General features: G+C 53.5%; 45 protein-coding genes (2 of these 45 cut by a window edge). 29 read left to right on the forward strand and 16 right to left on the reverse strand.

The features are described 5' to 3' along the window. From EJQ19_RS01505 to EJQ19_RS01545, 9 genes are all read left to right on the forward strand, one after another. On the forward strand, nucleotides 1-632 hold the end of the coding sequence (locus EJQ19_RS01505; RefSeq protein ID WP_126139444.1) for a sensor histidine kinase. 1,150 nt of this gene lie to the left of the window's left edge; the window shows 632 of its 1,782 coding nt (coding positions 1,151-1,782); its start codon lies off the left edge, out of view; it ends in the stop codon at nucleotides 630-632. A 116-nt stretch (nucleotides 633-748) separates the two neighbouring features. Continuing rightward, nucleotides 749-2,104, forward strand: coding sequence for an ABC transporter substrate-binding protein (locus EJQ19_RS01510; RefSeq protein WP_126139445.1), 1,356 nt, complete (start codon nucleotides 749-751; stop codon nucleotides 2,102-2,104). A gap of 66 nt (nucleotides 2,105-2,170) precedes the next feature. Beyond that, nucleotides 2,171-3,040 carry a carbohydrate ABC transporter permease gene (locus EJQ19_RS01515; RefSeq protein ID WP_164716265.1) on the forward strand — a complete coding sequence of 290 codons (870 nt, stop codon included), beginning with the start codon at nucleotides 2,171-2,173 and terminating at the stop codon, nucleotides 3,038-3,040. After that, complete coding sequence (locus EJQ19_RS01520) at nucleotides 3,040-3,864, forward strand: carbohydrate ABC transporter permease (RefSeq protein ID WP_126139447.1); 825 nt, start codon at nucleotides 3,040-3,042, stop codon at nucleotides 3,862-3,864. The genes EJQ19_RS01515 and EJQ19_RS01520 overlap by 1 nt, the downstream gene beginning before the upstream one ends. A 34-nt stretch (nucleotides 3,865-3,898) precedes the next feature. Next, entirely contained in the window at nucleotides 3,899-5,500 is a 1,602-nt protein-coding gene (locus tag EJQ19_RS01525) for a response regulator transcription factor (RefSeq protein WP_126139448.1), read from the forward strand. Beyond that, on the forward strand, nucleotides 5,485-7,209 hold the full coding sequence (locus EJQ19_RS01530; protein WP_126139449.1) for a glycoside hydrolase family protein: 1,725 nt from the start codon (nucleotides 5,485-5,487) through the stop codon (nucleotides 7,207-7,209). The genes EJQ19_RS01525 and EJQ19_RS01530 overlap by 16 nt, the downstream gene beginning before the upstream one ends. Before the next feature lie 34 nt (nucleotides 7,210-7,243). After that, nucleotides 7,244-7,939 (forward strand): aspartate/glutamate racemase family protein, encoded by a 696-nt coding sequence (locus EJQ19_RS01535; RefSeq protein ID WP_126139450.1) that lies wholly within the window; start codon nucleotides 7,244-7,246, stop codon nucleotides 7,937-7,939. A 4-nt stretch (nucleotides 7,940-7,943) separates the two neighbouring features. Continuing rightward, the gene (locus EJQ19_RS01540) at nucleotides 7,944-9,203 is read left to right on the forward strand and encodes a ribulose-bisphosphate carboxylase large subunit family protein (protein ID WP_126139451.1); all 1,260 of its coding nucleotides are present in this window, start codon (nucleotides 7,944-7,946) and stop codon (nucleotides 9,201-9,203) included. Nucleotides 9,204-9,208: 5 nt separating this feature from the next. After that, complete coding sequence (locus EJQ19_RS01545; RefSeq protein ID WP_126139452.1) at nucleotides 9,209-10,738, forward strand: four-carbon acid sugar kinase family protein; 1,530 nt, start codon at nucleotides 9,209-9,211, stop codon at nucleotides 10,736-10,738. 904 nt (nucleotides 10,739-11,642) lie between these two features. On the opposite strand, the gene EJQ19_RS01550 is transcribed toward EJQ19_RS01545, so the two are convergent. Next, the gene (locus EJQ19_RS01550; RefSeq protein WP_126139453.1) at nucleotides 11,643-12,677 is read right to left on the reverse strand and encodes a LacI family DNA-binding transcriptional regulator; all 1,035 of its coding nucleotides are present in this window, start codon (nucleotides 12,675-12,677) and stop codon (nucleotides 11,643-11,645) included. Nucleotides 12,678-12,951: 274 nt separating this feature from the next. Here EJQ19_RS01550 and EJQ19_RS01555 point away from each other — a divergent pair, with 274 nt between their 5' ends. The 6 genes from EJQ19_RS01555 (at nucleotide 12,952) to EJQ19_RS01580 (ending at nucleotide 20,034) form a co-directional block, all read left to right on the forward strand. Beyond that, complete coding sequence (locus EJQ19_RS01555; RefSeq protein WP_126139454.1) at nucleotides 12,952-14,385, forward strand: L-fucose/L-arabinose isomerase family protein; 1,434 nt, start codon at nucleotides 12,952-12,954, stop codon at nucleotides 14,383-14,385. A gap of 14 nt (nucleotides 14,386-14,399) precedes the next feature. Then, complete coding sequence (locus tag EJQ19_RS01560) at nucleotides 14,400-15,239, forward strand: transketolase (protein ID WP_126139455.1); 840 nt, start codon at nucleotides 14,400-14,402, stop codon at nucleotides 15,237-15,239. A 2-nt stretch (nucleotides 15,240-15,241) separates the two neighbouring features. Then, nucleotides 15,242-16,189, forward strand: a complete 948-nt coding sequence (locus EJQ19_RS01565; protein ID WP_126139456.1) for a transketolase family protein — start codon at nucleotides 15,242-15,244, stop codon at nucleotides 16,187-16,189. After that, complete coding sequence (gene glpK / locus EJQ19_RS01570) at nucleotides 16,189-17,682, forward strand: glycerol kinase GlpK (RefSeq protein WP_206438348.1); 1,494 nt, start codon at nucleotides 16,189-16,191, stop codon at nucleotides 17,680-17,682. The genes EJQ19_RS01565 and glpK overlap by 1 nt, the downstream gene beginning before the upstream one ends. A 112-nt stretch (nucleotides 17,683-17,794) precedes the next feature. After that, nucleotides 17,795-18,067 (forward strand): hypothetical protein, encoded by a 273-nt coding sequence (locus tag EJQ19_RS01575; RefSeq protein ID WP_126139458.1) that lies wholly within the window; start codon nucleotides 17,795-17,797, stop codon nucleotides 18,065-18,067. 191 nt (nucleotides 18,068-18,258) lie between these two features. Continuing rightward, nucleotides 18,259-20,034 (forward strand): glycoside hydrolase family 2 protein, encoded by a 1,776-nt coding sequence (locus EJQ19_RS01580; protein ID WP_126139459.1) that lies wholly within the window; start codon nucleotides 18,259-18,261, stop codon nucleotides 20,032-20,034. Between the two features lie 51 nt (nucleotides 20,035-20,085). Here EJQ19_RS01580 and EJQ19_RS01585 read toward each other — a convergent pair whose 3' ends face one another. The 8 genes from EJQ19_RS01585 to EJQ19_RS01620 form a co-directional block, all read right to left on the reverse strand. Next, nucleotides 20,086-21,804 (reverse strand): DUF11 domain-containing protein, encoded by a 1,719-nt coding sequence (locus EJQ19_RS01585; RefSeq protein ID WP_126139460.1) that lies wholly within the window; start codon nucleotides 21,802-21,804, stop codon nucleotides 20,086-20,088. Further along, the gene (locus EJQ19_RS01590) at nucleotides 21,801-28,508 is read right to left on the reverse strand and encodes a DUF7507 domain-containing protein (protein ID WP_478354289.1); all 6,708 of its coding nucleotides are present in this window, start codon (nucleotides 28,506-28,508) and stop codon (nucleotides 21,801-21,803) included. Before EJQ19_RS01590 ends, EJQ19_RS01585 begins: the two co-directional genes overlap by 4 nt. Nucleotides 28,509-28,642: 134 nt before the next feature. Continuing rightward, entirely contained in the window at nucleotides 28,643-29,365 is a 723-nt protein-coding gene (locus tag EJQ19_RS01595) for a methyltransferase domain-containing protein (RefSeq protein WP_126139462.1), read from the reverse strand. A 138-nt stretch (nucleotides 29,366-29,503) separates the two neighbouring features. Next, nucleotides 29,504-30,379, reverse strand: coding sequence for a carbohydrate ABC transporter permease (locus EJQ19_RS01600; RefSeq protein ID WP_126139463.1), 876 nt, complete (start codon nucleotides 30,377-30,379; stop codon nucleotides 29,504-29,506). Nucleotides 30,380-30,395: 16 nt separating this feature from the next. After that, nucleotides 30,396-31,325, reverse strand: a complete 930-nt coding sequence (locus EJQ19_RS01605) for an ABC transporter permease (protein ID WP_126139464.1) — start codon at nucleotides 31,323-31,325, stop codon at nucleotides 30,396-30,398. Nucleotides 31,326-31,403: 78 nt separating this feature from the next. Continuing rightward, on the reverse strand, nucleotides 31,404-33,065 hold the full coding sequence (locus EJQ19_RS01610) for a type 2 periplasmic-binding domain-containing protein (protein WP_126139465.1): 1,662 nt from the start codon (nucleotides 33,063-33,065) through the stop codon (nucleotides 31,404-31,406). Between the two features lie 257 nt (nucleotides 33,066-33,322). After that, nucleotides 33,323-35,695 carry a helix-turn-helix domain-containing protein gene (locus tag EJQ19_RS01615; RefSeq protein ID WP_126139466.1) on the reverse strand — a complete coding sequence of 791 codons (2,373 nt, stop codon included), beginning with the start codon at nucleotides 35,693-35,695 and terminating at the stop codon, nucleotides 33,323-33,325. A 122-nt stretch (nucleotides 35,696-35,817) separates the two neighbouring features. Next, nucleotides 35,818-37,074, reverse strand: coding sequence for an MFS transporter (locus tag EJQ19_RS01620; RefSeq protein ID WP_126139467.1), 1,257 nt, complete (start codon nucleotides 37,072-37,074; stop codon nucleotides 35,818-35,820). A gap of 156 nt (nucleotides 37,075-37,230) precedes the next feature. On the opposite strand from EJQ19_RS01620, the gene EJQ19_RS01625 reads away from it, so the two are divergent. The 3 genes from EJQ19_RS01625 (at nucleotide 37,231) to EJQ19_RS01635 (ending at nucleotide 38,680) form a co-directional block, all read left to right on the forward strand. Further along, entirely contained in the window at nucleotides 37,231-37,464 is a 234-nt protein-coding gene (locus EJQ19_RS01625) for a cold-inducible protein YdjO-related protein (RefSeq protein ID WP_126139468.1), read from the forward strand. A gap of 132 nt (nucleotides 37,465-37,596) precedes the next feature. Then, nucleotides 37,597-38,043, forward strand: a complete 447-nt coding sequence (locus EJQ19_RS01630) for a DUF2663 family protein (protein WP_126139469.1) — start codon at nucleotides 37,597-37,599, stop codon at nucleotides 38,041-38,043. A gap of 25 nt (nucleotides 38,044-38,068) precedes the next feature. Next, nucleotides 38,069-38,680 carry a carbohydrate-binding family 9-like protein gene (locus EJQ19_RS01635; RefSeq protein ID WP_164716266.1) on the forward strand — a complete coding sequence of 204 codons (612 nt, stop codon included), beginning with the start codon at nucleotides 38,069-38,071 and terminating at the stop codon, nucleotides 38,678-38,680. A 641-nt stretch (nucleotides 38,681-39,321) separates the two neighbouring features. On the opposite strand, the gene EJQ19_RS01640 is transcribed toward EJQ19_RS01635, so the two are convergent. After that, on the reverse strand, nucleotides 39,322-40,530 hold the full coding sequence (locus EJQ19_RS01640) for an ornithine--oxo-acid transaminase (RefSeq protein ID WP_126139471.1): 1,209 nt from the start codon (nucleotides 40,528-40,530) through the stop codon (nucleotides 39,322-39,324). 179 nt (nucleotides 40,531-40,709) lie between these two features. Here EJQ19_RS01640 and EJQ19_RS01645 point away from each other — a divergent pair, with 179 nt between their 5' ends. Continuing rightward, nucleotides 40,710-42,137, forward strand: coding sequence for an aspartate ammonia-lyase (locus tag EJQ19_RS01645; RefSeq protein WP_126139472.1), 1,428 nt, complete (start codon nucleotides 40,710-40,712; stop codon nucleotides 42,135-42,137). 34 nt (nucleotides 42,138-42,171) lie between these two features. Here the strand turns inward: EJQ19_RS01645 and EJQ19_RS01650 are convergent, their stop codons facing one another. The 3 genes from EJQ19_RS01650 to EJQ19_RS01660 all read right to left on the reverse strand — a co-directional run bounded on the left by EJQ19_RS01650 (nucleotide 42,172) and on the right by EJQ19_RS01660 (nucleotide 44,999). Beyond that, complete coding sequence (locus EJQ19_RS01650) at nucleotides 42,172-42,552, reverse strand: glyoxalase superfamily protein (RefSeq protein ID WP_126139473.1); 381 nt, start codon at nucleotides 42,550-42,552, stop codon at nucleotides 42,172-42,174. 154 nt (nucleotides 42,553-42,706) lie between these two features. Beyond that, on the reverse strand, nucleotides 42,707-43,624 hold the full coding sequence (gene rocF / locus EJQ19_RS01655) for an arginase (protein WP_126139474.1): 918 nt from the start codon (nucleotides 43,622-43,624) through the stop codon (nucleotides 42,707-42,709). A 142-nt stretch (nucleotides 43,625-43,766) separates the two neighbouring features. Then, the gene (locus EJQ19_RS01660; RefSeq protein WP_126139475.1) at nucleotides 43,767-44,999 is read right to left on the reverse strand and encodes an aminopeptidase; all 1,233 of its coding nucleotides are present in this window, start codon (nucleotides 44,997-44,999) and stop codon (nucleotides 43,767-43,769) included. Nucleotides 45,000-45,153: 154 nt separating this feature from the next. On the opposite strand from EJQ19_RS01660, the gene EJQ19_RS01665 reads away from it, so the two are divergent. The 3 genes from EJQ19_RS01665 (at nucleotide 45,154) to EJQ19_RS01675 (ending at nucleotide 48,050) form a co-directional block, all read left to right on the forward strand. Further along, nucleotides 45,154-46,095: a VanW family protein gene (locus EJQ19_RS01665; protein WP_126139476.1), complete on the forward strand. Its 942-nt coding sequence runs from the start codon at nucleotides 45,154-45,156 to the stop codon at nucleotides 46,093-46,095. Nucleotides 46,096-46,214: 119 nt separating this feature from the next. Beyond that, nucleotides 46,215-47,615 (forward strand): glucuronate isomerase, encoded by a 1,401-nt coding sequence (uxaC, locus tag EJQ19_RS01670; RefSeq protein ID WP_126139514.1) that lies wholly within the window; start codon nucleotides 46,215-46,217, stop codon nucleotides 47,613-47,615. A gap of 84 nt (nucleotides 47,616-47,699) precedes the next feature. Further along, nucleotides 47,700-48,050: a hypothetical protein gene (locus EJQ19_RS01675; protein ID WP_126139477.1), complete on the forward strand. Its 351-nt coding sequence runs from the start codon at nucleotides 47,700-47,702 to the stop codon at nucleotides 48,048-48,050. A 70-nt stretch (nucleotides 48,051-48,120) separates the two neighbouring features. Here EJQ19_RS01675 and EJQ19_RS01680 read toward each other — a convergent pair whose 3' ends face one another. Then, nucleotides 48,121-48,948: an AraC family transcriptional regulator gene (locus tag EJQ19_RS01680; protein ID WP_126139478.1), complete on the reverse strand. Its 828-nt coding sequence runs from the start codon at nucleotides 48,946-48,948 to the stop codon at nucleotides 48,121-48,123. Nucleotides 48,949-49,099: 151 nt separating this feature from the next. Here EJQ19_RS01680 and EJQ19_RS01685 point away from each other — a divergent pair, with 151 nt between their 5' ends. Both EJQ19_RS01685 and EJQ19_RS01690 read left to right on the forward strand, forming a co-directional pair. Then, the gene (locus EJQ19_RS01685; RefSeq protein WP_126139479.1) at nucleotides 49,100-50,389 is read left to right on the forward strand and encodes a Gfo/Idh/MocA family oxidoreductase; all 1,290 of its coding nucleotides are present in this window, start codon (nucleotides 49,100-49,102) and stop codon (nucleotides 50,387-50,389) included. A 22-nt stretch (nucleotides 50,390-50,411) separates the two neighbouring features. Further along, entirely contained in the window at nucleotides 50,412-51,437 is a 1,026-nt protein-coding gene (locus tag EJQ19_RS01690; RefSeq protein ID WP_126139480.1) for a dienelactone hydrolase family protein, read from the forward strand. Nucleotides 51,438-51,510: 73 nt separating this feature from the next. On the opposite strand, the gene EJQ19_RS01695 is transcribed toward EJQ19_RS01690, so the two are convergent. Further along, a complete protein-coding gene (locus EJQ19_RS01695) occupies nucleotides 51,511-51,945 on the reverse strand; it encodes a methylglyoxal synthase (protein WP_126139481.1) in 435 nt (144 codons plus the stop codon). Between the two features lie 282 nt (nucleotides 51,946-52,227). Here EJQ19_RS01695 and EJQ19_RS01700 point away from each other — a divergent pair, with 282 nt between their 5' ends. The 3 genes from EJQ19_RS01700 (at nucleotide 52,228) to motB (ending at nucleotide 54,768) form a co-directional block, all read left to right on the forward strand. Then, nucleotides 52,228-52,839 carry an SLOG family protein gene (locus EJQ19_RS01700; protein WP_126139482.1) on the forward strand — a complete coding sequence of 204 codons (612 nt, stop codon included), beginning with the start codon at nucleotides 52,228-52,230 and terminating at the stop codon, nucleotides 52,837-52,839. 331 nt (nucleotides 52,840-53,170) lie between these two features. After that, nucleotides 53,171-53,965 (forward strand): flagellar motor stator protein MotA, encoded by a 795-nt coding sequence (gene motA, locus EJQ19_RS01705; RefSeq protein ID WP_126139483.1) that lies wholly within the window; start codon nucleotides 53,171-53,173, stop codon nucleotides 53,963-53,965. Further along, nucleotides 53,962-54,768: a flagellar motor protein MotB gene (gene motB / locus EJQ19_RS01710; RefSeq protein ID WP_126139484.1), complete on the forward strand. Its 807-nt coding sequence runs from the start codon at nucleotides 53,962-53,964 to the stop codon at nucleotides 54,766-54,768. Before motA ends, motB begins: the two co-directional genes overlap by 4 nt. 60 nt (nucleotides 54,769-54,828) lie before the next feature. Here motB and EJQ19_RS01715 read toward each other — a convergent pair whose 3' ends face one another. Then, the gene (locus tag EJQ19_RS01715; protein WP_126139485.1) at nucleotides 54,829-56,784 is read right to left on the reverse strand and encodes a methyl-accepting chemotaxis protein; all 1,956 of its coding nucleotides are present in this window, start codon (nucleotides 56,782-56,784) and stop codon (nucleotides 54,829-54,831) included. Between the two features lie 324 nt (nucleotides 56,785-57,108). On the opposite strand from EJQ19_RS01715, the gene EJQ19_RS01720 reads away from it, so the two are divergent. Together EJQ19_RS01720 and EJQ19_RS01725 are read left to right on the forward strand one after the other, a co-directional pair. Continuing rightward, nucleotides 57,109-57,651, forward strand: coding sequence for a hypothetical protein (locus EJQ19_RS01720; RefSeq protein WP_126139486.1), 543 nt, complete (start codon nucleotides 57,109-57,111; stop codon nucleotides 57,649-57,651). After that, on the forward strand, nucleotides 57,636-57,671 hold the start of the coding sequence (locus EJQ19_RS01725; RefSeq protein WP_126139487.1) for an RHS repeat-associated core domain-containing protein. The gene runs 3,192 nt beyond the window's last position; the window shows 36 of its 3,228 coding nt (coding positions 1-36); it begins with the start codon at nucleotides 57,636-57,638; its stop codon lies off the right edge, out of view. The genes EJQ19_RS01720 and EJQ19_RS01725 overlap by 16 nt, the downstream gene beginning before the upstream one ends.

A 57,671-nucleotide genomic window follows, 5' to 3' on the forward strand; every position in this document is an offset into this window, starting at 1 on the left:
AGCTTGCGCTGCTCTATTCACAGATTAATCCGCATTTTCTCTACAATACGCTGGACAGCATCAAAGCCATGGCCGACTACTATAAGGTCGAAGAAATCGGGCAAATGTCGCAATCGCTGGCGGATATGTTCCGCTACAATACGAGAAACTCGAATGAAATTGTCACGCTGCAGGAAGAACTTGTGCAGATTGAAGCCTATATGAACATTCAGGGCATTCGTTTTGAGGGCAAAATTGACTACAAACAGGAAATTGAAGAAGAACTGTTGGATTTTCCGATGCTCAAAATGACGCTCCAGCCCCTTGTGGAGAATGCGGTGTTCCACGGCATAGAGCGCAAACGGGGCAAGGGGAGCATTCATCTCAAGGCATGGCGCGAGGAGGACGGCGTCTACATTCAGGTAAGTGACGACGGCGTCGGCATTTCGGAAGCAAGACTCGAGGAAATCAGGGACTCCCTGCGCCAACCGCTCTATCAGGAGGAGTTCAAACTACCGGCGGCAGCGAATATGGGCATCGGCGTTCAGAACGTCTACGCTCGGTACACAATCCGGTACGGCGAAGGGTTTCACTTTCACATTGACAGCCGCAAAGGAAAGGGAACACAAGTGACACTTCATCTTACGGCCTGAGTGCGAGATCGAAAGTAGGATTTTTCAACATAAGAAGTCGTTATCGTGAATGGGGCGCAGGTAAGCGCTTGCAATATAATGAGCGTGTAAGGTCAAATAAGGGAGGGGCAACAGAAATGAAGAAAATGAAAACGGTAACAATGTCAGCTTCCATCGCTGCTGTTATGGCGCTGACCGCATGCGGAAGCGGGGGAACGAATACGGCTGGCAGCTCGCCGGCAGCGGCGACGCCAGCCGCATCTACAGCTGCATCGGCACCGGTGAAGAAAAATCCGGTCACGCTGACATTTGCCATTGCCAACACCGTTGACGTAACGCCATTTAATAAGATTTTTAAGGAGTATGAGGCCAAGACGGGCAACACGGTGGAAGTGCAGGCACTGCCTGGCGGCGACTTCGACAACATGATGAAAACGCGCTTCTCTACCGCAGATTTCCCGGATTTGTTTCTAATGCAGCCTGGACCGAAGCAGTACGTGAAATTGAGAGCCTCCGAGACGCTCAAGGAGTGGTCGGGTGAAAAGGCGGTTTGGGATCGCATTATTCCGACGATGAAAGATTTCCAAATGGATACCAGCAAAAAAATATACGGCGTCCCTTTCGGCGCTACGGGCATGATGGGGATTTACTATAACAAAGATGTATTTGCGAAGGCCGGAATACAGCCGCCGAAAAACTACGCGGACATGATCGAAGGCGCCAAAAAAATCAAAGCCGCCGGCATCACGCCGTTCTATGAAGGTGTGAAAGACGGCTGGCCGCCGCAGGTGTTCTACTTTACGGGCTGGGTATCGAACGTCGATCCGGCGATCGGTGACGCGGGCGTGCAGAAACTGGAGAAGAACGAGCTGAAGCTCGCCGACATCCCAGCGCTCAAGGACTTGTTCGCGAAGCAAAAAGAACTGAAAGACCTCGGATTGATTCAATCCAATCCGCTCGCCGGCACGTTCGATGAGCTGCAAAATCAGATGGGCGAAGGCAAAGTGGGCATGGCGTTCATGTTGGACGGCATTATCCCGCAGCTGGAGAAGAAGTTCGGCAAAGACTTTGTGACGAACAAAATCGGCTTCTTCCCGTTCCCTTCCGCAACGGATGCAGGGACTGCGATGATTACGCCGCCGAATCAGCTCATGATTCCGACAAAAGCCAAGCATGCTGACGCGGCTGCGGATCTGGTGAAATTCATGATTTCGCCGGAAATGGTCGACCTCTACTACCAGACGGCACCGGGGATTCCGATTTTCCAAGGCGCGAAGAGCAGCCTGTATCCGGTGCAGCAAACCGTGAAAGATCTTATTGATGCGAATAAAGCGAAAATCAACGTGCAAAATCGTCTGACACCAACTTTTGCCGATTTCCAAAAAACGCTGCAAAACTTCTTCATCGATGGCGACGTCGACAAAGCGTTGAAGGAATTTTCGGCGAACTATGAGAAAGACGGCAAAGCGAAGCTGCTTGACGGCTTCAAGTAAGCACGGGACGTCCGGTCGGAGGCTCGCTTCCGGCCGGAGCATTTTTGAATGAAGGAGGGGAGCAGAGTGGGAAGGCTGAAATATCCGTTATACTTTTCGTTCCCGGCGCTCGCCGTGTTCCTGTTGTTTTTTATTACCCCAACGCTGATCGGGTTTTATTACAGCTTCACGGATTGGAATATCAACGCAGACCGGATTCAATTCACGGGTCTCGCGAACTATATCGAGCTGTTCAAGGAGCCTCGGCTCAAAACCGCGTTAATCAATACGCTGATCTTTGCCGCTGTCGTGACGCTCATGCAAAATTTTCTGGGATTGGGCCTGGCCCTCGTGTTGAATGAAGCATTGAAGCTGCGAAATGTGCTGCGCATGATTTTTTTTCTGCCCTATGTGATTGCGCCGATCGTCATCGGCTACATTTTCCGTGCGATCTATCATCCCGAGCATGGGATTGTGAATACGCTGCTTTCGAAAGTAGGCCTCGATTTTCTCGTACATGACTGGCTGAACGATCCGAAGTATGCCCTGTTTTCCATCATTGTAACGGATTTGTGGCGGGTAGCGGGCTTCTCCATGGTCGTGTATCTGGCAGGTCTGCAATTCATTCCGAAGGATCTGATCGAGAGCTCGTCTATCGACGGCGCGAAGTATTGGCAGCGGTTCCGCTCCGTGGTGTTTCCGCTTCTCGCTCCGGCGCTGACGGTGAACGTGCTGCTGTCCATGATCGGCTCGATGAAGGTGTTCGAGATGGTGATGGTGCTGACCGAAGGCGGCCCCGGCTATACGACGGAAGTGTTCTACACCTACATTCGCGGGATGTTCAGCACTGGTCTGTTCGGTTACGCGACTGCTGTAAATGTGGTGCTCTTCGTGCTCGTGACACTGGTCGGCGTGCCTGTTCTGATGGCGATGAAGAAAAGGGAGGTCGAGATGTGATGCGAAACCGTACACGTATACGGCTTGTGCTGCTGGAATTCCTGGCGATTGCACTCGCTTGCTGCATCCTGATTCCCTTCTTTATGATTCTGGTCAATTCGTTTAAGGGGATTCGGGAGTCGGCGCTCTTCGGGCTGTCGCTGCCATCCAAATGGGAGTTTACGAATTACAAGGAAGTTTTCCAGCAAGCCAATATTTTGCGCGGATTCAAAAACAGCATCCTCATCTCGGCGCTGGTTGTCCTCTGTGTGAATGTGTTTGCGTCGATGGCCGCTTTTATTATTCAGCGGAGAGACAGCCGCTTTCTGCAAGGCGCTTACTATTTGTTCATCATGGGCCTGATCGTCCCGGTGTCGATCGTTCCGACAATTAAGCTGATGGGCGACTTGCACATCAAAGGTTCCTATTTCAGCTTAGTCATGTACTATACAGCCGTACTGCTGCCGTTTGCGGTGTTCCTGCTCGTCGGATTCATGAAATCGATTCCCCGCGAACTGGATGAAGCGGCGCTGCTCGAAGGCTGCGGTTACTTCCGGTTGTACGGGCAAATCGTGCTGCCGCTGCTGATGACCGTGCTCGTTACGGTGTCCATCGTCGTGATGGTATCCGTATGGAACGATTTCTTCGGACCGTTCTATCTCATGACCGACAGTACGAAATGGACGATTGTCTTGCAAATCTTTAACTTTGTGACGATGTACAGCACGAACTGGGGCGTCGTGTTCGCTTTTATGGTACTCGTGGTATCCCCGGTACTGATTGTTTATCTCATTTTGCAGCGTTATATTATCGACGGTTTGACAGCAGGTTCGCTCAAAGGCTAGCAGGGATTTCGATTGCCAAAAGGAGGAGCAGGAAATGCGGAGAGTCATCATTGTGGACGATGAAAAGTGGATACGCAGAGGATTGATTCAGTCCATTTCCTGGGACGAATGGGGCTTGTCGCTCGCCGGCGAAGCGGCGGACGGGGGAGAGGGCTACGATTTGGCGCTGACGCTTCAGCCGGACATTCTCTTCCTCGACATGCGCATGCCGGGACTGGACGGCAAGCAGCTGATCGGGAAGCTGAACCAAGAGCTGCCGGACTTGCTGACGATTGTAATCAGTGGGTACTCGGATTTTGAATATACGAAAGAAGCGATTCGCCATAAAGCGTTCGACTACCTGCTCAAGCCGGTGAAAAAGGAAGAGCTGGCGGTCGTCGTGCAGAAGGCTTGTCAGGAGCTCGATCGCCGGGAGGCGGAGCGGCACAAGGTAGCCCGTGAGCAAGGCGAGGACTGGCTGCGCCAGCTGCTGCACGCGGAAGAAAGCCTGGCCGAGAAGCTTGTGCCGGCGGGCTGGCGGGCGGGCGAAGCGGCCCTGCTTCTCGCCCACACGGATCGCTACGGGGATCACGTGGAGCCGGAGCGGCTGCTGCCTGCGATGCAGGAGACGCTGTCGCGGATGAAGCCTTTCCTCTTCGGAGGAGGCTGGCAGTACGAGCTGATCCCTTTGCAGGATAACGGCAAGGCGTGGGCTCTGGCGGTCTCCGCGCCGAAGCTGGAGCCGAACGACATGAGGCGGCTGCACGCCAGCCTGAGCCATGCCATGGTGCAAGCGAGCGGCGGCGCGAGCTTCTCGTTCGGCGTCAGCCGCGTAAAGCGGCAGGCCGCCAAGCTGGGTGAGGCCTGTCACGAAGCGCGGAAGGCGCTGCTGCGCAAGCCGCTCGCAGCGACGGGTGTCCTGCTGGATGCGGAGCACCTGCAGCCGCAGACGAGCCGCCAGTACCCGCAGGATCTCGAGAATGCGTTCCTGTGGGTGCTGCAATCTGGCAATCGGCAGGCGGCGGAACTCGAGCTTGAGCGCTTATTCGCAGCGTTCACCGAAGAGCCTGCGACCGTAGCGCATTTGCAATGGAGTGCGGATCTGCTCTTACATGCGATGGAGAAGCAGTTGCAGGCAAAGGATGCGCGGGTCGAAGACATTTGCGGCGACAATACGCTCGTCTACGCAGAGAAGATTCATCTTCGCAACGACAGGGATTCGATGAAAAAGCTGTTCCTGGAGAAATTGCTGCCGCCGCTCGTGAGCTATTACAGCCAATCCGGAGAAAAGTTGGGCGAGAAAGCCGTGCTTGAGCTCAAAACGTGGATGGAGAGCAATTACAGCCAATCCCTGTCCCTGCCTCAGATCGCGAGCAGCTATTATTTGAACGCGGACTATTTAAGCCGGATTTTTAAACGAATGACAGGTCAGAATTTCATTGATTACCTAACGGATATTCGGATGCGTAAAGCGAAAGAGCTCATGAATAAATCGAAATACAAGAACTATGAAGTCGCCCAGAAGGTCGGATATGAGGATTACCGCTATTTCAGTCAAATTTTTAAAAAGAAAGTCGGCATGACCATCGGCGAGTACCGCAAATCGATCGGTCAGGCGGACCACGAAGGAGAGAAACAGATATGTCCAAGTCTCTGATTCCCGATACGTTGATGCTGGAAGAACGCGCGAAGCACGCGATCAATGCCATGATCGGCATGGCGGATCACGATCACAATTATATTCCGTTTTTTGCCGCGAATTTGAATCATAAGCCGGCTTACGTGACCCATGGGGATTGGGATTATGGTTCCTCCCATGGGCGGATGATCGACGGCTTGATTCTGGCCCGCCATATGTCCGGCGAGACGTTCGGCAAGGAGATCGAGGAAAGGTATCGGGCGAACCTGCTGTCTTTCTTCAAAGAAGACGGGATGAGCTACCGGCAGATCAATCCAACGCGCGATTGGGAGCCGAATGCGAATTTAATTGACCAGCGGGCGGTCATTCTATCGCTCACAACCTGGTATATGGAAACCGGCGATCCGAAGGTAAAAGAGGCGGCGGACCGCCACGTCGCCGCGCTGCGGCGCATTGCGGTGAAAGAACGGGATGTGTGGTACTACCCGGCTTCCGAATACAAGGAAACCGGCTGGCCGTCGGCGAATGCGATCCAGCTTCGTCTGGCGCCGGACCCTGCGGCGTTCTGCGGCCGCCTGGTGATGCCTCTCCTTAAATACCATGAGCTGACGGGCAACACCGACGCTTTTGAGCTGTGTCAGTTTTTCACGGCGCTGATTATTGAGCGCAGCGGCGTCTTCAACGCCGACGGCAGCTTCAACGACTCGCTCGCTTATCGCAGCGGACATTTCCATACGCGGATCGGGACGTTGGATGCGATTGCCAGGTTCGGCGCTTTCACCGGCGACGCGGCCATCATTGCCTGGGTGAAGAAATGCTACGACTGGGCCTTGACCAAATGTACGGCATTCGGCTGGACGCCGGGGGACCTTCATGAGCAGGCATACGAGCATGAGACGTGCTCGCTTGTAGATCTGATTGCGACGGGCATCACGCTGGCACGCAGCGGCTATGTCGAGTACTGGGGCACGGTGGAGCGCTTCCTGCGCAACCATCTGGCGGAATCGCAGCTGCTGGATCTCAGCTGGGTCGAAGAACTGCAGGATAAATCGCAGGATATTCCGGCGAATACAAGCTTTTATAAAGTGGCGGAGCGCACAAGAGGCTCGTTCGCAGGCTATTCGGCGCCGAACGATTTTGTCTGCGACGTCAATGAAGGACGCGGTCATACGAGCGATTTGCAGCTGTGCTGCCTCGGATCGGGCACGCGGGGCCTTTTCATGGGCTGGAGCAACACCATTACAGAGAAGAACGGGGCAATCAGTGTCAATTTCCTGCTCAACCGCGGCTCCAAATGGCTTGATGTTTCCTCTTATCTGCCGCATGAAGGCAAGGTGGTGCTGCACATTCATACGGATCTCCCTCGTCTGCAAATCCGGATTCCGGAGTGGGCTGGTTTTACGAAAATCCGCTTTGTACGCGAGTTAGGCGGCGAAGTCACAGAAGGCCGGGGTAGCGAAGCCAGCTCTTGGGTGAATAAGCACTTCCTGCTGCTCGGCCCTGCGAAAGCCGGTGAAACGATCACAGTCACGTTCCCGCTCAGCTTCCGCAAAACGCTGGAAAATGCCGTCGGTCAAACGTTCGAGACGGAATGGCGCGGAGACGATGTGGTGAACATTACGCCGAAAGGGAAGAAAAAACCGCTCTATAGCGATCGCCGCGTATTCGATGAAGCGCCAATGCGCGAAGGGGAGTATCGCCGTCTCGAGAAGGAGTTCGTTTGGTAGTCGTGTGAGTAGAAACCTTAAAGGAGGCATTGCGATGCAAACGGTCGTTGCGATTTATACCGGACAGGGATTGGCCGATCCACTCAAAAAAGTGTTTCAGGAGCTGCTCCCGGATGTCCGCCTGGTGAACATTATCGATGACAGTCTGATCGGGGATGTCGTACGGGCCGGCCATGTGCCGGAGCTTGTGAATCGGCATTTGAACCAATATTATCGCCATGCGGAGGAGCTTGGGGCGGACGTGATTCTGAACACCTGCTCCTCGGTAGGGGATGTGGCGGACGAGGCGTCGGCCGGCGGCGCGATCGGCGTGCCAATCGTGCGGATCGACGAATGGATGGCGGCCAGAGCCGTTGAGGGCTACGCGCGTATTGCCGTGCTGGCTACGCTGCCAACAACGCTCGAGCCGACGCTGCGGCTCCTTCGCCGGAAAGCGGAGGAAGCAGGAAGAACGGTCACGCTAGTGAGTGGGCTTGCCGAAGGAGCATTCGATGCACTGGTCGGCGGGAAGCCGGAGGAGCATGACCGCTTGCTGCTGGAAACAGCGAAGCGGGCTGCCGGAGAGGCGGACGTGATTGTGCTGGCGCAGGGGTCGATGGCGCGCATGGAGCAGGCGTTGACGGAGGCGACGGGCAAGCCGGTGCTGTCTTCGCCGAAATCCGGCGTGGAGCAGGTGAAGGCTGTGCTAGCCGCACTGGAACAGGCCAAAGCGGCACGCGAGGAGGGATGACAGCATGAATCAAACGCGGGTCACAGCCGTTTATTTGGTGGAGACGCCTTATTCGCTGGAAAAGGCGGCCGCTTCGATCGCCGGCGAGCAATCGACGGGCACGTTCACGGCGGTTCCCGGCGAGACGGATGCGCTCAAAGCGCTGCATGGCGCGGTGGTGGAAAGCATTGAGCCGTTGGAGGAAGTGGACGCGCCTTCGCTGCCGGGCGCCAAAACGCCGCCGAACCACGACGGCAAATATCGCCGTGGGGTCGTCAAGGTGTCTTTTCCGCTGCACAATTTCGGACCTTCCATCCCGAATCTGATGTCGGCAGTGGCCGGCAACCTCTATGAGCTACAGGAGCTTTCGGGGCTGAGGCTGCTCGATCTGGAGCTGCCGGATGCTTTCGCGGCGCGGTATCCCGGCCCGAAGTTTGGTATTGAAGGGACACGGAAGCTGACTGGCGTCTACGACCGGCCGATTCTCGGCACGATCGTGAAGCCCAGCGTCGGCTTATCCATGGAAGAGCTGTCGGCGCTAGTCGAGCGGCTGGCGCTGGCGGGCATGGATTTTATCAAGGACGACGAACTGAACGCCAATCCGCCTTATGCGCCGCTTGAGGGTAAAGTGAAAGCTGTCATGGCGGCTGTCGAACGGGCGGCGGATCGGACCGGCAAGAAGTTGATGTATGCGTTCAACATCACCGGCGATTACGACGAGCTCCAGAGGGGGCATGATCTCGTGGTAGCGGCCGGCGGGAACTGCGTCATGGTGAGCATCCTCAGCGTTGGCCTGTCGGGCTTGACGGCGCTCAATCGTTACAGTGAAGTGCCGATTCACGGGCACCGCAACCAGTGGGGGATGCTAACGCGCTCGCCGCTGCTTGGGATTGAATTCACCGCCTACCAGAAGCTGTGCCGGCTGGCCGGGGCGGACCATCTGCATGTGAACGGCTTGCAGAGCAAGTTCTATGAGAGCGACGCATCCGTCGTTCGCTCGATTGAGGCTTGCACGGCGCCGATGTTCGGCGGGTACGCGACGATGCCGGTCGTCTCATCCGCCCAATGGGCGGGAACGGCACCTGCGACGTATGCGGCCACGCGGACCGTGGACGTCATGCATCTCGCCGGCGGCGGCATGCTCGCGCATCCCGACGGTCCTGCGTCCGGCTTCGAGAGCATGAAGCTCGGCTGGGAGGCGGCCGTGCAGGGCATCCCGCTGGAGCAGTATGCGGCGAAGCATCCGGCATTGCAGCGGGCGATTGAGAAGTACGGGAAGGGATGAGAGGCATGGCTGATCACAAGCGTGAGGAGAATCGTCGTCTGCTCTGCTATTACGGCGATGATTTTACCGGCTCCACAGATGTACTGGAGTCGCTGTTTGCGGCCGGGCTCAAGACCGTGCTGTTCCTTGAGCCGCCAACTACGGAGCAGCTCGAGACACGCTTTCGCGATGTCGACTGCTTCGGCGTTGCCGGCGTCGGGCGCTCCATGACGCCCGAGGAGATGGATCGGGAACTGCGCCCGATCTTTCGCATGCTGAAGGCGTCCGGCGCTGCCGTCGTCCACTACAAAATCTGCTCGACGTTCGACTCCTCGCCGGGCATAGGTTCGATTGGCAAGGCCGCGGAAATCGGCCGTGAGGTGTTCGGCGGCCGATTCATTCCGCTCTTGGCCGGCGTGCCTTATTTGGGCCGATACACGGTATTCGGCCAGCATTTTGCCGCCGGCGGCGGCGTCGGGGGCGGGCCCGGTGCGGTGCACCGGCTCGACCGCCATCCGACGATGAGCCGGCATCCGATCACGCCGATGGCGGAGGCGGATCTGCTCCGGCACTTGCGGCAGCAGACTGTGCTGCCGTCGGCCTTGCTCGATATCCGTGCGCTGGACGGCACGGAGGCAGAGGTGCAGGAGCGGCTCGAGGCGCTCCTTGCAAGCGGGGAACAGCCGGCGGAGCTCGTGCTGTTCGACGTCCTGGATGAGCGCCGGCTGGAGACGGCCGGGCGCTTGATCTGGGACGAGGCCGAGAGGGGGGACGGCCTGTTCGTTATTGGCTCCTCCGGCGTGGAGTACGCGCTGGGGGCCGTGTGGCGGCGGGACCGGGAGTTGGGGGGCGTTACCAGCACAGCGGCGGGCGCCATAGAGGGCGCATCCGACGCTGCTGTCGCGGGCGCTGTCTTACCGTCCGCTGAACCGTGCGCCGCCGGCGCACCTATCGCACCCGCGGCTACCTCAGCGCAGCGCTCGCCCGCTGCGCCTTCCCCGCTGCTCGTCATCTCCGGCAGCTGCTCGCCGGTCACCGAAGGGCAGATTGCCCGCGCACTGGAGACCGGCTTCCACGGCCTTCGTGTGCCTGTGGAGAAGCTGATCCGCGCTGAGACGCGGGCGGCGACCGTCGGCGAGCTGCTGTCCGAGGCGCGGGACGCGCTCGAAAGCGGACGGAGCGTGATCGTCTACTCCGCGGCGGGGCCGCAGGACGCGAGCATCGATCTGCTTCGCGACCTGCTGGCTGCGCAGGGCCTCCGGTCCGAGGACAGCAGCCGCCTGCTGGGCAGCGCATTGGGGCTACTCACCAAAGCGCTTGTGCAGAAGCTTAGGCTGCCTCGTGTGCTCATCGCCGGCGGCGACACCTCCGGGTACGTCACTCGGGAGCTCGGCATCTATGCGTTGGCGTGCAAGGCGGTGCTTGATCCCGGCGGACCGCTGTGCCGGGCCTATGCGGCCGAAGCGCCGTTTGACGGCCTGGAGCTTGTCCTCAAGGGCGGGCAAGTCGGCAGCCCTGACTTTTTCGCCAAGGTTGCGGCGTGGCCATGTGAATAAAACGTGAGGCAATATGTGTATAGCGAAGAGCAGAACGCCATGGCCGGCGTCTGCTTTTCTTTTATAACGATTTCAATCCGTTCCAACGCGATGATCAGCTAAAAGGTTACTCTTAGGTAGATCGGTGAGCACACGAATTCCTGCCTTTTTGGCCTTTTTGGCCTTTTTGGTTACTGCTGCTCAATGGATCGTGATGAGTAAGCTCTTGGGTGGGAGGGATTGCTGCTTGTTTGGACAATATCACTGCGAGAGGGGGAGGGGAAGAAGGTGTAACGGATGCCAGAGGGCTTATTGTCCCGATAAGAGGACGATATTGATTCTAACGGTTGCCACAGCGCTTATTGCGGTAAAATCTTGTGCAAGTGGGCAGATTTCATGCAAATAGGCATCGTGGTAACCGTTAGAGTTTGAAATGAACGATTTGGGGCCAAATAGCCGCTGTGACAAACGTTAGCGCCAACAACGTGCCGTCGTCATCCTCCGTGAAGCCAACATTTCGTGCTCACGGTGCTGATCGTAACGTCTCCGCGCCTTGTTCTTACGTTCGTTAAGTGGGTTGTCTTAAAATAGGCATTTTTTACAATAAGTCTGCGAAAAAGGTAACTACTTAGGATCTCACTCATTGATGTGAACTGGCAAATTCTTCACTTTTATTCGAGGTCGCGGAACTACACGCCGCTATTTCTGTGAATTTCTCTGCATTCAGCCAGGAAGCGGAATGAGGTGCCCTTATTCGGGCACCGAGCCATCCATTTCGCCCTAAATAACGCAAATAAGGGCCTCTCGTTCCCCTAGTGACATAAATGGGCCGGATTTTCGAAAATAGTGTCGTTACGTTCCTCTTCTTGTACGAGGGGCGGGCTCCTGAATTCCTTCCGTTCGGCGGAAGGAATTCAACTCAAATCTATGCTTTCTTGGTGGAGCTCCGCTCGATAAATCGGGTGTCGACCCGGATTTTGGTATGGGTTTCTTCGCCGAGCTCTATGGATTCAATGACAAGATCGACAGCCAACTGAGCCATACGTTTTTTCTCGACGTGAATGGTTGTCAATTCGGGCGAAACAATTTGAGACTCCGTAATATTGTCAAAACCGACGACTGATACTTGCTCGGGCACCCGAACCCCCAGTTCAGTCAGTGTTTTTAAGGTTCGAATCGCGATATAATCGCACTCGCAGAACAAGGCGGTAGGCAGGCGGCGCCCTGGCTCCAGGTACAGTTTCAAATGCGCTTTCAGATCTTCCTGCGAGGAGATCATCGTAGGCGCAACCGCGAAAGTATGTTCAGGCGAAAGGGTAAGATCATTGTCGCGCAGGGCTTGCTCAAAGCCTTCTCGACGTTCATCGAAATTATGGATCCGCACATTGGAAGCGATATAGCCAATCTCGCGATGACCCGATCGACATAAATGTTCCCCTGCTTGATAAGCCCCCATAACGTTATTAATGGCAACGAAATGGAGGGGCAGCGTATCAAAGCAATTATCCAAAACAACAAGCTGAGGGCCAAGCCGTTCTGCAATCTCGGTTATTTCGTGCGGATGCAGATTGGTGCCTAGCAAAATAACGCCGTCGCTTTGCTGAATCTCAGCGATCGAGCGAATGTCGCGATCAAAGTGATTCATATTCACGGTGGAAAATAGCAGTGAATACCCCTTGGAGCGGCATCTGTCCTCAATATAATGAATCAGCTCCCGAAAGAAGGGCTGCTGGTAATATTCCTCAAGCACAATGCCAGCGTTCGTAAAAACCAAAAAAGACAGCGATCTCGACGGCAATTCAGAGGACGCTGCACGGGGTTTAGGAGCATAGCCGCTTTCCCTCGCAATTTCAAGTACGCGTTCGCGTGTTTCAGCGCTTATGCCCGGCTTTCCACTAAGCGCAAGCGACACTGCAGATTTAGATACACCTGCAAGCCTCGCGATATCATCCATCTTCATCTTTGGCAATCTCCATTTTCTAAATAAGTTGAGTAAGTTTAGTTTAAAACCTGAACGAGATAAATGCAAGGTTTTCAAGGGCTTGGGCTAAACTATTTATATAAACAATACATAAATATTAACTAAATTCATATTGACTCCCTATTATTTCCGATATATGATTAGGGTAAACCTAAATTTTAACTAAATTTATTCAATTTAGTTTAGTTATTTTTGATGAAGTGGTTATGGATAATTTACATTTTTTTATCTAAACAACAGAGGGGGCTCTCTTTTGAAAAAATTAAAGCTAGGTTACGCGCCAACACGTCGTTTTGTTTTTAGTGCAGAAGATGCTTTTAAGTACAAAGTCATGATTAAGGAAAAGATCGAAAGCTTTGGTCTGGGTATTGATATTGTGGACCTGGAGGGGATTAATTCGGAGGGCCTCTTATACGACGACAACATTAACGCGGATCTCATCATTGATCGGTTTAAAAAGGAACAGGTAGATGCCGTTTTCTTCCCGCACTGCAATTTCGGAACGGAAGATACCGTGGCGCGCGTCGGCAAAGCGCTCGGTAAGCCTGTGCTGTTATGGGGACCGCGCGACGAGGCACCGCTAGAGGATGGCATGCGGCTGCGCGATACCCAATGCGGATTGTTCGCAACGGGCAAGGTGCTTCGCCGGTTTAATGTTCCCTTCTCCTATGTCACCAATAGTCGGGTGAATGATCCGGTTTTTGAACGCGGCTTCACGAATTTTATTGCTGCTTCCAATGTCGTTCGTCAGTTCCGTTCGCTTCGCATCTTGCAGATTGGCCCTAGACCGTCCTCCTTCTGGACGATGATGTGCAACGAAGGCGAGCTGCTGGAGCGTTTTGGCATCGAGCTGCATCCGATTACACTCGTGGACATTCAGCGCGCGTCCAAACGCATCGAGAATGGCAGTTCGTCCGAGCTGGCGGAAGCTATTGATTACATTAAGGACAAATTGGACTGGACGGAAGTGACGGAAGCGGATGTGCGGCGGATCGCCTCGCTGAAAGTGGCGATGAAGCAGTATGCGCTGCAAACGGGAAGCACGGCGATCGCCATCCAATGCTGGTCGTCCCTGCAGGATGCCATGGGGATCATGCCTTGTCTCGCCAATGCGATTTTGACGGATGAACAAATTCCGGTGACGTGTGAAACCGATATTCATGGGGCCATCACTTCCGTCATGGTTCAAGCTGCATCAATGAATCAAGCACCTACATTTTTTGCGGATCTCACGGTACGTCACCCTACCAATGCGAATGGTGAGCTGTTGTTCCATTGCGGCAATTTCCCCGTATCGCTGTCGGTGGAAGGGAAGCCGAAGCTGCGGAAACACTTTCTGTTCGATGACCATGCGCCAGGCACCCACGAAGGTGAAATTAAGGGAGGCTCGATGACACTGGCACGATTCGATGGCGATCATGGTGAATACCAGTTGTTTCTAGGGAAGGCCAAAGGAATTCCAGGTCCGTACACGCGCGGCTCTTATGTTTGGGTGGAAGTGAACGACTGGCCGCTGTGGGAAGAAAAGCTGGTCAAGGGCCCTTATGTCCATCATTCCGTAGGCATTCATGCGAATGTGATTCCATCTCTCTATGAAGCATGCACCTATATACCGGGTCTAACCCCAGATCCTGTTGATCCGACAGAAAGCGAAATTCAGGCTTGGCTCAGAGGCAAGGGCCTGTAACCCTAGGAGGAATTATGGAAATCAGAGATCTGCAAGCGAAAGCTGCACAAATTCGGATGGATGTACTCAATATGATTTTTCGGGCAAAAACAGGTCATACGGGTGGATCTCTCAGCAATGCGGATATCGTGACGGCGCTCTATTATCGGATCATGAAGATTGATCCCGCCAACCCTAAGGCCAAGGATCGCGATCGTTTCATCCTCAGTAAAGGGCATTCGGTAGAATCTCTTTGGTCTGTCCTCGCCGATAGGGGATTCTTTCCAAAGGAGGAGCTAGCAACCTTCAGTCAATTTGGCACGAAACTGATCGGACATCCGAACAATAAAGTCCCTGGCATCGAAATGAATACAGGAGCTCTCGGTCACGGACTTGCGGTTGCCGTAGGCATGGCGCTTGCCGCTAAACGGGATGGCGCCGGATATCGAGCATTCTGTCTCATGGGCGACGGCGAGCAGGCGGAGGGATCGGTCTGGGAGGCTGCGATGGCTGGGGCTCATTACAATCTAGACAACTTGGTCGGCATTATCGATCGCAATCGCCTGCAAATCAGCGGTTCGACCGAAGAAGTAATGGGACTCGAGCCGCTCGAGACTAAGTGGGAAGCATTCGGATGGAACGTTGTTTCGATCGACGGGAACGATATGCAGGCGTTGATCGACACGCTTGAAGCGATTCCGTCCGCAGCGGGCAAACCTACGCTGATCATGGCGAATACGGTGAAGGGTAAGGGGGTTTCCTTTGCCGAAAATGTCCCTCACTGGCACCATCATGTACCGAATGAGCATGAACTTTCGCTAGCTCTGGGCGAGCTCGCCGCAACTTTAGAATCGTACCGAAGGGAAGGGGTATGAAGATGAACACCATTCCGAATCGCCAAGTGATTTGTGAAACGCTGCTGGAGATGGCGCAGCATGACAAGGATATTATGGTGCTGGCCAGCGATTCACGGGGATCGGCTGCGATGGCGCCTTTTGCCAAGGCATACCCCGACCAATTTGTCGAAGTCGGCATCGCGGAGCAGAACATCGTCGGTATCTCTGCAGGTTTGGCCCATAGCGGGAAGAAACCCTTCGTCACATCACCTGCCTGCTTTCTTAGTATGCGCAGCATCGAGCAGATTAAGGTGGATGTCGCTTACTCCGGGACGAATGTTAAGCTGGTCGGCATCAGTGGCGGGGTGAGCTATGGAGCGCTGGGCATGTCGCATCATTCGGTGCAGGATTTGGCTGTAGCCCGTGCTATCCCGGGGCTCGCCGTCATGATGCCCGCCGATCGCCACGAAACGAAGAAGATGACCGAAGCGCTCGTGGCGTACGAAGGAGGCGTTTATGTTCGGATTGGGCGTAATCCCGTCGAGGATGCCTACGTATCGGATGATTACGATTTCCAGATCGGTAAAGCCGTAACGATGCGGGAAGGAACGGATGTGACGATCATTGCAGCGGGGGAGACGGTACGCGTTGCTCTGGATGCACATGAAGCGCTTCAAGAAGCAGGTGTATCTTGCAGAATCCTGAATATGCATACGATCAAGCCTCTTGATGAAGAAGCGATTGTGAAGGCAGCGAGGGAAACAGGCTATCTCATCACGGTTGAAGAACATAGCGTTCTCGGTGGACTCGGTGCAGCCGTAGCCGAAGTCGTCGTACAGCACTCCCCGGTTCCGATGCGAATTATCGGCATTGCGGATGAACCTGCGATCGCCGGTAAGACGGCAGAAGTATTCCGTCACTACGGCATCAGCAGCGACAATCTCAAGCGTGTCGCGCTTGAGATGTTGGGCCAACAGGAGCAGAAGTGATGGATAAAGCGTACATGCTGGTCGTTGATCAAAGCACATCCGGCACGAAAGTGCTCATTACCGACAAAGCCGGGACGATCGTGGCGAGACGTTCGAAGGAGCACACACAGCTGTACCCGCGTCCTGGATGGGTGGAGCATGATCCGATAGAGATTTACAACAATGTCAAAGAGACTGCGCTTCAAGCAATGAAGTCGATCGAGATTGGGCCGGAGTCACTTGCTGCCTTAACGATTACGAACCAGCGGGAGACGGCGGTCCTATGGGATCGGACGACCGGTCTCCCTGTGTATCCGGCTATTGTCTGGCAGTGTCAGCGAACCGCTGACAAGGTTGCTGCCCTCAAAGCATCCGGCTATGAAGAGGCCGTTCTTCGCAAAACAGGCTTGATGCTTGATCCTTATTTCTCCGCTGCCAAGTGGACCTGGATGATCGAGCATGCAGCAGGGGCATCGGAAAAGCTGGCGCGTGGCGAGCTGCTGGCCGGAACGATGGATAGCTGGCTCATATGGAAATTGACACGCGGCAGCGTGCATGCAACCGATTATACCAATGCAAGCCGAACCTCGTTATTTGATATCCATCAACTGAAGTGGGATGAGCAGCTTTGCAGACTGTTTGGGGTTCCGGCAGAGCTTTTGCCGGAAGTCCGTTCCTCCGACGAGGAGTTCGGCTATACGGAAGATCCCGAGCTGTTTGGCGACATTCGTGTGCCTATTACCGGCGTGATCGGGGATTCGCAAGCCGCCTTGTATGGCAATCAATGCTTCCGGATTGGTATGGGTAAGGCAACCTATGGCACAGGAACGTCGGTGCTGATGAATGTTGGCCCGAATCCCGTGCCGTCGAGGGACGGCTTAGTCAGCGCTATTGCTTGGGGGAAGGGCGGCAAGATTACTTATGCCGTCGAAGCGGTGATTCGCACATCGGGAGACAGTTTGAAATGGCTGCGGGATAACCTTGGGCTCTTCCGCACATTTACAGAGATGGAGGAGCTCTTGGCTGGCATTACTGACAACGAAGGCGTCTATCTCGTTCCCGCTTTCGTCGGTCTCGGAGCTCCATACTGGAATCCTTATGCCAGAGCCGCTATCACGGGAATGAATCGCAGCACGAACAAGGCGCATATTATTCGCGCTGCGCTGGAAAGCATTGCTTACCAAGTGCGAGACGCAGTAACGCTCATGGAGCAAAGCACAGGTATTCAGCTGGATCAGCTTAGGGCGGACGGGGGAGCTTCCGACAACGAAACTTTGATGCAGTTTCAGGCAGATATGCTCGACACGACCGTAATTAAATCTGAAATATCGGAGCTTTCAGCATTGGGATCCGTCTATATGGGGGGAGTTGGCATCGGTTTTTGGCATTCGCTAGAGGAAATCACACAGAAGCATCGAATCGGTATCAAATATGCTCCCAAGATGCAGAAGCAGATTCGAGATGCGTATTATGCAGGTTGGAAAAGTGCGGTGGCATCTATTGTAAATCGGTAGCTTTGGATTCTTGCAAACAGCAAACAAGATGGCCGTTGAGTTGAATCGATAGCTGCATCGGAGCCGATTTGTGCTACAATAGGCGGTAAGAACCGATGTAGGAGTGAATGAGATGCCGGCCTCCCTTAACGAGCAGGAGCTATTGCAGTTTATTATCAACCAGACGAAGCTGGACCCGAAGCAAATTCAATTGGTGCTGAAGCATGAGAAAACGTTTATGGACAAAGCGGAGCAAAAAGGGAGCCGGGAAATCGACATCGATGATGTCATCGATTATATCGTGGGCCGTCCCGATGTGAAACTGAGCGAGCTTGCCGTCGATACGATTCTGGAGACGGAAATGTCATTTCTCATGAAGAACGGCCTAGCCGGTTATATGGATTAAAGCTTGAAGTGGCGCAAACGAGCCGCTGTGCCTTGGCAGATGCCGGGGTATGGCGGCTTTCGCATTTACTTATAGTTAACTTTAAAGTTAATTGATTGAGGCGTATTGACACTTTTTACCCGGAGATGCATAATAAAAACATCATCTTAATCATTATTTAATTAATTTTATGATTAACTAATTGGAGGTACATGGGAGTAATGACAACGACAACTGCACTACCGAGAGCCGAACATCCAAGACCGCAATTTGTACGCGACAGCTGGGTGAATTTGAATGGCGAATGGCAATTCGATTTTGACGATGCGAACGTGGGGACCCAATCTGGCTGGCATACGGGGGAGACGAATTTTACGCAAAAAATTCAAGTCCCTTTCGCTTTCCAAAGCAAACTCAGCGGCATCGGCACAAATGAATTTCACGATATTGTGTGGTATCGGCGCGATTTTACGCTGCCGCAAGGCTTTGAGGGGAAGCGCATTCTTCTTCACTTCGGAGCGGTCGATTATGAAGCTTCCGTGTGGGTGAACGGAACGCTCGTCGCGACGCACATAGGCGGACACACGCCGTTTCATGCGGATATTACGGAAGCGCTTCAAGCAGGCGCGAACCGCTTGGTCGTCAAAGCTGTGGACTACAGCCGCGATGTGACGCTGCCAAGAGGGAAGCAATATTGGCTTGAGGATTCGGCGTCGATTTTCTACACGCGGACGACGGGCATTTGGCAAACGGTATGGCTGGAAGCCGTGTCACCGGAGGCACATCTCGCCAAGGTGAAAATGACGCCGGATATCGATGCGAAGCAGATTGAAATGGTTTTCTATGTCGATGGTGCCCAGAGCGGAGCGAAACTGCAATTAAAAGTGGAGGTTTCGTTTAAAGGAAAACCAGTTACCGAAGATATGTACAGCATTAAGGGCTCCTCGGAGACACGCAAAATCCGTATTGACGATTTTAACGATCACGGACTTGGCGGCTGGTGGACGCCGAACAAACCGAATCTGTATGACGTGACGTTCACGCTGTTTGTCAACGGACAAGAGGCGGATCGCGTGACCAGCTACTTCGGCATGCGCAAAGTGTCGATCGAGAAAGGCCAATTGTGCTTGAATAACCGTCCTTATTTCTTGAAGCTTGTCTTGGATCAAGGCTATTTCCCGGACGGCAACTTGACGCCGCCGAGCGATGAGGCGCTGAAACAGGATATCGAGCTGACGAAAGCGATGGGCTTCAACGGCGTGCGGAAGCATCAGAAGCTGGAAGATCCAAGATTCCTATACTGGTGTGACCGGATGGGGCTCGTTGTCTGGAGTGAAGCGGCGAATGCGTATGAGTATTCGGATCAGTATGTGAGTCGCTTTACGCAGGAATGGATCGCTTCCATGGAACGGGACTACAACCATCCATCGATTATCGCATGGGTACCGCTGAATGAAAGCTGGGGTGTGCCGAACATCCAAGTTGACCGTTTGCAACAGCAGCATGCGCTCACGATGTATCACTTGACCAAATCGCTGGACCCGATGCGTCCTGTCGTTTCCAATGACGGCTGGGAAATGGTGCATACGGACCTGTTCTCCATCCATGACTATGAGTGGCGCGAAGAGGTGCTGAAGGAGCGATACAGCTCAACGGAGAAAGCAGTATCGGCCAAACCGTCCAGACGCGTGCTGGCGGTAGAGGGCTTCCCGTACGCTGGACAGCCAATCCTGGTTACCGAGTTCGGCGGCATCGCCTACAAGAAGAGTGAGTGGGAAGGCTGGGGCTACTCCGGCGCCGACAACGACGAGGATTACGAAAGCAGACTGCGCGCCGTCATTCAGCCGCTGCTTCGCTCAGGCGTCGTACAAGGGTATTGCTACACGCAGTTGACAGACGTGGAGCAGGAGATCAATGGGCTGCTGACGTACGACCGCAAGCCGAAAATTCCGGTCGAGATCATCAAAGCTATCAACGAAGGAAAATAATGAAAAGCCAGAGCGTCGCAATCGTTCAGATCGCGGCGCTCTGGCTTTGTGTTATTCATCCGCATGCTCAATGCGGACAATGACCGGATTCGACAGCACGCTTCCGGCATGCACGAGTTCATTGACTTGATACGAATACTGCGCTTCCGCTTGGGTTGCAATGCGGGAGGCGTGCGGATCGAGGGGGATTTCTAACTCGTACGTGATCTCGATGCTCGTTTGCGGACCGAGATCGCCGATGACAAGCGGCTGCGCAGGAACGATACTCCTCCCTTCGGCTGCGTGTATGTTCAGCTTCTCAGGGAGGCTGTCGTGCCGAATGTGCAGCGAGCCTGGTACAAGTGTATTCAGGGTGGAAATCCAGTTCCACATCTGCAGAGCTTCTGCTGCCAAGCTGCCGGTGTTCGTCACGGCGATCATGTACGCCAGGACTTCGCCAGGCTCCGCTGCAAGCGGATGCACGCGCATCTGTACGTCGACAATCGGCTGCAGCAGCGCGACGTGCACGTCATTGGAGACGAGGCGGTTGGCTATGCCGCGCCCATCCGGAAGCCGGTAGTTAAAGAGTGCGACAGCGTGACTAACGAGCTCTTTTTGCGAGGCGGAAATGGCGATCGTGTTCACCGAAACCTGAAACGTGACGACGACGGATGTCCCCGGCGTCAGTGTGCCGAGCGGCAGCGAATTCGGCAGCTGCGGCTTGTCGTACGGTTGCCCATTGACGGTCAGGCTGCTAGCGACATACGAGGTGCCTTCCGGGAGAAATTCGGTCAATGACACTTCAGCGGCAATATTTCCGGTATTTGTTAATGTAACGGTATATGTTAGTACATCGCCGAGCGTAGCTGCAGCTTCCTGGACGGATTCAACGACACGAAGATTCGGGTCAAAAACACGAAGCATGACAGTGTTAGAGGTTGTCTGGTTTCGATAATCCCCTTCTTCATACGAAAGAACCCCTGCATTCTCGAGGAAACCGCCGGGCGGAAAGAGAGAGACTGCCGCTTGGAATTGCAAGTTGAACGAAGTGTGATCAAGCAGCGTCCCCAGCCAGATGCCTTCCATGGGGTTGGCCGACGGATAACGGATGTCGTCCAGAATGACGCTGCCCGGTAGGAATGTCATGCCAGGCGTCAATGCATCCTGAAAAAGGAGATGCGAGATCGCATTTTCCTCTTCATTCACAATCGTGAAGCGGAACGTCACCGTATCACCGACATACGTATCCAGAGGGTTGGCCTGCTTGCAGAACTTGATCTTTACCCTCTTAAAAGGAATCAAAACCGTATTTGACCGAGACTGGCCGGAAACTTCGCGACCGCTTGGCGTACGGAACGTATACGGGGCAAAGGCTTGGTTTCTAATCATATTCGCACGCGGAAGCTTCAGCACGACAATCTGATAAATGACGGTAAACGTCTGGCCCACATGAACAGTACCGAGCGGAATCCCTTGCGCCGGGTTGGCGAGCGGAAGCGGGACGCCTGCGACAATGACGCTGTTTGGGACAAAGGAAGTCCCATCGGGCATAGGGTCGAGCAGGGTCACCTGCGCGTCAAGGTTCCCCTTATTCGCTACAAGTAAGCGATAAGTAATCACTTGCCCGAGGCTGGCCTCGGGCATATTGGCTTTTTTCAAAATCGTGATGATCGGACCGACAACCGGTGTATCGACCGTATTGGAATAGGCATGGCCGGTCATACTGCCTGAGCTGAAACGAACGACGGATTGGTTAATCAGGTGATTTGGCGGTTGTGATTCGGTCGTCATACGACCGTCACCTCGAAGGTTACGGTGACGGAATCGCCGGCCGGGATAGAGCCTAGCGGAATGCCTGTGCTAGGATTCAGCCCAATCTGGGAGGCTCCGTTGACGGTGACGCTGCCGCCGATAAAGACGGTGCCGGTCGGAATCGGGTCGGTCATCACAACATTGTTGACCGTTTCAATGCCGTTGTTCGTGACCACCACTGTATACGTAATTGTATCTCCGGCTACGGCGTCGATGGCATCGGTGCTTTTGACGACGGTAACGTTCGGTGCAGAGACTGGAATGACCAGAATATTGGACATGACAGAGCCAGAGAGCTGACGGCCATCCGGCGGCGAAAAGGTGTAATTTGCCGTTGCCTGGTTGGTCAGCTGCTGTGGTGAAGGCAACGAATCAACCGTGACTTGCAAGGTGACATGAATATCGACCGAACTATTAGGCGGAATGGTGCCGGCTGAAATCCCCGTGGTTGGATCGGCGCCTGGCTGCGGAACTCCATCGACAAACACGCTGTTCGGTACAAAAACGGCGCCGGTTGGAATGGAATCATACAGGGTAGCGTCAGCAGGCAGATTGCCTGTGTTTTGCAAGGTCAGCATATACACGATCGTGTCACCGATGGTTGCATTCGTCGTGTTGGCCGATTTCAGTAAGGAAATAATCGGCTGATAGACCGGAATTTTAACCGTGTTGGAGAACGCGGACGCCGCCAGTGCACCGGATGTCAAGTTGACGGACGATTGGTTCACGAGCTGCTGGGAAGCCGGCAGCGCAGTCACTTTTACGCTGAAGGTAACCGTGACCGAAGCTCCTGGGGCGATGGAGCCCAGGGAGATGCCCGTTGTCGGGTTGGCACCAGATGAAGGATTGCCATCGATGGTAACGCTGCCTGTCACAAAACTTGCTGAGGCCGGGAGCGGGTCGAAGAACTGCACCTGATTGATGCTGGCTATGCCGTTGTTCGTGACGACGGCTGAGTAAGTGACGGTGTCCCCGACTACCGCGTCTGTAGCGAGCGTTGATTTCACAATTGAGACATTCGGCGCAGAGACCGGAATGGTAATGGTGTTCGAATTCACCGAGCCGGTTATCGTGCGGCCGTCTGGCGGCGAGAACGTGAAATTGGCCGTCGCCGAGTTGCTCAGCAGCTGTGGGCTTGGCAGTGAGGTGACAATGACGCCAAACGTAATCGTATCTGTGGCCCCCGGCTGGGATGTGTACGGAATGCCGACAGCAGGATCAGCGCCGGGTTGAGTAGCGCCGTTGACCACTACACTGTTTGGTTGGAACGTAGTGCCGTTCGGAATATGATCCACTATGGACACATTCGCCGCATAATTTCCGGTATTGCTCACCTTAATTTGGAAAATAATCAGGTCGCCAACCGTGGCGTTTGTCGTATTCGCGCTTTTGATGGCAGCCAGGATCGGCTGGTAAACAGGCGTAGTGACGATATTGGAGAACGTCACAGCCGAGAAGCTGCCTGAAGTGAAGCTGACAGAGCCCTGATTGTTGAGCTGAGCTGGATCCGGCAGCGAAACGACACGCACGTTGAAGGTGACCGTTACGGTTCCCCCTGCCGCAATGGAGCCGAGCGGGATGCCCGACACGGGGTTCGGCGGTACTGGAGGCGTCGGTGCGCCGGTAATAACCACACTGCCAGGGATGAAGGCTTCACCGGAAGGCAGCGGATCGGAAAAGACGACATTGTTGACGGCCTCGATGCCATTGTTCGTGATCGTGAACGTATACGGAATCATATCGTTCAACACCGCGTCGGTGACCGTTGTGCTCTTGACGACGCTGATGTTCGGAGCAGAAACGGAAATCGTAACGGTATTGGATGTAGCGGTGCGGTTGAAGGTTCGGTTGTCCGGCAACGTAAACGTGTAGGCGGCAGATCCTGTATTCGCCAGCACTTGCGGGTTCGGCAGCGAGTTGATGACGACTGAGAACGTGACGGGAATGGTTACGCCGGGACCAACAGTGCCGATAGAGAAACCGGTTGACGGATCAGCGCCAGGAATCGGCATTCCGCCAACAAACACACTGTTGGCAAGGAAGGTTGTGCCCGCCGGAATCGTGTCCGTGACGGTAGCGGATGTGGAATAATTGCCGGAATTCGTAACATTCAACGTGTAGACGACGGTGTCCCCGACGGTTGCGGTAGAGGTGCTGCCGCTCTTGACGATGGAAAGTACCGGCTGATAGATCGACGTCGAGAGCGTGTTCGAAAAAGCTGTGCCGGCAAATGCGCCGGATGTGTAATTGACCAACGATTGGTTTACCAGATTGGCCGAAGTTGGTACGGATGTCACTTGTACGCTGAATTGAACAGTGACAGTTGCGCCAACGCCGATCGTGCCGAGAGCGATTCCGCTCGCCGGATTTGGCGGTGTTGGCGGCGTAGGCGCACCTGTAATGACGACGCTGCCGGTCACAAACGTACCGCCGGCTGGAATCTGATCGGAGAAAAGGACGTTATTGATCGCTGCAATGCCGTTATTCGTAATTTGCGACGTATACGTGATGGTATCGCCAACGGTTAAGGCGGTAGACGATGTACTTTTCACTACCGCAACGTTTGGGGAGGACACCGGGAACGAGACGGTATTCGATTGCACGGATCGTGTAATAACTCGACCGTCTGGAGGCACAAACGTATATGCGGCAGTTGCGGTGTTGCTGATTGTCTGCGGGCTTGGCAGCGTCTCAATGAGGACGGAGAAAGCGATAGTGGCAGATGCGCCGGGTGCGATCGTCCCCGCGTTAATGCCTGTGACCGGATCCGCACCCGGCTGCGGGACACCGTTCACGAGTACGCTGTTCATCACGAAGGACGTCCCAGCGGGGATCGTATCAGTGACGGTGGTAGTGCCCTGCAGGGTTCCGGTATTGGAGACCACGACCGTGTAGACAACGGTATCGCCTTCTGTTGCATTCGTCGTATTCGCGGATTTGACGGCTGTCATGACTGCTTGGGTCACCGGCGTCACGACATTGTTGGAGTTCGAAGAACCTGAGAAGCTTCCGGACGTAAAGCTGACGGCTGACTGATTGACGATTTGTGGCGTTGACATTGTGATGATCACCTCAAAAGTCACGGTCACCGGCGTACCAGGCGCCAGTGTACCGAGTGGAATGCCGGTGGACGGACTGGTGTTCGGCGCTGCAATGCCGTTCACGGTCACGCTTCCGGGGATAAATGAAGTGCTGGAATCGGCCATGCTGGTGAGCACAACATGGCCCACGCTCTCGATACCTTGATTCGTAACAACGACGGTATAGGTAACGGTATCGCCTTGTACAGCTGTGCCAACGCTGCTGCTTTCGATAACGCTGACGCTAGGCGCGGAGACGGGAATGACGACGGTGTTGGAGCTTGCCGAGCCAGATAACGTTCGGCCATCCGTTGTCGTAAACGTAAACGTGCTTGTGGCAGTATCCGCGATTTGCTGCGGCGTCGGAAGTGAATCCATGGAAACTTCAAATATCACGGATCGGCTGCCTCCAGCCGGAATGGAGCCCAGCGGGATGCCGTTGACAGGATCTACGCCGGGGACCGGCATGTTGTCGATAATAACGCTGTTCACAACAAAGGAAGTGCCGGCCGGAATGTTATCGAACAGTACGGCGTTTGCGGCCACACTGCCGGTGTTGCTTGCTGTCACTGTGTATGCAATGAGATCGCCCAGTACCGCCAATGTGTCGTTCGCAGTTTTGGTGAGAGCCAGTATGGGCTGCTCAACGGTGGTAGTAACCGTATTCGAAGCGGCGGAGCCTGAGAAGGCGCCAGCGGTAAAGCTTATTGCGGCTTGGTTGCCGAGCTTCGGAGGCGTTGGCACGCCGGTGACTGCCGCCTTGAATGTAACGTGCATAACCCCGCTTGCCCCAATGGTTCCAAGGGTAAAGCCGGCATTCGGATCGGCGGAAGGTCTCGGTAAGTCGTTGACGGTCACACTGCCCGCTTGAAACAAGGCTCCTGGCGGAACAGCATCCAGAAGCACGACATTCGTCAGCGGAACAACGCTTGTGTTGGTCAGATCGATCGTGTAGGTCAAGACATCGCCGAGGGCGGCGTAAGGGAGCGAAACCGCTTTGGCAACCGTCAAATTCGGCGCCGAAGCCGGAACATCGGTTACATTGGAAAGTTTGCTGCCAGACAAGGTGCGGCCATCCGGCGGCTGGTACGTATAATTGACCGTCGCTTGGTTCGTCAGCCGAGGGGGAGACGGCAAGCTTTGCAGAATCACCTGAAACGTAATGGTCGAAGTTGCATGCTGGGCTAATGTGCCAATGGCAATGCCAGTCGAGGGATTGGCGGCAGGAGCCGCAATGCCGTTGATCGTCACGCTTGCGGGAACAAACGTCGTCGACGGATTGATCGTATCGACGACAGTTGGCTGCACCGCGATATTGCCAGAATTGCTGACGATCAGCGTATAGGTCAACGTATCGCCGACCGTCGCATTCGTGCTGTTGACGCTTTTGCTGATGGCGACAACGGCTTGATAGACCGGCGTCGTAACGCTGTTCGTCAGCGTTGTGCCATTGAACGTGCCGGAGCTGTAGGAGACGCCGGCCTGGTTCACCAGCTGCGCCGGAGCAGGCAGGGAAGTGACGGCGACCTGAAATGTCACCGGTACCGAGCTTCCGGCGGTAATTGAGCCGACGGGAATGCTGCTTGGTACGGCACTTGGTTTGGCGACGCCGCCGACCACCACGCTGCCTGCGACAAAGGTGGCGCCGGTCGGCACCGTGTCGGTCAAGGTGACGTTCGTGACCGTGGCGACGCCGGAATTCGTGATGACCGTGGCGTACGTAAACGTATCGCCGACCACGGCATCGACGACGTTCACGCTCTTCACCGCTCCGACGCTCGGCAATCGGACGGGGATCGTCAGCGTATTGGATTCCGACGAACCGGATATGGTGCGGCCGTCGGGCGGCTGGAACGTGTATGTACTGTTCGCTTTATTCGTTATCTGGGAAGGTGATGGCAGCACGAGAATTGTAACATCGAATGTCATCGTAACCGTGCCGCCTGCAGATACCGTACCGATATTGACACCGCTGGCGGGATTGGCGCCAGGCACGGTTACACCGTTCACGGTTACGCTGCCGGGAACAAAGGCTGTTCCGGTCGGAATATTGTCAGTAAGATTAACAACGGCGGCGATGTTGCCTGTGTTGGCTACTTGCAGCGTGTAAGTCACATTGCTGCCGACAGAACCGTTGGCCGTATTGGCGGATTTGACTATGCTGATATTCGGCGCGTAGATTGGCGTGGTGACGGTGTTGGACGGAATGACGCCGGATATGATCGAACCGCCCGCGACGCTTTGAAAGGTAAAAGCGGCGTTCGCGGTATTGGCAATCTGCGACGGGCTTGGAATACTGGTTACCGTCGCTTTGTACGTGACGGTGATCGATGAGCCAAACGCGAGCGATCCAAGTGGCGCCCCCGATGTGATGTCGTAGGTCGGCTTCGCGGCACCGGCAACGGTGACGCTGCCTGCGACGAAGGTGGAGCCGGCTGGCAGCGCATCCGACAGCACAACGCTGGCCGCGCTGGCGCTGCCGCTGTTGCTGACGGTCACCGTGTACGTAAGCGTATCGCCGAGGACTGTGCCGGTGACGTTGGCGCTCTTGGCGACGGTGATGAGGGGCGCATTGATATTGATCTGGAGGGCGTTGGCGTTAACGACATAGCCGTCTCCGGAAGTAGTCAACTGTAGAATGGCGGACGATTGGTTGTTGGCGAGTCGGGCGGATACATCGACATTGGTGATGTCCCAGCCTTGCCGGCCGCCGATGATATTTGTTCCTGGAGCACCGTTGGTCGGGTTGGACGTGCCGAAGGTGCCTGTCGTATTGAGCTGACCAGCATCGTTATTAATTTGCGAAGCAAAGAAGTTGTTCGCAAAGTTATTCGGCCCGGACAAAGCGACGAGCGACGACGTGGTCGATCCGAACAACGCCTGATCGCCCGTACGGTTGGCGTCGCCTTCCTGGGCGCTGAACAGCGCTCTGCCGCCCAAGGCGCCGGTGACCGGTGTTGCAAACCCTGTAATTGTCGTGTTCACGGGAGGGGAAGTCGATTGTACCAGTACGGCGCCGACACGCAAGGACATATTGCGAAATGGCAGACTCGTGTTCTGATAAATGACGGCGAGCGTCCAACCAGCGTGGTTCGCGGTCGGATCGCCGTTAATCACGATGGTTCCGACAACGCTGCCCGTCGTGTAAGTGCCGGCCATCCCTTGCTGGACAAGCGATGTGACGTTGGCTGTACGTACATAGCCCAAGGCGCCGCTGCCCAGGTCGAACTCGTTGCGTGTGGAAATCTCGGACGTGATGCTAAACGTGCCGGCCGGCGTCGTGAATGAAACGGGATTGTTGATGGCCGACGTTAAATTGACCGAGCCATTCACATACGTGCCGCCCCAGATCAGTTCAGCATATAGGACGGTGCTTCCGGCCGGCAGTGTCAGGATCGCAGACGAACTGTTCGAGGTATACAGATTAGTTGTCCCGGAGGGGTAGCTTCCAAATTTTAATGCGGTATTTGTCGTGGTAAAGGCGCCGATGCTGTCTTGGGTTCCCGGTACCCCCTCTGTGGTAGAACGGCTTAAGCCAAGGGTGTTGCCGGTAAACGTAATCGCGCCAGTTGCGTTGAGCGTAGCTCTGACGACGAGAGCGATGGCCCTCACCCCCTAGAGTGAATTCCGATAACACACAAAAAAGTATTATCAGTGTTGGCCGTAGAGAGGAAAATAGACCGATGGTTCTAAACTATGTTTCAATTTGAGAAACATGAACGGATTAACGCAAGAGTTTACTTGGATTTAACGATTTTTTTTTCGTGGGGTGAGGAAATCTTTTTCGAGGGCTTGGCGAGAAGGTCCTGCGGCATAACCTCAGGGTCTGAGACGGGAGCGGGGTTCAGGCGAAGCTCCGGTGCCCAGATGGGCTCCATAAGCGTTTGTTTGCACAAGCGCTGCCATTCAGTGGAGGTGAGCTCCTTCTTGACAACGAGGAAATGATACATGATCTCGCTGACGACATTGGGCTGCACGTACTGCAGTACATCGAGCTCTTCTTGTTCGTACCATTCGGTCGAATACGGAGGCTCGTAGAAGCGTTCCATGCGCAACAGGCGAAAATCATAAGGGATCTGTTCCACGGCATATCCGGGAATCGGCGGGCAGGTTGGGCTTCCAGGCGGCTGCGTGAAATGCGGGGTTACATAACGCGGCGTGTATTCGTCCCATTTTTGTTTGAGATAAGGGTTGGAGGCGTGGCGAAAATGATGGGCATAGGGGGCCAGCACGCAGAGGATGGCCTGATGGCGGCAAATTCGATAAATTTCGGACAGCATGAAGACAAAATCGTGCAAATAGGGCAGACTGCGGCTTGCCATCACAAACTCTACACTGTTATCGGGCAGCGGAATGCCGTGATTCAGGTCACAGACCAGATCAACGCCGGGGAGCTGTATGCGATCGATTCCGTAGAATTGCCGATGCTTATGACGGCCGCAGCCCAAATCGACATACATGCGAATTCCTCCTTTGCATCGAAGCACAATGCCTCATGCTATAATGTATGGTCAGGCTGCAAGGTCGTCCCTGCTTGTGCCTAACCTTTGGAAAAAGAAAACCGCCGCTCCCGGGACGGGAAGCAGGCGGCTCAATGCTTAACCTTTGACGGCGCCGATCATGACGCCTTTGACGAAATATTTTTGCACGAACGGGTAGAGAATGAGGATCGGCACTGAAGCGACCATAATGGTCGCATACTTGATCGTCTCCCCAATCTGGAATTGGTCGGCGGCACTGGCGCCGGAGGACATGGAGTCGGTATTGTTCGCGATCAAAATTTCCCGCAGCGTCAGCTGCAGCGGATATAGGGCGCGATCTTTAATGAAGATGGAGGCGTAGAACCAGCCGTTCCATTTTTCCACGGCATAGTAGAGAATCATCACCGCAATGACCGGCATGGACAGCGGTACGATGATGCGAAACAGAATCGTAAAGTGGTTGGCGCCATCCATTTTGGCGGATTCCTCGAGACTCTCCGGTACAGACATGAAGGCGGTGCGCATAATAATCAGGTTGAACGTATTGACGGTAAAAGGCAAAATCGTCGCCCACAGGGAGTCAATCAGGCCTACGCCTTTGACTACAAGATAAAGCGGGATCAGACCGCCGCTAAAGAACATGGTCAGGATGACGATAAACATAAATACGTTGTTCCACATCACATTTTTACGGGAAAGCACGTAGGCGCCCAAGGATGTGACAACCAGATTCGTCGCGACGCCGAATACGAGAATAAACAGCGTATTGCGATACCCGGTCAGGATCGCGGGGTTGTGGAACACGCTTTTATACGCTTCCAGACTGAACCCGAGGGGCCTGTACAGAAAGCCTTTGTGTGTAACGAGCTGCAAGCCGTCGCTAAAGGAGGCGAGGGCGACGTACAGCAGCGGATACAGCGTGACCACGACAAGCATGAGCAGCAAAACGTGAATGATGACATTAAAAGTGCGATCCGATAAGCTCGTTTTCATCTCAGCACCTCCTCCCTTACCATAGGCTGTTCTGGCTGATACGCTTGCTGATTTTGTTGGCGGCGATCAGCAGGGCCAGGTTCACGACGGAATTAAAGAGACCGACGGCGGCGCTATAGCTCCAGCCGAACTCAATGAGACCTTTCCGGTACACGAACGAAGAGATGACATCTGCCGTATCGTACGTGCTCGGATTGTACAGGAGAATGATTTTCTCGAAGCCGACATTGAGCATATTCCCCATCCGCAAAATAAACATAATGGAAATGGTCGGCAGGATGCCGGGCAGCGTAATGTGCCAAATCTGCTTGATTCGGGAAGCGCCGTCGATTTTAGCCGCTTCATACTGCTCCTGATCAATGCTCATTAAAGCGGCCAGATAGATGATCGATTCCCAACCGATTTTTTGCCAGATTTCCGATAAAATATATATGGTTCGAAACAGCTCGGGCTTCTGCAGCATCGCTGTATCATTCATGCCAAAGTAAGTTAAAAAGTTGTTGATGAGACCGCCATTGTTCGTAAAATCCTTGATCATGCCGGCAATGACGATCAGGGAAATGAAGTAAGGCATATACGTGACGGTTTGGACAAACCGCTGAAACTTCTTGTTCGCGAGCTCGTTGATCAGAATCGCCAGAACAATCGGGGCCGGAAACTCAAAGCACAAGGAATACAGCGAGATCAGCACGGTATTTTTCAAAATGCGCCAAAAGTAGTACGAGCTGAAGAAATCATGGAAGTTCTGCAAGCCAACCCACGAGCTGCCGGAGACGCCCTTGATCGGTGTATACTCTTTGAAGGCGATCAGCGCGCCATACATCGGTGCGTAGTGGAAGGTCACATAATAGGCCAGGACAGGAACCATCATGAGGTATAAATATTTGTTGAGCAGGAAATCGCGCTTGAAACGAGTCGCAAAGCTTGCTTCCGCCGTTTTACGCATGAGATCTCTCCTTTCGCCGCGAGTTTGAAAAATAGAGCAAAGGGGAGGAGTCGACTCCTCGCCCTCCGCAGGTCAAGCTTAGCGTTTGTTATAGCGGTCCAAGGAGGCTTTCTTGATTTCAATGGCGCGATCGAGTTTAACGGATTTGAATTTTTCGACGTATTTGTCGAAGGCATCCACAGGCTCTGTGCCTAGAATGATTTTCAGCGTCATTTCGTCAACCAATGTATCGATGTCAGTCATAATTTTCGCAAGCTCTGTACTTTCTTCAGGCGTAGCGGTAATTGGCGGCAGCTTGTGCTTGTCAACATCCGTTTTCGACCAAGTTGTTACGGCATCGCGCTGTGTTTGCAGGGCAAGATACTGTTCGATATAGCGTTTGTCTTGCACGAACGGTCCGTTGTGATTGCCGCGGATATAGAGCGCCATCGCTTGCGCAGGAGCCAGTTTATCCGGATTCTTCATCAGCAGATCGGTGTATTTCGGATAGTTGTTCTCCATGTTATAAGAAACACCGGCTGTACCGAAGTTGAAAAGCATATGGCCTTCATCGGAGTAGCCGTAGTCCAGCAATTTGGCTGCAAGCTCAATGTTCTTGGAGCTGGCGGTGATCGCCACGGAACCGCCCGGGGCGTTGGCAGGGTCTTTTTGGCCGTACATCGCAATATCGCCTTTTTTCAGCACAGGATACGGAGCGCCGATGAGCACGCCTTTCGGATCTTTGGCCGTGATCAGCGGCTGCCATTTGCCGATACCGCCGCCTGCGTTCTGTACCGTGACGCCGGTTGCGCCGGAAGCCATATTGGCATCCAAGGCTTTGGAATCTGCCGTCGCGAAGTTTTTGTCAATCAGACCTTCTTCATACCATTTATGGAACGTTGCAAGGAAGTCTTTGTACCCTTTTTCGGCAGGTCCAAATTTGATGGCGCCTTTATCGTCGATGAAGAAGTCACGGGTGACGCCGAATGCACTGGCGAAAGCGCCGTTAGCAAGCTCGTTGAACGGTCTTGGCACGGAGACGACGGAGAACGCTGCCGTTGCGCCTTTCTTTTCTTTAAATGCTTTCAGCGTCGTATACCAGTCGTCGATCGTTTGCGGAACCGGCAGACCCAGATCGTCGAGCCAATCTTTGCGCACAATCGGCCCTTGGAAGACACGCAGATAGTCGTCACCGCGGATGAACGGGAACACATAGTAGCTGCCATTGTCCGTTTTCACTTGCTTGTCGACATCCGGGTGTTCTTTCAAATATTTCTTGAAGTTTGGCGCATATTTATCGATTGTATCGTTAAGCTTCAGAATATAGCCGTCTTTGATCGCCTTCTCCGGGCCGCCCGGGAAGTCGCCTTGGAAGTTGAATTCAATCATGTCCGGCAGATCGCCGGAAGCCAGCATGACGTTCAGCGCTTGCTTGCCCTGATTCGTCGGCGGGGTCAAGAATTTCAGGTTGACGCCGGTCGCCTTCTGCCAATTTTGATAGAATGGCACATCGGCTTGCGCGGATTTCACCCCGACCAGATTGCCGGTAATTTCGGCCCAGTACGTTAATGTTTTATCCGTTTTCAGCGGATATGTGACAGCGGCGGCGGCAGGACTGGTTGTCGTACCGGAACCGCCGGAGGAAGCGGCAGGACTCGAGCTGCCGGAAGGCGACGAAGAATTAGACGAACATGCAACAACGAGACTTCCCATTAAGGATGTAGCAACAAGCACAGTGAATACCTTTTTGTTTCTTTTCATGAGACGACCTCCTTGAAAAAGATGGGCTGAGCTTCTGCGTCTGGTCTAGCTGTGTTGATAATCCAACTATATGATAACGCTTTCAAAATAACTATCTTGAAAAAAGCCAATCGCGTCTCGAAAATTGGGTTCATGCTCTACAAAATGTCCAATTCCTTCTTGAAAAAAGCCAAAATGGAGGCGGAATCATCCGTTTATTTAAGAAAAAGGGCCGGTTCTCACCGGCTCCTGCTTTGTTTTGCGCCTATAGGATGGTCTCATCTTTGCTCAACCAATTCTTTGTATTTGCCTGGCGTAATGCCCTCTACCTTCTTGAAAACGCGGATGAACGCGTTAATATCGTTAAAGCCGACCCCATAGGCGGCATCGCCGACCGATTGTTCCTCCTGCATCAGGAGCTGCTTGGACTTCTCGATCCGCACTTTGTTGATACGGTCCAGCAAGCCTTCGCCGGCATGGTCCTTGAATAACTTGGACAGGTAGGTCGCTTTCCGGTCAAAATGGCTGCCGATCATGGACACATTCAGATTCGCATCGGCGTAATTGTGCTCAATGTAGCTATTCACTTGATCGACGAGCTGCTGCATCGCTTTCTGCTTGGTCAGCGTTTGGGCATGCTGGCGCTTGGAAACGGTGTGCGCGCACACAAGTTCGAGCATCTCACTCAGCTGCTGCTTGATTTCATCCTTGGACTTGCTTTGCAGCAGCCGCTCGACCTGCTTCGGATGGCGAATAAAGAAGCTTTCCTGCAAGCCGCCGGTATCGTTCAAGCAAGTCATGAGCGTAGACAGCATATTTTGCAGCAGCAGTCGCGTCATGGCAATCGAACTGCCGGCATCTTGAAAATTTCGGTCTAAAATTTCGTTTATAATGTGCTGGGCTTCCGTAAGCTCCCCGAATTTGGCGGCATTGAGCAGTTGCTGTTCGAGCTGCATCGGATAATAATAGCCGCTTGGGTTGTCGCAGGCCGTATGCGCGATGAGATCCGGATACGCAAGAATATCGGCGTCTCCCACAACAAGCTTATAGGTCATCGCATCAAGCGCTTCAAGGAACGCCTGCGGCACGAACTGGATATGCTCATAGGTGCTTGAGATGGAAATCGTCAGGTTTATGCCGTACGTGGAAGCCAGAAACTGCCGGGCTTCGTCGGCAATGCGCACGAGCTCGTTCTTGGCGCTTTGCTCATCCTCCATCGTGAGGTTTACTAAGCAGGCCAGTGAATCGTCGATTTCAGCGGCATAGCCGCGGTGCTGAGCGGAGAGCAGCTCTTCTACCACATTGCTGACGATGAAGTGCAGCAGCTTCCATTTCTCTTCCTCCGTTGACAGGGTGACGCGTTCAAAGAACGTTTCGCTTTTGTCCACGACGAACAGCATGACGGCGAATTGCTTCCGGTCGAGCTTCATCTCGAACGTAGTGAGCGCTTCGGCGACCGGGATTCGTCCGTCGAGCTTGCCGCGAAGCAGCTTCTCAACGAAATGGGAGCGGACGATGTGCCGCTGCTGCTCCATTTTGCTTTTGAAATCGGCCATTTCATCCAGGGTATGGTTTACAGCTTCTTGGATAAAATGAAACTCGTTAAACCGGTTGGCCGATTGCAGCACTTCCTTCTTCGCGAATGCCTGGACAAGCCGGCGTACGGGATGATAGTTGCGGCGAAGGAAGAACAGCGTCAGAATGCCGCCGCCCAGCAGCGAGATCAGCATACTGAGATACGTCAAATTCCGAACGTGGGAAGCCTTTTGCCAATAGATCGCACTTGGCATGATGGAGACGTATTTGAGCTTCGAACGCGGAGACTGAATCGAGAAGACCTCGTACTCATCGCCGTTCGGGGCCGTGTAATTGAAATTCGGATTCGCAATTAACTTGTCGTATGGAAAAGTGGCAGGCATCGCGATCTCCGAATTGGAGGCGAGCACTGTATTGAATTCATTCAGAATCAACACATGCCCCTCATTGAAAACCTCCATGTTCTGAATGGCACTCAGAATGCGCGATTGATCCACCATGATGACGTTTGTCGCACTCGGTTGCCCGTGATCGAGCGGATACGTGCTGATGTAGGCGACGGACTTCTGCAACGAATTGTCTTCCGCAATGCGCGTTATCGGAATGAAGCCTTTGAAATTCGGTTGGGTCATCATTAATTGCCAAGAGTTGTAAGACCATTTATTGTTCTTGTGGAGCGTCTCATAAGCAAATTCTGTCGTCCGGACCGTCGACGGCAAAATAACGGATTGATCTTTATTCAAATAGATGTAAAAGGAATCGATTAAGGGATAGGAGGTTTTGTACTGCGCAAGGGTGCGGGCAATTTGATAGGTGTCGTATCGATAGTCTTTGGGAAAGGCTTCGTATTTATTGGAATAGAGCAGTTCTTGCAAGTTGACGTTCCATGTAATTTCAAAATTCAGCTGTTCCATCGCTTTAAACTGATTGTCCATCACTTCGCGGACTTGCTTGAGGAGAGAATCGTTCGCCTGTTGAATTTCTTCCTTGAGCGTCCGATTGGATTCAAAGTAGAGCAGAAGCCCGATCACGACGGGCAGCAGCAAAATCACGATATACGAAATCAACCAGGTCAGCACGATGCTCTGTCGATTAAAGAAGAGAAGTTTTCGCATGTGAACAGCCCCTCTCTATGTCAATGAAATATCGTTTGCAACTTAGAAATGATAGCGTTCTCATTCTATTGTAGGCCCTTCCTCACCTTGCGTCAACGACGGAAAGTGAGGTGTGCCGATTGCTAGTCAATCGTTTGATAGCGCTCTTTGCCGAAGAAATAGTAGAAAAGCAGAGAGATGAGCACATAAATAACCGCCGTCACGCAAAACGCATACGCATAGCCCAAATAACTCCCGTAGCGGGAGACGAGGCCTGTACTTAACGGAGAAGCGATGAACCAGCCCAAATTGAAGACCGCTTCTCCCGATGAGGAGGCGAGGCCGCGGAGCGAGCGGTGGACGTAACTCATTTTGATGGAATTGTAAAAAGGGTTCGCGGCATTCATTAGCGCCTGCCGGAACAAATACCCGCCCGAGGACAGATAGAAATTGGCGGAAAATGCTGTCAGCAGCAGAAACGGAATCGAGCTGAGCTGCAAATACACGACAGATTTGACCTCTCCGTAGCGTTTGGCGATCATGGGTCCGATCAGGAAGGCGACGGCTGTCGCGGCTTGTCCAAGGGCGACCACGATGCCGATTGCAGATTTGGAAGCTTCGAACCGGTCTTCGAAATAGACGTTCAAGTATGGTACAATCATGCCGCCGCCGATCGAGGAGAGCAGGCCCAGCATGCAAAAGATCGCGATCACCTGCAGCGAGGTCTTGTGCTCTTTTACAGTCAGCCGCCAGTTCAGTTTCTCGCGCCTAGGCTGCTGTTCCTGCCGGCTTTTATCAAATAAGGACATCGGAATGACGCCGAGCGCCGCGATGCCTATGCCGATGAGCAGTGTCACTTGCAGGCTGTGAATGTTTTCAAGGCCGAAGCCGAAATGAAATAAATCGCAAAGCACGCCGCCAAGTGCGATACCGATGACATTCGCGAGCATAACGAGCGCCATGTTCAAGGAAAATAGGTGAACGCGCTGCTCCGGCGTCGAGTTGTTCGCCATAAACGGCAGGATCGTTGCGGAGACGACGGCCAGCGCCATGCCGCCAAGGAAAGCCGCGATCAACATGCCGTGCTCCACTTGGATGAGCGATCGCGCGGTAAGCGCCAGGATGGTGAAGATCAGCCCTGCGGAGATGACCTTCTTGGGTCCGAAGCGATCATTCATAATGCCGGCGGGAATCAGGATGATTGCTGCCGCCAGCGCCGACATGCCGACCATGCTGCCGACCGTCGTTTGGCCGAAGCCAAGGCTTTTGACATAAAGATTGTAGACGAGTCCGAACATGGATATGCCTAGATTCCAAACGAAATTGAACCAGAAAAATAACTTAATATTGCGACTATACCCAGTCAATTGGTACTTCCATTCGCGAAGCAAAGTGATCATGATGGAGATTTCCTTTGTAATTGTGTCTAAATTGTAAGCGTCTTTTCTATTCTACCACTGGTAAATACTTTTGAACACGGGAAACACTTGATATTCGATGGGATCTGTATAATAATAAGTAATCTAATCTACGAAGCAGGGAGTACGAGAATTAAAATGTCTACATCAACAAGTGTCGTGACAGAAGAACAAAAGCCGGATCTGGAGCAAATTGAAATTTGGAAATGTAAAGCGACAGAATGTAAAGCATGGGTTCGCAAAGAGTTCGTTACGGAAGCTGTACCGACTTGTCCGCTCTGCAAAGGTCAGATGGTGCGCAGCTATAAGCATGTGCCGGTGACAACGAAAAAAGGGAACAAGAAGTTCCTGGTAGGCAAAAAAAGATTCTAACGAGTTCCGAGAAATCGAGAGATCATAAGCATCTTCGTGCGAGGCGTGAAGAGTGATGCTTGTGATCTTTTTTGCTTTTCTAGCAAGTATCCGGTGAGACAGGCATACGCTCTACTAAAGGGGGCGATCGGCATGTCGGAGAGCGACTGGAAGCTGAGCGAGGATTCCACGCGGATGATTCAAGAATTAATTGCACGCAAGATGAAATGGGATAAACTGAAGGGACGGCAGCCGATTTTGTCCATTGCGGCTGCGGGGATCGTGCTGTTCGTGCTTTATGCGTTATATCGCACTGTGATTGCCAAATCAGGAGGCAACGCCCTGCTGATGCTCGATCTGCTCATTGCCAATAGGCTGCTGTGCGGGGGGCTGCTGGTTGGTGTTTTTCTAGTGATGTACGCATCTTTACTCGCCAAGAAGGTGGAGTCGGCCAAGGAAGACTACGAGAGTTTGAGAATTGAAACCATTGAGCGACTGGAGGCTTCCTGGTTGAAGGAAGAAGAAAAATCCGCTTCGCGTGATCAGCTGTCCTCCTTCCTATTTCAGCGATATGCGATTAATATAGGATATAAGAGTTAATTTCAATGCGGAGGAGTTTCGTGTGGTGGCGTATTCATGTCAATTTGTACAACATGTAGAAAACAGTTGGAACCGGCTGCCGAGCGAGAAGCTGACAGGCGTTGTGGCTGGCGAGCCGCCGCGGCTTGAAACGACTTTCCAGGCTTGTTGGACCGAAGACAGCCTGTACATCCGGTTTCTTTGCGAAGACGATCACGTCGTCGCTACGATGACCGAGCACGACGATCCGATCTACCAAGAGGACGTCGTGGAAGTATTTGTATCGCCGACAGGGAAGCTGACCGATTACTACGAGTTCGAAGTGAGCCCAACCGGCGTGCTATTCGATGCTTTCATCCATAACCACCTGAATGGTAGTATCGATGGCGACATTGCTTGGCATGCACCAGGCTTTCGAGCGGAGATTACACCGTATGCCGAAGGCTGGGTTTCGTACATCATTCGCATTCCATTCGCCGACCTGGACGGTCGGGCTATGCCGGCAGACGGCGAAACGTGGCTGTGCAACTTTTACCGGATCGACGACGACCGTGAAGGCAATCGCCACTATTGGGCCTGGTGCCCGACCGGACAGATCAATTATCACGTGCCGCAGAAGTTCGGCCAGATGGTGTTCGAGCGGAGAGAAAATTACTGACTTTTTGCAGGAACCCCGGGTCGTCCCCAGAATCGAGTTACCCCCACAATAACAGCTTGACCAACCTCGCTCGCCTCGTGCCAAAACAGTATGCCTTGGCTCGGAGCGAGTGGGGAACCAAGTATCGTGACAAGTGAACGTAGAGCAATCTACTCGACTCGAGGTAACGTGACAAGTGAAACAGAGCAAGCTGCTCGAGGTAACGTGACAAGTGAATCAGAGCTTTTACACTCATACTGCAACAAGCTAATCTCCCAGCATTCGCTCCAAGATCAGCAACAAGCTAATCTCCCGCCATCCGCTCCAACTTCAGAAACAAGTTAAACTCCCGCTTTCCGCTCCAAGCACAGTAACAAGCTAAACTAACGCCCATCCGCTTCAAGCATCAGCAACAAGCTAATCTCCCGCCATCCCCTCTCCAAGCACAGCAACAAGTTAAACTCCCGCCATCCGCTCCAAGCACAGTAACAAAATGTATTTCTGCAGTAAATTTGCCGGAAAGCGGCTGTGTCGAGAGAAGTACCTGCGTTTCATACAGGTAATTTAGCGTCATTCCTTCTATCTCGCCTGAAATTGGCAGCGAAGTCGGAAATCTAATGTAGGTTTTACAACTTGTAATTGAGTGGCATCGTGCGCCTGCATTACGCAGGCGCAGCCGTCCCCAGCACCGCCTGCAGGCGCTGGAATGCCCAGATTAGCTCCTCCTGCGTAATCGTAAGCGGAGGAGCTAGGCGAATCGTATGCTCATGGGTCTCCTTGCACAGCAAGCCGAGCCCCATGAGCTTCTCGCAGTAGCCCCTCGCCGGCATCGTCAGCTCGATGCCGATAAACAGCCCGCGCCCCCGCAGCTCCTTGATCAGCGGGGAGCGGAGCTCGCCCAGGCGCTGGAGCAGCCCAGCGCCCAAAACCTCGGAGCGCTCGGCCAGCGCCTCGCGCTCCAGCACCTCCAAGGCGGCAACCGCCACCGCGCACGCGAGCGGGTTGCCGCCGAACGTCGAGCCGTGTGAGCCGGGCTCAAACACGGCTAAAACCTCCCGATCTCCGGCGACCGCCGAGATCGGAAGCACGCCGCCGCCGAGGGCTTTGCCGAGCAGCAGGAGGTGGGGGGTGACCCCCTCCCAATCGCAGGCGAAGCGGCGGCCGGTGCGGCCGAATCCCGTCTGGATCTCGTCGGCCGCAAATACAACCCGATTCGCCTCGCACAGCTCGAAGCAATCGCGCAAGTACCCCGCCGGCGGGATGATGATGCCGGCTTCGCCCTGGATCGGCTCGACGAGGAAGCCGGCCGTGTTCGGGCCAATCGCCGCGCGCAGCGCCTCCACATCCCCGTAGGGGATGATGCGGAAGCCCGGCGTAAACGGCCCGAACCCGCGCCGGTACGCCGGCTCGGAGGAGAACGACGTCACGGTGATCGTCCGCCCGTGAAAGTTCCCTGCGCAGACGATGATCTCCGTCTGCCCGTCCGGGATGCCTTTGACGTCGCAGCCCCAGCGGCGGATCGCTTTAATCGCCGTTTCGACCGCCTCGGCGCCGGTATTCATGGGCAAAATCATCTCCTTGCCCGTATACGCCGCTAATTTTTCATAGAATTCGCCTAACATGTCATGATGAAAAGCTCTGGACGTCAGCGTCACCTTACCGGCCTGCTCAAGCAAGGCGTTCAAGATGTGCGGATGCCGGTGTCCGTGGTTGAGCGCCGAGTAAGCACTGAGCATATCCATATAACGACGGCCTTCCGGATCCTCGACCCATACGCCTTCGGCCTTTGAAATAACAATCGGGAGCGGATGATAGTTGGCGGCTCCATACTTCTCCGTTTGGCGGATAATCGCGTCGCTGCGGTTCGTCATGCGCCATTCCTCCTTCGGGGACTGGAAGTGCCCAGCCTCATACCTTATACTATTCTCGAGGAGGGAAACGTTGCCAACGGGCGAGGGTTTGTTTGACTGAAAACGCATACTACTGGCTATTCCGTTCACACTAAGAAACAGGCCTTATCGCAGCAAGACAACCTGAAGAAACGGGGAAGGTGCACAGCATGAGCTATCGCATTGAAAAAGATTTTTTAGGGGAAAAACAAGTACCGGCAGACGCCTACTACGGCATTCAAACGATGCGAGCCGTTGAGAATTTTCCGATTACCGGCGTTAAAATCCATGCCGAGCTTATCACCGCGCTGGCGGAAGTGAAGTATGCCGCGGCAATGGCGAATATGGACACCCACATGCTGCCGCGTAAAATCGGCGATGCCATCGTAGCCGCAGCCGCTGAAGTACGGCAGGGAAAATTAATCGAGCAATTTATTGTGGATTCCATCCAAGGCGGAGCGGGAACCTCTATCAATATGAATATGAACGAAGTGCTGGCGAATCGTGCGCTTGAGCTGCTCGGCGAAGAGAAGGGGCAGTATTTTCAGTGCAATCCGAACAATCATGTGAACATGTCCCAGTCTACGAACGATGCGATCCCGACAGCTATCAAAATCGCCGCCTACCGGCTCTCCGAAGAACTGATCACGGCGCTAAGCTCGCTGCAAGCGGCATTTGCCAAGAAGGAAATCGAGTTTGACGATGTGATCAAAATGGGACGCACCCATCTGCAGGACGCCGTTCCGATTCGAATGGGGCAGGAGTTTGGGGCGTATGCCCGCGTGCTGCAGCGCGACATCAACCGGATCAAGCATGCGTCCAAGGGACTGCTAGCGGTGAATATGGGAGCGACCGCTGTGGGTACGGGCCTTAACGCCAAGCCCGCTTATGTGGAGAGGGTGCTGTATTATTTGAAAGCCGAGGTCGGCATTCCGATTGAATTGGCGGAGCATCTGGTCGACGGCACGCAAAATATGGACGCCTACACAGAGCTTTCGGCTTCGCTCAAAGTGTGCGCGGTCAATTTGTCCAAAATCTGTAACGACATCCGCATGATGGCCTCCGGCCCGCGGGCAGGGTTGGGCGAACTGAAACTGCCGCCAAGACAGCCGGGCTCATCGATTATGCCTGGCAAAGTAAACCCCGTCATGCCGGAAGTCGTCAATCAAGTGGCGTTTCAGGTCATCGGGAACGATCATACGATCTGTTTGGCGTGCGAAGCGGGGCAGTTCGAGCTGAATGTGATGGGGCCGGTGCTGGCGTTCAATCTGCTGCAATCGTTAAAAATATTGCGCAACGCCGCCGCGGTGTTCGAGCAGTTTGCTATTGAAGGGCTTGAAGCCGACCGGGAGCGCTGCAAAATGTATGTGGAACAAAGCTTCGGCATTGTGACGGCGCTGAATCCGCACCTGGGCTACGAAGTAGCAGCGCAGCTTGTTAAAGAAGCGCTCAAAACCGGCATGACGCTCAAAGAGTTGATCCTCGAACGCGGGCTGCTGACGCCGGAGGAAATTGAGGAGATTCTGAATCCTGTGCAGATGACGACGCCGGGAATTGCCGGTGAGCGGCTGCTGCATTTGGAACAGTAGGTCATTTTGTTGGAGACGCCCCTTTCCACATCTATTAATTGACCAATGGTTCAAAAAATACCAATCGATTGCCGAAAGGATCTGTCAGTCTCACCTCGCGGGTCTGCCAAGGCGTTGTTTCAATTCCCGGGCGGGAGTAGGCATGCTGCTGGCTGAGAAGACGGGTGTGAAAAGCGTCCAAATTCTGGATCTCAATGCGGATTGCCGAGCCCGGCGTGCAATCGCCGTAGTGTTCCGATAAATGCAGCTTAAGTGCCCCGAGCACCACTTCCATATAGAGCGGCATGTCCGGTTCGAAGCGGTGCTCCCAGACCAGCTTGAAACCGAGGTAGTCGAGATAGAACTGCTTGGCTTTATACTCGTCGAACATTCGGAGAATCGGAGTAACGTGAAGTACAGTCGGTGCCTCTGGCATGTGGCGTACAACTCCTCGCGCAGGTATTAAAGTTAGTGTAGAATCCGCCGTCAGATTTGGCAAGCGAACCTTTCTGAGTCCAAGGGATAATGGTCAAAAGATGAGCCCCGGCGCGCCAATTCAGGCGCTGCCGGGGCTCTTGCCGCCGTCATCCTCACAAAATCGCATCTCCCATGAGCGAACAGATGAGACCCGCCGTCAGCTCGGACGTCGTATTCTCCCGATCGAGCAGGGGGTTCACTTCGACGAATTCAGCGGACGTTACGATACCGGATTCGCACAGCATTTCGACGGCAAGGAACGCTTCGCGGAACAGGAGCCCGCCTTTCACAGCCGTGCCTGTGCCTGGCGCTTCCATCGGGTCGAGGGAGTCGACATCGTAACTGAGGTGAACGCCATCCGTCCGGTCCTTTAGATAGTTGATCGCTTCTTGCATGACAACAGCCATGCCTTTGCGATCGATGTCATACATCGTATAGCATTTGATGCCGAGCGAACGAATTAGCTTCTTCTCACCTTCGTCCAGCGAGCGGGAGCCGATGAGCACGACGTGTTCGGGCCGGATTTTCGGCCGGATCTGCAACAGATCGGTAAGCAACGGATGGCCGAGCCCGAGGCTGACCGCAAGCGACATCCCGTGGATGTTGCCGGAAGGGCTCGTTTTGGCGGTGTTCAGATCGGAATGCGCATCGATCCAGATGACGCCGAGCTTGCGGTAATGCCGCGCGAGTCCGGCGATCGAGCCGATGGCAATGCTGTGGTCGCCGCCCAGCACAAGCGGGAAGCGGCCTTGCTGGACGGCCCTCGACACCTGCTCGGCGAGCTTCGAATTCAAGGCCGCGATTTCGGCCAAGTAATGAAGATTGGCCGTGTCTGTCTGTGCGCTTAGCGGCTTAACGCCGCCCGGATGTAGCGCCACTTCTGCCGTTTGAATATCGGTGAAGCCGAGGATGCCCAGGCTTTGCAGCAAGCCGGCTTGCATAATGGCTTCCGGGCCCTGGCTTGCCCCGCGGCAAGCGGCGCCAAGATCGAAAGGAACGGAGATCGCAGTCAGTTTAGGTTGCGTACGCATAGGAACATCTCCTCCTGGGGTGATGCTTCTTACTTTACTATATGATGCCAGGCTGCCATTGTTCCCAGGGCATAGCTTCCCGGCAAAGGAAAAGGTACAGCACACGGAGCTCTGAAGCCCTGCATGCTGTACCTTTCGTTGTTTAGAACGCCCAGTTGCCTTTGCGGAAGATTGGCTCCACACGACCATCCTTGTGCTCACCGTCAATATCCATCTCGGCAGAGCCGATCATGAAATCGACGTGGATCAAGCTCTGATTAAGGCCAGCCTGCAGCTGCTCCTCATTGGACATCGTCGTTCCTCCCTCCAGACAGGTTGGGAACGAGCGGCCCAGCGCCAGGTGGTTGGAGGCATTCTCGTCATAGAGCGTGTTGTAGAAGATCAGATTCGAGTCCGAAATCGGCGAATGATGCGGCACTAGAGCGATTTCGCCCAGATGGCGCGCGCCTTCATCGATTTCAATCATCGCTTTCAGGGATTCATAGCCTTGCTCGGCCGAATACTCGGTTACGCGGCCCTGCTCGAACGTCAGGCTGAAGCCATCGATGAGACTGCCATGATAGCTTAGCGGCTTCGTGCTGCGAACCGTTCCGGAAGTGCCCAAGCGATGCGGGGAGAGGAAGACTTCCTCCGTTGGGATATTCGGGTTGAAGTCAAAACCGCCGCGTCCGTTCGTCGCAGAGCCGCCGCGCCAAATATGATTGTCCGGGAGTTCAACGGTCAGATTCGTGCCCGGCGCGCGGTAGTGAATTTTGTGGAACTGCTTTGCGTTAAGCTCTTCGCGTTTGCTGCGCAGCGTTCCATTATGCGCAAGCCATGTGGCGACCGGATCCTCCTGATCGACGCGCGTCGCTTTGAAGATGGCGTCCCATAGGGCGCTTACAGCGTCGTCTTCCGCAAGATCCGGGAACACTTTCGCCGCCCAGGCAGGGGATGGTGCCGCGATGATCGACCATGTCATATCGTAGGTTGACATGCTCTCCCGCCATTTGACCAGCAAAGGGCCGGCTGCTTTGGAATTGGCTGCGATGCGGGCTGGGTCGATGTCTTTCAACAATTCCGGATTGTCGGCATTGATCCAGAGGTAGGCACCGCCGGTTTCGGCAAGCTCCGTCAATCCCTGCGCCCGCCAAGTCGGATACTCGTTGAACGCTTCGTCCGGTGCGAGGGTATAACGGATTTGCGTGCAGATTTCATCCTGCCATTCGATATGTACGTGCTTGGCGCCGGCTTCATAGGCTTTGCGGGTAATGGAACGTACGAACGCGGGATGTTCGATCGGCGCATGGATCCACAGCGTCTGGCCAGGCTGAATGTTTAGCGCAACCTTGACGGTCAGCTCGGCGTATTTATCCAAATTGTGTTCAAAGCTCATGAGAACTCCTCCTTGATTGCCTTGATTTCTTGCAGATCTTGCTAGCAGTGTAGCGCTCTTGCCTGCGACTGTCAAATATTTTTTACCGTTGGTTAATAAGGTTTTCGAATGGAAATTTGTCAACTGTTTACACTAGAGTGAGGAGGTGGGAGCTATGCTGCGTTTTGAATGGCTAGCAGGCTTGTTACTGCTTGCCCAGCCCGGTGCAGCGCCGTTTCAGTTAACGGATGATGCGCAAACCGGTCAGCGCGCCGCGATCATTCAGCGGGAACCGTATACAACCCGCTTGCTTGATATACCGCTGGTTGATCCGGTCAAGCTGGAGCGCCTGGTCGGACAGATGGAAAAGGCCGTCTACCGAAAGCCGATCAACGCCACGATTGGCGATAATGGGGGCATCGTTAAGGAGTCCCCGGGTGCCAGGCTGAACAGGCAAGCATTTATCGATCAATTTTATGCGAACTATTACGCACGCGAACCGCTGGTCATTACAATTCCTTTTCAAGCGATCTATCCCAAAGTCGACAGCGAGCTGCTCGCAAGTATCCGCGTTCGCCCGATTGGGTATTACGTGACGTATTTTAACTCCCGCAATCACCACCGTTTTACCAATCTGAAGCTCGCTGCGCAGGCGATTAACAATTACGTGGTCCTGCCTGGAGAGACGTTCTCCTTCAATCAGGTCGTTGGTATGCGGACGCGCGGCCGGGGGTATATGTCAGCCAAGGTCATCGTGCGGGGCGAATTCTCGGAGGGGATCGGAGGCGGCATCTGCCAGATTTCTTCGACGTTATACAATGCGGTGGACCGGGCGGGGCTGCGAATCATTGAACGCTACTCACATAGTCGTTCTGTGCCTTATGTGCCGCACGGAAGAGATGCGACCGTCAACTGGGGCGGTCCGGATTTCAGCTTCCGCAACGACTACAACGAAGCGGTGTTAATCCGGGCGCATGCTGGGGGCGGGCAGGTGGTCGTTCAACTTTTTTCCTCCGAGAATATCTCGGTTAAACCTCGGCATGTGCCGGGAGCGGCCAAAGCTGTGCCGGAAGAAGTGGAAATTGAGGACCCCGGTGAGCCGATGACGACGCAATAGTCAGGTCAATATCTGCATATTTCACAAAATCTAAGCAAAAAATCACAAGAATAATACAGCCCCCTTTGCTATGATAGAGGATAGAGTGAATAGCTTGAGAAGGGTGGAACATGAGACTTATGAAAACGTTTTTAGATGAGAATTTCTTGTTAACGAATGAAACGGCTGTACGTCTATTCCATGAATATGCGAAAGAGTTGCCGATTATTGACTATCACTGTCATCTCAGTCCGCAAGAAATTTATGAGAATAAACAATTCAGCAACATTACGGAAGCTTGGTTGTATGGCGATCACTACAAATGGCGTTTGATGCGTGCAAACGGCGTTGAGGAGTCCAAAGTGACTGGCGAAGCAAGCGATTATGAGCGGTTTGCTGCTTGGGCGGCGACCGTTCCGATGGCGATTGGCAATCCGCTGTACCACTGGTCCCATATGGAGCTGCGGACGTTCTTTGGCGTAAATGAGCTGCTGAACGCGGAGAATGCCTCTGTCATTTGGGAAAAAGTGAATGCCAAGCTGGCGGAAGGCAAATCCCGCGCGCGCGATCTCATTACAGATTCCAAAGTTACTGTGATCTGCACGACCGATGATCCGGTGGATTCCTTGGAATACCACATTAAAATCAAAGAACTCCCCGACTTCAACACGCAAGTGCTGCCGTCTTACCGTCCGGATAAAGCATTGGAAATTAACCGTGCAACCTTCCTGCCGTGGATTGCGCAGCTCGAGAAAGCGACAGCAACGGCGATCCGCTCCTATGACGACCTGCTCGCAGGCCTGGAAAGCCGTGCATTGTTCTTTGATTCCGTCGGCTGTAAAGTGTCCGATCACGCGCTTGACTACGTGCCTTTTGCCGAAACGACCAAAGAAGAAGCGGCTGCCATTTTCGCAAAAGGACTGGCGGGACAAGCCGTTTCTCTGGAAGAGGAGAAAAAATACAAAACCTATACGCTGCTTTTCCTTGGCGGCATTTACAAGAAGCTTGATTGGGCGATGCAGTATCACATGAACGCAGCCCGCAACAACAACGCGGATGCGTTTGCGAAGCTCGGTCCGGATACCGGGTTCGACGCAGTCGGCGACAGTCCGGTAGCGGTTGCGCTGCAAGGCTTGTTATCCTCCCTCGCCGTGGCGGACAACCTGCCGAGAACGATTTTGTACTCGCTGAATGCGCGTGACAATGAGATCCTTGCGGCGCTCATGGGCTGCTTCCAAGGCGGCGGCACTGCAGGCAAAATCCAGCTCGGTGCAGCTTGGTGGTTCAACGATACGAAAGACGGCATGATTTCGCAGATGAAATCGCTCGGCAACTTTGGCTTGCTTGGTCGTTTCGTCGGCATGCTGACGGACTCCAGAAGCTTCTTGTCCTATACGCGCCATGAGTATTTCCGCAGACTCCTGTGCAACATGATCGGTGAGTGGGTGGAAGCGGGCGAGTTCCCGAACGACGAGGCGCTGTTGAAGCAGTTGGTTGAAGGCATTTCTTACAACAATGCGAAAGAATATTTCAAATTCTAGTATAGTGCTAGCGTGTTAGAAGGCAGTGAGTTTGCATATGAATCGTTATGGAGAGCAAATAACGAGTTGATGGAGGGGACCCCCATGTCATTTTTTGACAAAGTCAAACAAGGTGCATCCGACGCTGCCAAAAAGGCGCAGCAAACCGTCGAGATTACGAAGCTGAAAGCGCAGATCTCATCCAAAGAGAAAGAGATTGAGAAGATTTACGGCCTCATCGGCGAATCCGTCTACACGGCCTATGTTGCCGGTGATCCATCGCGCTATGGCGAAATCGTGGAAAGCTACAGCCAAGGTATCGCCGCGGTGAAGCTGGATATTGAGGGACTCGAGCAGAAGCTGATCGAGGTGCGCGGCGAAAAAGAATGCGTCTGCGGCAAAGTCGTGCCGTCGGAAACGAAGTTTTGTTCGTCGTGCGGGCATCAGTTTGCCTAGACGCGCAGGATAGCATACAGAAAAGACAGTCTTTTGGGACTGTCTTTTTTGCTGATGACGTGCCGACCCCCTACACCCGCGTCATCTTCCTACACGCCATAGGCGTCTGCGACGTCACTTGCTTGAACACGCGCCCGAAATGCGCGACGCTTTCAAAACCGGCTTGCTCGGCGATGTCGATGACCTTCATTTTCGTCTCGCGGAGAAGCCGCTGAGCTTCGCGAACGCGTACGCTATTCAGGTACTCCACGAACGAGAATCCTGTCGTCACCTTGAAAGAGCGGCAGAAGTAGCTTGGCGAAATGTGGAATTTGTCCGAGATGGTGGCCAGGCTGAGGCGTGTCTGATAATGCTCGTTAATGTAAGCTACGATTTCAAAAATTTTCGGGTGACTCGCCTGCGGCTGCTCGTCTGTTGCTTCCTGCGAGTCGATCAGACGCGTACAAAACACCAAAAGCTGCGTCAGCAGCGCTTGGCTGCTCAACTCCCAGCCGATCTGTTTGTGCTGCTGTTCGCGCAGCAGGGTGAACAACACATTTTCCGCAAACATCCGGTTTGCACCTTTTAGCGAAAAGATGCGCTGCTTGTCCCGGAACGCCGCCAACGCCAATTCCTTGGACGGCTGGCTCAGATCGTGCAGCCATCGGTCGTTGAAGCTGACCAGGATCCGTTCATGTGCGGCGATGTCGGCATCCAGCGTTTTGTGCAGTTTATTGCGGTCGATGAATACCAGATCCCCCTCCTGGATGAAGTAGGACCGGTCTTGTATAAAGTAATAACGTTTGCCGCTGAGCAAATAGTAGATTTCGTAATGGTCGTGAAAATGGTTCGCCGGCATCGTATAGGGCCGATCTCGGCGAAATCGTTCGATTTCATAACGGATCATCGGTTCAATCAATGGAGTCACCTTCTTTGTGTCTATGGGCTCCTTTTATTTTACAGCAAAATATGCAAGGAAATAAAGTCGTGAAGTAATATTTGATTAGAAACGCAACAAATCTTGTATTATCCTTAACGTAAGTAAGACATGACGAGAGGGGTATTCACGAATGGCGAAAAAGCGTTATGCATTAGTAGGAACAGGTGGACGAGCTGAGTTTTTCTATGGGGCGATGGTGAAGGATTTTAATGAAACGTCCGAGCTAGTCGCGATTTGCGATTCCAATCAAACCCGCATGAACTATACCAATAAGCTGCTCAAAGATAAATACGGTTATCATGAAGTGCCGACGTATAAAGCGGAGCGTTTTGAAGAGATGATCCGGACCGAAAAACCGGATTACGTGATCGTCACGACGGTTGACCGCACGCATCACACCTACATTATCAAAGCGATGGAGTTGGGCTGCGATGTGATTTCCGAAAAGCCGATGACGGTGGACGAGGAAAAATGCCAAGAAATCCTGGACGCGATTGAGCGTACGGGCCGTCAACTGCGCGTAACGTTCAACTATCGCTATGCACCGCATAATACGAAAGTTCGTGAACTCATCATGGACGGCGTCATCGGCGACGTGCATTCCGTTCACTTCGAGTGGCTGCTCAATACGCAGCACGGCGCGGACTACTTCCGCAGATGGCACCGGGACAAAAAGAACGGCGGCGGTCTGCTGGTGCACAAATCCACGCACCATTTTGACCTGGTGAACTTCTGGCTGGGCACGCAGCCGCAAACGGTGTTTGCGATGGGCGATCTGATGTTCTATGGCAAAGCGAATGCTGAGAAACGCGGCGAAACGAAGTTTTATCAACGTGCGACAGGCAATGAGAACGCCCAAGGCGATCCGTTCGCGCTGCACCTCGACAGCAACGAGCACTTGAAAGGCCTGTACCTGGATGCGGAGCACGAAGACGGCTACCAACGCGATCAAAGTGTGTTCGGCGACGGCATTTCCATTGAAGATACGATGGGCGTAATGGTCCGTTACAAAAATAAAGCGATCCTGACGTACTCCCTGAATGCGTATCTGCCTTGGGAAGGGTTCAATGTGCATATCAACGGCAGCAAAGGCCGCATCGAAATGCGTGTTGTGGAACAATCCTACGTGAATTCCGGCGGTAAAAAAGAAGACGAGGGCGCTTTGAAAGAGAAGTCCGTCAAAGTGTTCCCGATGTTCGCGGCTCCTTACCAAGTTGCCATTGAAGAAGGCGTAGGCGGCCACGGCGGCGGCGATCCTGTGCTGCTGAAAGATATTTTCGATGAGCCGGCTCCGGACCGTTTCAACCGCGCTGCTTCGCACGTGGATGGCGCGATGTCGATTCTGACTGGCATAGCGGGCAATATTTCCATGCGCACGGGCTTGCCGGTAAATGTCGATCATCTGGTCAAATTCAAATAAGTTCTCGATAGGAGCGATCACCATGTGGCAGCCGGATACGAGCTTGGAACAGCTCTATGAAGTGCATGAACATAGACGCAGGGAACGTCGGCAAAAAATGGGGGAATCTGCGTATAGCAGCTGGTTGAAGGATCGGTTGGCGGCATCGCTCCGGATGGAGGTCGAAGAGGAAGAGGCGCTTCGGCCTCTTCCTCTTGAAAGCGCGGAGCTGGAGGATCACATCCGCGAGCGGGTGGAATTCAGCACGGTGTGGGGCTTGCGCGTTCCGGCTTATGTGCTGAAACCGAAGGGACTGACAGCGCTAGCGCCCGCTGTGCTCGCGATTCACGGCCACGGCTACGGCAGCCGGCAGATCGCGGGCATGAATCCCGACGGCTCGCCGCACACCGGCCCGCACGATCTTCACGGCAATTATGCGCTGGAGCTGGTGCGGCGCGGTTTTATCGTACTCGTGCCGGAGGTGATCGGCTTCGGCGACCGGCGTCTTGCCGCGGATCAGCAAGTCGGCAAGGTCGGCAATTCCTCCTGCCAGACGCTGGCGTCGCATTTGGCGATGTACGGCGTCTCGCTGGCTGCGCTGCGCGTGACAGAGGCTGTCAAAGCGATCGACCTCTTAGCGATGCTGGAGGGCGTTGATCCCACCCGCATCGGCTGTTTCGGCTTCTCCGGCGGCGGCTTGATCGCGGCGTACACGGCCGCGCTCGACGAGCGCATTCGGGCGACGGTGCTGTGCGCCTTCGCCAATACGTTCAAAGACAGCATCATGCACGTGCCGCACTGCATCGACAACTACTTGCCCGGCGTGCTGACTTACGCCGAGCTGCCCGAATTGCTGGGCCTCCTGGCGCCGCGCCCGCTCTTTATCGCTTCCGGGGAAGACGACCCGATCTTCCCTGCAGGAGGCGTCAGGAAGGCGCTCGCCTTCCTGGAGGAGCGCTACGCCGCGCTGGGGGCGAGTGGGAGCCTCGCCTCCCATCTCTACGCAGGCGGGCATGAAGTGAACGGCAGCCAGGCCTACAGCTGGCTGGCCGGCGCCTTGCACGGCTAGACGGCCAAGCGGCGGTTCGACGTCTGATCCTAATCGATCAGGCGCCCCGAACCGCCGCTTTTTTCGCTCGATGTTAGATGTGTTCCGTTCCGTTGAGCTTAGCTGTCTCGTATTTATGAATTTCTTCCCGCCAGGAGAGGAAGCCGTTCTCCATCGCGCGGATCAGCATTTCGGCGGTCGCTACATTGGTTGCTAGGGGGATGCGCTGAACGTCGCAAAGGCGGAGCAGCGCCGTAATGTCCGGCTCATGGCCCAGCGCTGAAATCGGGTCGCGGAAGAAAATCAACATATCGATGTCATCCATGGCAATCATGGCGCCGATTTGCTGGTCCCCGCCAAGCGGGCCGGAGCGCAGTCGGATCACGTCCAATTTGGCAGCCTCGCTGATGCGTCTACCTGTCGTGCCGGTAGCAAACAACTGATGCTTCTGAAAAATGTGCCGGTAAGCAATCACAAAATCGACGAGCAGGTTCTTGTGGACATCGTGGGCGACTAAAGCGATATTCATGGTGATCATCTCCTTAGAATATGTTAGATAATATAACGCGAATGTATCGTTGTGTTCAGGATAACCGAAAACTCTCCTGATTTCAATCAAAATTTTGAACAAAAAAATCAAAACTTACGAGAATACTGCGTGAATCCGATTGCATTGTGACGCATTTGTGAATAAAAGTGACATAAACATGACGTGTTTAATTCTAAGAACCCGCCGATTCCGAGCTGCCTTCTTTCTTATCCCTTCGTTCTATGTTAACCTGTTAGAAGTCCTTGCGAGAGGAGAGTTAGGGTGAAGAAAATTTTAATCACTGGCTACCGCGCGTCGGAATTGGGGATTTTCTCTCTGAAACATGCGGGTATCGGGATTATTAAGAAGGCCATTCAGCGACGCTTGATTCCGCTTCTTGAAGAGGGGTTGGAATGGGTTGTCGTGAGCGGCCAGTGGGGTGTCGAGCTATGGGCGGCGGAAGCGGCGCTCGAATTAAAGAAAACCGACTATCCCCATCTGCAGTTGGCGGTGATTCCCCCTTTTTTGGAGCAGGAGGAAAAGTGGGGCGACGATAAGAAAGCCTACTACGCGAATGTTTTGCGCGGAGCGGACTATGTGAACAGTGTGACCAAAACGAAGTACGACGGCCCCTGGCAGTTCAAAGAGCGGGACAAGTTCCTGCTGCGCAATACGGACGGACTGCTGCTAGTCTATGATGAAGAAACCGGTGGGTCACCGCGATATATCAAACAGCAGGCGGAGCATTTTGGCGAGCGTCAGACGTATCCCTTGATTGTTATAAACAGCTACGATCTCGCGAGCGTCGCGGAAGATGAGCAGGGGGAACTTCCTGCAGACGAAGCGAACTATGATTTGTATCCGGCGGATCAAGGTTACGATGATGAAATATAAGAAAGTGCGGCCGCATCTGTTGCGGCTTTTCCTATTTTTCAGGCCCTTGAAGCGGTATTTAGCGTGAGGTTAATGATAAGATCGCAACTAGCAGGAGTCGCGGGTTCGATTGTTGAATTAGGATATGCACAAAAGTTGTCGGATCGAGTCATAATTTGATCAAAGTTTGATACTTTAGACCTATGATTTGACAAAAAGGGATTGTTTAATTAGGTGAATAGACTTATCATGAAGTAAGGGGTTACATTTTTTTTGTGCATTCGTTGCTATGATTATCCTTTACATACAGGATTTCTTGGATAGTCAGAATATTGGAAGAGGTGGCTCATATATGGAAAAATCATCATGGATCGGAATTGTTCTGGCGTTAATCTCGATTGGCTTCGGGATGGTGCTGAAAGGGGCGAGTCTCGCTGCACTGCTCAACCCTGCGGCGGCGCTCATTATTTTTGGCGGGACGACTTCGGCTGTGTTTATCGCGTTTTCATTAGATGAAGTGAAGAAAATTCCGAAATTGTTGAAAATTATTTTTTCCGAACAGAAGTTCATGCCGAAAAAAGAGTTAGTGGAAACGTTTGTCAACTGGGTGTCCATTACCCGGCGAGAAGGGCTGCTTTCCTTGGAGAAGCAAGCGGAGGAGCTGCAGGATCCGTTTATGAAGAGCGGCATGCGCCTCATTATCGACGGCAATGATCCGGATTTTGTGCGCGATGTGCTGCTTGAAGATATTGCCGAGATGGAGGCGCGTCATAAGAAATATGCGGGAATTTTCACACAAGCCGGTACCTATGCGCCGACGCTTGGGGTTCTCGGAGCGGTTGTCGGCTTGATTGCAGCCCTGGGGAATTTGAGTGAAGTGGAGAAACTTGGGCATTTAATTTCAGCCGCTTTCGTTGCGACGATGTTCGGGATTTTCCTCGGCTATGTGGTGTTTCATCCGTTTGCGAACAAGCTGAAGCAGAAATCGAAGAAAGAAGTGGAAATCAAATTAATGATTGTGGAAGGGCTCCTTTCCATCCAGTCCGGCGTTTCCGCCAATTCCGTGAAGCAGAAGCTGCTGATTTTCATTCCGAACAATGAGCGCGAAGCGTTCGAAGAGGGGATGAAGGAGGGCGCTGTGTCTTGAGTAAAAAGAAGAAGCATGAGGATCACGAAGAGCACGTGGACGAATCCTGGCTCATTCCGTATGCCGACCTGCTGACGCTGCTTCTTGCGCTGTTTATTATCCTTTTTGCCTCCTCTCAGTTGGATTCGAAGAAATACGATTCCATTATGCGGTCGCTGAATAATGCCTTTACGGGCGGTGAGGCGCCGTTCGCAGTTTCGAATCTCATCCCGATCAACGATGCGGCGAACTCGACGAAAAACAACAACAGCAATCAGAATCCGCCGACCAAGCAGGAATCGCATGTGGACAGTCAATTGGCCGCCAAGCTGCAAAAGGAAGAGAAAGATTTACAAGAGCTCAAGAAGAGCATGGATGCATTTATTAAGGAGAATGGGTTGACCGAGCAGTTGACGACGAAGCTGGATCAGGATAAATTAACGATTACAATCAGCGATAAAGCGCTGTTCGACTCGGGCTCCGCAACAATTAAGCCGGAATCGCAGCAAATTGCGGCAAATATGAGCAGCTTGCTGGCGCAATACCCGAACTATCAAGTTGAGGTGGCGGGGCATACGGACAACATTCCGATCAAGCGCGCCGATTTCGAAACGAACTGGGATCTCAGCGCCAAGAGGGCCGTCAATTTTATGAAAATTTTGCTGGTGAATCCCCAACTGCAGCCTTCGTTGTTCTCCTCCATCGGCTTCGGTGAATATCGTCCAGTGGCCGACAACGCGACGCTGGAGGGCCGGGCGAAGAACCGCCGGGTCGAGGTCAGCATCCTGCGCAGCATAAAAGCCCGTGATGCGATTGTACAATAAAAGTAAACCCCACGGGGCTAAGCGAACTTTCTCGCTTGGCTTTGTGGGGTTATCTGTGTTTTACCTCGATTTCACTAACTCGCGTTCAGGGGCCTCCGTTTTCGCGGGCTCCGTTTGAGACACCTGCGGCTCCGCAGTTCGGGTAGGCGAGGCTTCTTCCATCATAGCCGGCTCCTGCACAGCGTTCTGCGGCGTATCCGCAGCGAGGTCCTCATTCTCTAAAGTCATTACTAATAATTCTTCTATCTCCGGAAAAGCTTGCTTCGTTGGAACAGCTTCCGCTTCATCGTATTCCGCCGCAATCTGGAACTTGCTGATCTCGGTAAACAACCGCTGCGCCAACGCCAAAATATCATCGGACTGCTCCGCAATGCGTCTGACCGAGGAGTCCTGCTCGATGCTCGTCGAGTTGACTTCTTCGACGCCGGCGGCTGTTTCCTGCGCAATGGCCGCCAGGAATTGAACCGAATCGACGAGCTGGACGTTCCGGGACTGCACATTTTCAATCTTTTGATGGATATGTTCGATTTGTTCCTTAATGCCTCTCGTCGAGCGCTCAATGCTGTTGAAGGAGCCGAACGTTTCTTCCACGTGGCCGCTTTGCGTCATCGCGGACTCGTGCGCAGCGCCCAGCGAAAGCTGCAGCTCTTGAATTTGCTTCTGCAGCGTGCCGATGATCCCGCTGATCGTCTTGGACGATTCGTTCGTCTGCTGCGACAGCTGGCGAATCTCATCGGCGATGACCGAGAAGCCGCGGCCGTGGCTGCCTGCCCGCGCGGCTTCGATGGCCGCATTCAACGCAAGGACGTTCGTCTGCGTGGAAATTTCTGTGATCGAGCGGATGATGACGCCGATCTGCTTGGAGCTGGTGCCGAGCGTCTGCATGGCGCCGTTCACTTTGTGCAGCAGCAGCTGGGACTCGGCAGTCGACGCTTTCAAGGCGGTCACGGAGCTGACCCCTTGCTGGGTGCCGACAGCCGCTTCTTCGCTGCTGCGCAGCATGTCGTTCGTATACGCGGTAATGTCGCGGATTTCTTCTTCAAGCTCGGCCATGATGGCCGAGCTTTGTTCGGTTTTGCTCGCCTGCTCGTCCGCACCGGCTGAAATTTCCTGAATGGCTTTGATGATATCCGTATTGGCAGCGGCCGTCAGCTGTGAGAACCTGTGGAACTCGTGCGAATGCTCCGCGAGGGAAGAAGCGATCGCTTGCGTTTCGCCGAGCATATGACGGACTTGAGCAATCATATGATCGAAACTATTGCTGAGCTGTCCCAACTCGTCCCTGGACGTCGAGTTAATCGTATGCGTCAGATCGCCTGCGGCAATGCGGGCAACGGCCTTTTGCAACCTGTGAATCGGACGTGTAAAGGATGTGATAATTAGGAAGGCAATAACGACCGTCATCAGGAAGACGACACCGAAAGCAGCGAGCATAATGTTGCGGCTGTCATCGAGTGCCTTGGCCGAATCGGCAATGGCGGCGTCGGCGGCGTCGGCATAGGTGACGTAGAACTTATCGACCAGTTCGAAGATCGTATTTTTTAACGTCTGCGATTCATTGTATAAGTATTGAAGATTGATTTCGAGGTCAGTCGGCTTCATGCCCGAATCTTGAATCATTCTGGCTGCGGTATCGAAATTGTTGATATAGTCGACCGTCGATTGAATTAATTTGCTGCGCCATACGAGCTGCTCGGGGGTCGAGGCGGTGTCACCAATCTGTTTTATGTAATCATTGAACTGTGTGCGGTTGCCGTTATATCTCACTACGAAAACAGGGTCCTTGGAGATTTCAAGCCCCGAAGCAATGATGTTTAACTCCTGCACCATATTTTTTAACTCAAGTGCTAGCACTTTCAGTTCGACTTTTTCATTTTGCTCCGCCATATGCTGTTTGATCTGGGTGACTTGATGCAAGTTAAACAAGGCGACGGCTAAAAAAATGAGAAGTACACTGCTAAAACTGGCAATCAGTCTTGCACGCATCGACACATGAGTCATTAGTCTCTTTCGCATATTTTCCCTCCTATATATAGACAAGAATAGACAAAACCATCGTCTATCTACGATTAATATATAGGTCTTCTATTAACTAAAGCGTCGAACTTTGTAAATGGTTTGTAAATGATATTTGTATGAAAGAATCGTAAAGAAATAAATGGCAACATAAAAAAACACATCCCATATATTTGGATTTAATGGGAAAATAATCGAATGATTTGGAAAGTTGGTGGTAAAATGTTGAATGTTATTTAGTTGTTAGTCGTATTGAATTTACAGTTCTTTATTCTGTAAATGAAGAGCGCATAATTGATTAATCATTTTGAAAGGGGTACCCAATTGCTAAAATTTAAATCACCAAATTTGAAATTTGTCACGGTACTAGCATTAGTTTCAATAATATGTACAAATGGGTGGGCTTCAACAGTTGCTGCAGCTTCAGTGGAATCAATGAAAGCGCTTCCCAATATCATTGACAGCAGTGGTAATACGCAACAGTTGCTCAATAGGGTTACCGGCAATGTGTACGGCAGCCAAACAAAGAATCAAATCGTTCGTGAGGTCGTGGAACAACGAACTTCAAAGAGTAAGCATTTTTTACTTGCCGATGGAAGTTATCAGGCTCAGATTTCATTGAAAGATGTGCACTATGAAGATGAGAACGGGCATTGGCAGGATATTAAGACAGATCTCATCGACGAAGCCGATCTGGATGTTGCGACGGTTGCTTTATCCAAGGCGTCTGCGAAGGAAGTCAAGCAGCTTGCTAAGGATAACAAAGATAAGAAGAGCAAGAACCAGTTGGATAGAAGCCAGACGTCGTATCGAGCACTTCAAATTCCCTATGACGTCAAAATACCAAAACAATGGAAGCAAGGATAAATACCTGTTATGACATCATT

Source organism: Paenibacillus whitsoniae, from assembly GCF_003955665.1.
Classification (GTDB): domain Bacteria; phylum Bacillota; class Bacilli; order Paenibacillales; family NBRC-103111; genus Paenibacillus_E; species Paenibacillus_E whitsoniae.

What these genes read in the sequence shown, in the direction of transcription:
- EJQ19_RS01510 (WP_126139445.1), top strand. Translation starts at nt 749, where the DNA reads ATGAAGAAAATGAAAACGGTAACAATGTCAGCTTCCATCGCTGCTGTT.
- EJQ19_RS01520 (WP_126139447.1), top strand. Translation starts at nt 3,040, where the DNA reads ATGCGAAACCGTACACGTATACGGCTTGTGCTGCTGGAATTCCTGGCG.
- EJQ19_RS01525 (WP_126139448.1), top strand. Translation starts at nt 3,899, where the DNA reads ATGCGGAGAGTCATCATTGTGGACGATGAAAAGTGGATACGCAGAGGA.
- EJQ19_RS01530 (WP_126139449.1), top strand. Translation starts at nt 5,485, where the DNA reads ATGTCCAAGTCTCTGATTCCCGATACGTTGATGCTGGAAGAACGCGCG.
- EJQ19_RS01535 (WP_126139450.1), top strand. Translation starts at nt 7,244, where the DNA reads ATGCAAACGGTCGTTGCGATTTATACCGGACAGGGATTGGCCGATCCA.
- EJQ19_RS01540 (WP_126139451.1), top strand. Translation starts at nt 7,944, where the DNA reads ATGAATCAAACGCGGGTCACAGCCGTTTATTTGGTGGAGACGCCTTAT.
- EJQ19_RS01545 (WP_126139452.1), top strand. Translation starts at nt 9,209, where the DNA reads ATGGCTGATCACAAGCGTGAGGAGAATCGTCGTCTGCTCTGCTATTAC.
- EJQ19_RS01550 (WP_126139453.1), bottom strand. Translation starts at nt 12,677, where the DNA reads ATGAAGATGGATGATATCGCGAGGCTTGCAGGTGTATCTAAATCTGCA.
- EJQ19_RS01560 (WP_126139455.1), top strand. Translation starts at nt 14,400, where the DNA reads ATGGAAATCAGAGATCTGCAAGCGAAAGCTGCACAAATTCGGATGGAT.
- EJQ19_RS01565 (WP_126139456.1), top strand. Translation starts at nt 15,242, where the DNA reads ATGAACACCATTCCGAATCGCCAAGTGATTTGTGAAACGCTGCTGGAG.
- glpK (WP_206438348.1), top strand. Translation starts at nt 16,189, where the DNA reads ATGGATAAAGCGTACATGCTGGTCGTTGATCAAAGCACATCCGGCACG.
- EJQ19_RS01575 (WP_126139458.1), top strand. Translation starts at nt 17,795, where the DNA reads ATGCCGGCCTCCCTTAACGAGCAGGAGCTATTGCAGTTTATTATCAAC.
- EJQ19_RS01580 (WP_126139459.1), top strand. Translation starts at nt 18,259, where the DNA reads ATGGGAGTAATGACAACGACAACTGCACTACCGAGAGCCGAACATCCA.
- EJQ19_RS01585 (WP_126139460.1), bottom strand. Translation starts at nt 21,804, where the DNA reads ATGACGACCGAATCACAACCGCCAAATCACCTGATTAACCAATCCGTC.
- EJQ19_RS01595 (WP_126139462.1), bottom strand. Translation starts at nt 29,365, where the DNA reads ATGTATGTCGATTTGGGCTGCGGCCGTCATAAGCATCGGCAATTCTAC.
- EJQ19_RS01600 (WP_126139463.1), bottom strand. Translation starts at nt 30,379, where the DNA reads ATGAAAACGAGCTTATCGGATCGCACTTTTAATGTCATCATTCACGTT.
- EJQ19_RS01605 (WP_126139464.1), bottom strand. Translation starts at nt 31,325, where the DNA reads ATGCGTAAAACGGCGGAAGCAAGCTTTGCGACTCGTTTCAAGCGCGAT.
- EJQ19_RS01610 (WP_126139465.1), bottom strand. Translation starts at nt 33,065, where the DNA reads ATGAAAAGAAACAAAAAGGTATTCACTGTGCTTGTTGCTACATCCTTA.
- EJQ19_RS01615 (WP_126139466.1), bottom strand. Translation starts at nt 35,695, where the DNA reads ATGCGAAAACTTCTCTTCTTTAATCGACAGAGCATCGTGCTGACCTGG.
- EJQ19_RS01620 (WP_126139467.1), bottom strand. Translation starts at nt 37,074, where the DNA reads ATGATCACTTTGCTTCGCGAATGGAAGTACCAATTGACTGGGTATAGT.
- EJQ19_RS01625 (WP_126139468.1), top strand. Translation starts at nt 37,231, where the DNA reads ATGTCTACATCAACAAGTGTCGTGACAGAAGAACAAAAGCCGGATCTG.
- EJQ19_RS01630 (WP_126139469.1), top strand. Translation starts at nt 37,597, where the DNA reads ATGTCGGAGAGCGACTGGAAGCTGAGCGAGGATTCCACGCGGATGATT.
- EJQ19_RS01640 (WP_126139471.1), bottom strand. Translation starts at nt 40,530, where the DNA reads ATGACGAACCGCAGCGACGCGATTATCCGCCAAACGGAGAAGTATGGA.
- EJQ19_RS01650 (WP_126139473.1), bottom strand. Translation starts at nt 42,552, where the DNA reads ATGCCAGAGGCACCGACTGTACTTCACGTTACTCCGATTCTCCGAATG.
- rocF (WP_126139474.1), bottom strand. Translation starts at nt 43,624, where the DNA reads ATGCGTACGCAACCTAAACTGACTGCGATCTCCGTTCCTTTCGATCTT.
- EJQ19_RS01660 (WP_126139475.1), bottom strand. Translation starts at nt 44,999, where the DNA reads ATGAGCTTTGAACACAATTTGGATAAATACGCCGAGCTGACCGTCAAG.
- EJQ19_RS01665 (WP_126139476.1), top strand. Translation starts at nt 45,154, where the DNA reads ATGCTGCGTTTTGAATGGCTAGCAGGCTTGTTACTGCTTGCCCAGCCC.
- uxaC (WP_126139514.1), top strand. Translation starts at nt 46,215, where the DNA reads ATGAAAACGTTTTTAGATGAGAATTTCTTGTTAACGAATGAAACGGCT.
- EJQ19_RS01675 (WP_126139477.1), top strand. Translation starts at nt 47,700, where the DNA reads ATGTCATTTTTTGACAAAGTCAAACAAGGTGCATCCGACGCTGCCAAA.
- EJQ19_RS01685 (WP_126139479.1), top strand. Translation starts at nt 49,100, where the DNA reads ATGGCGAAAAAGCGTTATGCATTAGTAGGAACAGGTGGACGAGCTGAG.
- EJQ19_RS01690 (WP_126139480.1), top strand. Translation starts at nt 50,412, where the DNA reads ATGTGGCAGCCGGATACGAGCTTGGAACAGCTCTATGAAGTGCATGAA.
- EJQ19_RS01695 (WP_126139481.1), bottom strand. Translation starts at nt 51,945, where the DNA reads ATGAATATCGCTTTAGTCGCCCACGATGTCCACAAGAACCTGCTCGTC.
- motA (WP_126139483.1), top strand. Translation starts at nt 53,171, where the DNA reads ATGGAAAAATCATCATGGATCGGAATTGTTCTGGCGTTAATCTCGATT.
- EJQ19_RS01715 (WP_126139485.1), bottom strand. Translation starts at nt 56,784, where the DNA reads ATGCGAAAGAGACTAATGACTCATGTGTCGATGCGTGCAAGACTGATT.